The sequence below is a fragment of the Burkholderia sp. LA-2-3-30-S1-D2 genome, from assembly GCF_001523915.2.
Taxonomy (GTDB): Bacteria; Pseudomonadota; Gammaproteobacteria; order Burkholderiales; family Burkholderiaceae; genus Burkholderia; species Burkholderia diffusa.
In genome coordinates this window covers 1,663,465-1,719,719 of the sequence record NZ_CP013384.1, presented here as the reverse complement: position 1 = coordinate 1,719,719, position 56,255 = coordinate 1,663,465, and the positions used below count along the sequence as shown (strand labels likewise).

The window sequence follows — 56,255 nt, the reverse complement described above, 5'->3', positions numbered from 1 at the left end:
CCGCGCGGCGCATGATCGACTTCAGCGTGTCGCGGTCGCTCGACAGGCGCAGGTCCTCGAGCAGGAACTGCACGAGTTCGCGGTGACCCGGATAGCGCACCGACTTGTAGTCGAGCGTCTCGACCTTGCCCGACAGCGTCTCGCACAGCGTGCCCAGACCGCCCGACGTGTTGAACGCTTCGTATTCGGTACCGTCGAGCGAGAAATGCTCGAGGCCTTCGAGCGGCTGCACCCACTGCTTGCGGCCGTCACGGATCGCTTCGCACGGCTGGCAGTATTCGTTGATCAGGCCGTCGACGCTCCACGTCAGGTTGTACTTGAGCGCGTTGGTCGGATACTCGGGCAGCGCGCCGACGCGCATCTTCACGTCGCGCACTTCGCTGAAGCCGTTCACGAGCTCGTGTGCGGCGATGCCGATGAAGCCCGGCGCGAGGCCGCACTGCGGCATGAACGCACGGTCCGAACCATCCGCCAGTTCGCGGATCGCGTGGGTCGCGCGCACGTCTTCGGTCAGGTCGAAGTAATGGACGCCGGCAGCCTTGGCCGCCGCAGCGACGTTGACCGCAAGGTAGTACGGCAGCGCGTTGACGAGCGCATCGAAGCCCTTCACGGCTTCACGGATCGCATTGGCGTCGGCCGAATCGACACGCTGCGTCGCGATGCCTTCACGCGACAGCTTGGCGAGCGCATCCGCGTCGCGGTCGAACGCGACCACTTCGTAGTCGCCCGTTTCACGCAGCATGTGAGCAATGGTGTGACCGATCAGACCTGCGCCGACGATGGCGATTTTCATGCGCTTATCTCCTGATGATGAGTTTGGTGTTGGTGTACGGCGTCGAGCCATGAACACAGTTTAGGGACGCGCAAAATCAGTTCCAAGACGAAGAATGATGCGAAACGACCGTTTAATTCGACGATATGACGACGTATTTCGTCACAACGACCAAATCGTCTAAAAATCACATATATGACGCGCTGCAAACGGGCCGCGATGGACGCGTTTGGACGGGCACGAAGGAACATGCAAGGCGGAAGATGCGTACTCGAATGAATCGTTGCTCGCGCGCAAGCCGGCATTCGACGCAACGATGCGTGCTCGCGTCCAGATGCGCGACGCAACGCCCCGCGGCGAGTGCCGGCGGAGGGTATCAAGGGAAGGGAAAGGAGGAAAAACCGGCGCGACGATTCGAATCGCGCCGCGGTGTCACACGCGACACCGCATGCGATGCGTCATCCGCCGATCGTGCCGCGATCGATCTTGCGCGACAGGATGATCGACGTGGTCGTGCGTTCGACGCCTTCGAGCGTACCGATCTGGTCGAGCAGGTCGTTGAGCCGTTCGGGCGAATCGGCGCGCAGCCACGCGACGTAATCGTACTCGCCGCTCACCGCGCACAGCAGCTGCACCTCAGGCATCCGGTCGAGCTTGCGCAACACGTCCTTGCCGAACTTCGGCGTGAGGATGATGCCGACGTACGCATAAATGCTTGCATCGAGCACGTCCTGTCCGAGCCGCACGCTGTAGCCGGCGATCACGTTGGTGCGCTCGAGCCGCGCAATGCGCGCGACGACCGTCGTGCGTGCGACGTCGAGCTGTCGCGCGAGATCGGCGACGCTTGCGCGCGCATCGGCTTGCAGCAGCGCGACGAGTTGCCGGTCGAGGTCGTCGAGTTGGTCGAGACGAGGTGGACGCATGAGGCTGGGCCGGCGTGCAACGCGCCGGCGAAATGGAACGTGACGCGATGATAGCGCCGAACGCCGGTGCGCCCAAACGGCATCGCACGCGGTCACGGGCTTACGCGTTCGTATCGCCTGCCTCGTTCGCGTGCGGCGTCCGACGTCGATCGAACGCCGTCCGCCCACTATGTCCCTTTCAATTTCGATTCGTTTCGGATGTAAGCAAGTGTCGCATTCACTGCCGCGCCGCACGCAACGTGCTACTAATAATGTGCGACGCGAGAGGCGCGCTTGCGGCGGTTGCCGCCGCGCCCGTTCGCACGACACCACCCGGAGAGCCAATCATGAAGAAAATCTCGCTCACCCTCGCTACGCTCGCCGTTGCAGCCAGCGCGTTCGCGCAAACGCCGGCGCAGCCGCAAGCGCCCGCTCCGTCAATGACGGCTGCGGCGTCGGCCCCGAGCGCCGAACAGCGCGCGGCGCGCCACGAAGCGCGCATCGAGCAGCGCATCAAGTACCTGCACGATCAACTGAAAATCACGTCGGCGCAGGAGCCGCAATGGAAGACGTTCGCCGACACGATGCGTGAAAATGGCGACACGATGGGCCGCCTCTATCGCATGCGGATGGAAAGCCAGAACGTGTCCGCGGTCGACGACATGAAGCAGTACGCGGAACTCGCGCAGGCGAACGCGGACGGCGCGAAGAAGCTCGCCGACGCATTCGCGCCGCTCTACCAGAGCTTCCCGACCGACCAGAAGGCACTCGCCGACACGACGTTCCGCAGCTGGCTGCATCACGGCGGCGAACACCGCGGCAAGGGCAAGGCCCGGAGCAAGGAAGGCAAGGCAGCCGCCGCGCCGGCCGCCAGCGCGCCCGCACAACCCTGACGTCCGCCTGCCGGCGCCACGGTGCCCGTCCGGGGCGAACGGCGTCGCGCATCCCGCAGGAATCCGGTGCGTCACACGGCGCGCCGGATTCGGGATAAGCTCCCGGCTTTTCCCGCACTTCCCCCCCCGCCATGCTCGAACTCAAGCACATCGATCTGCGTACCGACCCGCAGGCCCGTCGCGTCGTGAAGGACGAAACCGTCACGGTCGCATTCGCGGAGGCCGACGGCGAACTGATGAGCCTCGAAGGCCCGAACCGCTATATCGCGGGCGATGCGCTGATCACCGGCTCGACCGGCGACCGCTGGGTCGTGTCGCGCGCTCGCTTCGACGCGAAGTACCTGCCCGCCGATCCGGCACTCGCGCACGGTGCGCCGGGCGCCTACCGGAACCGTCCGGCCATCGTGCTCGCCCGCCGGATGGACGAACCGTTCACGATCGCCCGCTCGGAAAACGGCGACACGCTGCGCGGCATCGCCGGCGACTGGGTGATGCAGTATGCGCCCGGCGACTACGGCGTCGTCCAGGCGCAGCGTTTCGCGCAGGTCTACCGCGACGCGTAACGCGTAGCGCGCGACGCCGGCATCGCGCCGGCGCGCTCGCTCACGTCAAGGGTCAGGCAAAGTCTTCATCGAGTTCGAGTTCCGCGTCGCGCTCGACGGCCTCGCCGGCCGCGTGCCGCTCCTCGAGCGAGCCCAGCATCGCTTCCGTGTACGCATGCAGCACCGCATGGCTGCGGGCGCGCTGCATCGGCCTGAGCGCCAGATAGCGCGCCAGCGCGGCCGGCACGATGCGGATGTCGAGCGTCATCCGTTTCGGCGTCGAACCGAAACGCATCGCCAGCCACTGCACTGACAGGAAGCGTCCGCGTTCGTCGCTGCTTTCGACAAAGCGCGTCTGCTCCGGAAAGAGATCGCAGATCACGCGCGCGAGCGCGTCGAATTCGGCGCTCCGGCATTCGATCAGATAGTCGTCCATTCCGCCTCTCCCGTCAGGCCGCCGCACGCGGCGACCGGCACGTCTTCGCCAGCACGGCGACCAGGATCGCGGCCAGCACGAAATACGCGGCCTCGAGCGATCCGGCCGGCAGCACGCGCACCTGATACAGCAGCGCCGGCGCGACCGCCAGCGCATGCAGCACGATCGCGAGCGGCAGCACGCCCGCGCGGCCGGCGCGCACGCCGCGCCAGACCAGCACCGACAGCGCGAGTTGCACCACGAACGCCGAGCAACGCTCGAGCAGCAACAGCAGGATCGACTGTGCCGACAGCGTCGCCAGCATCACGTGCAGCCGCACGACGGTATCGCCCGGCAGGTCCGCGAGCTGCGTCTCGAGCTGGCCGCGGCTCGCGAGCCACGCAAGATACGACCACTGGCCCCATATGAGCACGCCGGCGAACCAGGCTTCGGCACCGGCATGGCCGATCCCGTAGCCGATGCCGCGCCCGTCGCCGGCCGACGCGCCGTAGCGGCGGTTCAGGAACCGGATCCCGAGATAGCGGCCGACTTCCTCAAACACGGCAGTCGCGAGCGCGCTGTACGCGACGAACGCGAGCGGCTGCGTGAGCCAGCCGCCGGCGGGCGTCTGGCTCAGCACGAGGCCATGGAATGCGCGTTCGACGATCATCGCGAACAGCGTGAAGACGGCGACACCGACGATCGTGTCGCGGCGGTCGAGCGAAAGTGGCTTGCGCAGAATACGGAAGAGAACGAACGGCAGTAGCGCGATGATCAGCGTGGCGGCGATCAGCACCGCCAGCGTGACGGGAGCGACAGTCATGAATTTCCTTGTTCGGGGCAGCGCACCTGACGCGCGCCGTGCCCCGAATGATACTCAGCTTGCGGTCGACGCGCGCGCGATCAGCTCGCCCGGCAGCAACGCGACGCGCACGTCGCCGGCCGCGCCGTCGATGCGCTCGTGCACGAATTCGACCGCCTTGTAGCCGATCTCGTAGGTCGGCTGGCGAATCGTCGTGATGCCGATCAGTTCGGCCCATTCCGGATCGTCGATCGACAGCAGCGCGGCCTTTTCCTGCCACGCCGCGCCGAAACGCGCGCGCAGATGGCGCGCGATCGCGAGCGCGACCGGCGCGTTCGCGGCGAACAGCGCCGCACGCACGCCGCGCCGCACCGCGTCGTCGATGCGCGCGTCGAGGTCGGCAAGCGCCGCCGCAGCCGCGGCGGGCTCGTTCAGGTCGAGCACGACCGTCGGCGGCACCGGCAGCCCGCGCGCGTCGAGCGCCGCGCGAAACGCGGCCTCGCGCAGGCGCCGCGAGCTGACACGCTCGAACGGCTGCACGACGAAATGGATCGCATCGAAGCCGCGCGCGACCAGGTGCGCGATCGCCATCTCGATCGCATCGGTATTGTCGAGCCCGATCAGGTCGGCCTCGAAGCCCTCGACCGTCCGGTCGACGAGCACGGCCGGAATGCCGGCGCCGCGCAGCGGGCGCAGCACGTCTTCCTCCGCGCCGAGCGCGTTGACGATCAGCCCCTCGACCCGGTAGGTCGTGAGCAGTTGCAGGAAGCGCCGCTCCATCTCGACCTCGTTGGCCGCGTGACAGATGAGCGGCATGTAGCCGAGCGCGTGGCACGCGGCCTCGACGCCCTGCAGCACTTCGACGGTATACGGATTGGTCAGGTCGGCCGCGAGCATGCCGAGCAGCCGGTTGCGGCCGCGCTTCAGCCCGCGCGCCATCTGGTTCGGCCGGTAGTTGAGGCGCGCGATCGCCGTCTCGATCCGCTGGCGCAGATCGGCGGACAGCACGTGCGTCTCGCCGTTCAGATAGCGCGAAACGCTGGTCTTGCCCGTGCCGGCTTCGCGTGCGACGTCGCTGATCGTCGCCGGACGCTGCGTGGAAGGTTGCGAATCGCTCAAGTCGTGCCTCGCGACGTACGATCCGCGCCGCTTCGTGTGCGGACGGACCTTTGTTGTTGGATACGAAAGCCACCCGGCGGACGCCGCCGCTCCCCTGCTTCGCGGTCGATCGAAGCCGGCGCGTTCGCGCCCGCTCCGGTCGCCTGACACGCACGGCGATCGGCCGCACCGGACCTGGCACGGATGCCCGCCGCCGAACGCCGCCGGCCGCGTAGCCGGGTCGTCGATGCGACGAGCGGGCGATCATAACGCAGCCTGCCCTCCGGTACCAAGACCATCGCCTCTAACCCAGCCGGCGGCCCCGCCGACTGACCGGCCCCGCTCAGGCGCGCGCGAGCGCGTCGGGATTGACGAGGTTCGTGCGCAGCGTCCCGGCCAGGGCGCCGACCAGGTTTTCCGCGGCGCAGCGCGCCATCGCATGGCGCGTCTCGTGCGTCGCCGAGCCGATATGCGGCAGCGCGACGACATTGTTCATCCGCAGCAGCGGCGAATCCGCCGGCAACGGCTCCTTCTCGAACACGTCGAGCCCCGCGCCGCGGATCGTGCCCGCGCGCAGCGCGTCGACCAGTGCGGCCTCGTCGACCACCTGCCCGCGCGATGCGTTGATCAGGATCGCGCCGCGCTTCATCTTCGCGAATTCGGCCGCGCCGATCAGGTGACGCGTTTCCGGCGACAACGGCACTTGCAGGCAAACGAAATCCGACTGCGCGAGCAGCTCGTCGAGCGTCACGCGGCGGGCGCCGTACTGCGTCTCGGCTTCGGCGTGCGCGGAACGGTTCGCGTACAGCACCTGCATCCGGAAGCCGAGCGCCGCGCGGCGCGCGACCGCGCCGCCGATCCGCCCGAGCCCGACGACGCCGAGCGTCTTGCCCTGCACGTCGGTGCCGTACAGATCGGGGCCGATGCTGCGATGCCAGTGGCCGGCCTTCACCCATTCCGCCAGTTCGACCACGCGCCGCGCGGACGCGAGGATCAGCGAGAACACGGTATCGGCGGTCGATTCCGTCAGCACGTCGGGCGTATGCGCGAGCACGATGCCGCGCCGCGTGAGATCCGCGACGTCGAAGTTGTCGTAGCCGACCGAGATCGTCGACCAGGCCTTCAGCCGCGGTGCGCGATCGAGCATCTGCGGCGTGACCTTCAGGCTCGCGCCGATCGCGCCGTCCGCGTCGCCGAGGGCATCGGCGAGCGCGTCGGCGCCGTCGGCCTGCACGACTTCCGCATGCTCGCGCAGGTACGCGAGCACGTCATCGGGTAGCGGCTTGTACGCGACGATACGAGGCTTCATCGTTTTCATTTTCCTTGCAGCGGCGTCGCGAGCGGGTGCGCATCGCGCGCCTGGGGTTTGACGGACAGCGTGAGAATCACCGCAGCTACGAGCGCGGCGCTCATGAACGCATACGATGCGACGGGCGACCCGGTCGCCCCGTTCAGGTAGCCGACGAAATACGAGCCGACGAACGAGCCGAGCGCGCCCATGCTGTTGATCAGCGCCATTGCGCCGCCGGCGACGTTCTTCGGCAGCAGTTCCGGGACGATCGCGAAAAACGGGCCGTACGGCGCGTACATCGCGGCGCCCGCGACGACCAGCAGCGCATACGAGATCCAGAAATGCGACGAGCCGAGCGCATACGACGCGGCGAACGCGGCCGCGCCGACCAGCAGGAACGGCCACACGAAGCCGCGACGCGAACCGACCTTGTCGGACGCCCACGACGCGACCAGCATCGCGATCGTCGCCGCGAGGTACGGCAGCGCCGACAGCCATCCGGTCGCGACCATGCCGAGCTCGGAGCCGTTCTTGACGATCGATGGCAGCCACAGCACGAAGCCGTACACGCCGATGCTCCAGCAGAAGTATTGCGCGCACAGCTTGATCACCGCTGGCGAACGGAATGCCTCGCCGTAGTTGCGCACGGGCTTGATCGCTGCCTGTTCGGCCGCGAGCGCGGCATCGAGGTCGCTCTTTTCCTGCGCGTTGAGCCACGGCGAATCGGCTGGCTTGTCCTGCACGAGGAACCACCAGCACACGGCCCAGATGATGGCCGGCACGCCTTCGGCGATGAACATGTGGCGCCAGCCGAATTCGTGCACGAGATAGCCTGACACGATCGACATCCACAGCACGGTGACCGGATTGCCGAGGATCAGGAACGTGTTCGCGCGCGAGCGTTCGTTCTTCGTGAACCAGTTGCTGATATAGATGAGCATCGCCGGCATCACGGCCGCTTCGACCACGCCGAGCATGAAGCGGATCGCCATCAGCGACGGGATGTTGGTGACGACGCCCGTGAGCGCGGCGCACGCGCCCCACAGGACGAGGCTGGCGAACACGAGCTTCTTGACGCTGCGGCGCTCCGCATAGATTGCGCCCGGAATCTGGAAGAAGAAGTATCCGAGGAAGAACAGCGCGCCGATCAGCGACGACAGGCCCTTGCTGATCCCTAGGTCCTGGTTGATGCCGGCCGCTGCCGCGAACCCGTAGTTTGCGCGGTCGAGATAAGCGAGGCTGTAGGTGATGAAGACGATCGGCATGATCGTCCACCAGCGTCGTGCTGCGAGATTGGCTGCCATCAGTGTGTCTCCTGTGTCGACGGGAGTTGGCGCTTTAGCGCCTACTCCCGTCCCATGCCGCTGTTGGCAAGAGTTGGCGCTTCAGCGCTTACTCTTGCCCTGCGGCGGTCGACGGAAGTTCGCGCTTTAGCGCCTACTCCCGTCCCATGCCGCTGTTGGCAAGAGTTGGCGCTTCAGCGCTTACTCTTGCCCTGCGGCGGTCGACGGAAGTTCGCGCTTTAGCGCCTACTCCCGTCCCATGCCGCTGTTGGCAAGAGTTGGCGCTTCAGCGCTTACTCTTGCCCTGCGGCGGTCGACGGAAGTTCGCGCTTTAGCGCCTACTCCCGTCCCATGCCGCTGTTGGCAGGAGTTAGCGCTTCAGCGCTTACTCTTGCCCTGCGGCGGTCGACGGAAGTTCGCGCTTCAGCGCCTACTCCCGTCCCGTCCTTTCGGGAATCGACCGGCGTCGGCGCATCGGCGCCTGCTCCGGCCTCATGCAAAACCGTGCACGAAGCACGAAATGGGTCCGCGGATTGTGCCGTGTCCGGCCTCTCATTGCGCGGTGACGCTTTCCTCTAAGCGATCGGCGCGATTGCTGACGTTTTCGAGCAGATCGAGTGCCTCGCGGGTCGGCAAGCCTTCCGAATCGCCGATCACCTGGATCGCGAGCGCCCCGATGCGGTTGCCGCGCGCGACCGCGTGCTCGACGGACCGGCCTTCCAGCAGCGCACTGACCACGCCGACCGCGAAGCCGTCGCCGGCGCCGACCGTGTCGACCACGTTCGCGACGCGCTCGCCCGCGACCACACCCTCGAGGCCATCGGCCGTGCGGAAGTACGCACCCTCGGCGCCCAGCTTGATCACCACGCCGCGCGCACCCTGTGCCAGGTAGAAGCCCGCGATATCGGCCGGCGTGTCGTGCCCGGTGAGCTGCTGCCCTTCGGCGAGGCCCGGCAGCACCCAGTCGGCGAGCGTCGCGAGCGCGTTCAGCGTCTTCGCCATCACGTCGGCGGACGGCCACAGCGTCGGGCGCAGGTTCGGATCGAACGAGATCGTCTTGCCGGCCGCACGCATCTCGCGCGCCAGCTGGAAAGCGAGTTCGCAGGACGTCGCGGAGATCGCCGGCGCGACGCCCGTCAAGTGCAGGTGACGCGCGCCGAGCACGTAGTCGGCCACGTAGTCGTCGCACGACAGGTGGCTCGCGGCCGAGCCCTTGCGGAAATATTCGACGGTCGGGTCGCTGCCGTCGTCGTTGCGCGACTTCAGCTGAAAACCGGTCGGATAGCGCGGATCGACGGTCACGCACGATGCGTCGATGCCTTCGCGCGCAAGCGTGTCGAGCACGTAACCGCCGAACGAATCACGGCCCACCCGGCTCATCCAGCCGACCCGGAAGCCAAGCCGCGACAGGCCGATCGCGACGTTCAGGTCCGCGCCCGCGATCCGCTTCGTGAATTGCGCCGCCTGCGCGAGGTGGCCGGGTTCGGCGGCGACGAACATCGCCATCGCTTCACCGTAGGTCACGACATCGAGTACTGCCTTCATGAATGAATTCCTCCGTATCCTTCCTGCGTCACGCGGCGGCGAGCCACGCCACGCGCCGGCCGGCATCGCCCGCCAGGTCATTGGCATCGAACGGGAATTCGATGCCGCGCGGCGCCGCTTGCGGCAGGGCCGCGAGCACGCCCGTGACGAGCGTGTCGCCCGGCGCCGGCGCCACCGCGAAACGGCGTGCGCCCTCGCCAGCGACAGCCTTGCAATGAATGTATTCCACATGCGGCGCGAGCGCGTGCGCGCACGCGAGCGGCGCTTCGCCCGGCCACTGCCAGTTGCCGATGTCGAACGTCATGCCGAGCGCATCGGGCATGCCCGCTTCGGTCAACGCGGCGAACAGCCCGCTGAATTGAGCGAGCGCGCCCCCCACCGGCAGCTGGCCGTTCTCGACCACCACGCGGGCACGCGCGCCGCGCGACAGCGCGACGATCTCGGATGCATGCGCGTCGCCGGCGAAACCGCCGAGCTGGAACTTGACGAAGCGCGCCCCGAGCGCGTCGGCTTCCATGAGCGTGTCGCGCAACGCGTCGGCATCGAGCGCGCCGGTTTCCGTGTACAACGTGGCCGGCGTCGAATAGACCGACCAGAGCCCGTGCGCGGCGAGTGCCGTGCCGAGCGCGGCCAGCGCGCCGGGCGTCGCATCGTCGTCCGATGCGAACAGCTCGCGCCTTACCTCGAAGCCGGTCGCCCCGGATGCGGCCGCGGTCGCGATGAATGCACGGTGGCCCTCCTGACGCACGCGGTCCATCCCGAATGCGCTCGCCACGATCACGATGTCTGCCATTTCTGCCCTTTTTTCACCCGAATGGAACCGGTTCCATTTGCTTGAGACGGATGGTGCGCTTCGCGTCGGGGGCACGCCATAGAGGAAATCCCTAGGGCACGCCGCCGCGCGCCTGGGCATGCGCATCCGGCGTTCCGGGACCCGCGTCGGCGCCTATTTTTCGTCGTGCGTGATGCACATGTCGAGGAACTGGGCAGCCACGCGCGACGGCGCGGCGCCGTGCGGCACGAGGATCGAGAAATGGCGCGTGAGCGGCGCGGGGGCCAGCGAGCGCGGCACGAGCGCCGCGTCCTCGTGGCGCAGCGACATCGCGGATACGAATCCGACGCCCATCCCCGCGCGCACTGCCTCCTTCACGGCCTCGACGCCCGCAATCTCGAACGCGACGCGCATCGGCGCGCCGCCATGCGCGAACGCGCGTTCGACGAGCTGGCGCACGCCGGAACCCTCCTCGCGCAACACGAGCGGATGCGCGGCGAGTGCGTCGAGCGTGACGCCGGCTTCGTACTCCGGCGCGGCGAGCGGATGTCCGGCCGGCACGACCGCGACGATCTCGTCCTCGTGCCACGCATGCACGGCGGTGCCGGGCGGCAGCGTCTCGCCGGGCGGCCCTTCGATCATCGCAATGTCGAGCGACGCCAGTGCCGCAACCACGTCGGCCGTATTGCCGCTCATCGTGTGAATCGCCACCCGCGGCACGCGCGGCTGGAACGCCGCGATCAGGTACGGCAGCAGGTAGCTCGCGGGCGTCGTGCTCGCGCCGATCCGCAGCGTGCCGGCCTCGAGCCCGCGCACGGCGTCGCGAAACGCGCGCGCCTGCACGAACGTGTCGCGCTGCGCCTTGGCATACTGCGCGAGCTGTTCGCCGACCGGCGTCAGGCGGATGCCGCGGCCCTCGCGCTGGTACAGCGGCTCGCCGAACTCGTCCTGCAGCAGGCGCAGCTGGCCCGACACGGCCGGCTGCGACAGATGCAGCGCCAGCGCAGCGCGGCTGATGTTCAGGTGTTCGGCGACGGCCGCGAACGTTATCAGTTGATCCGGGGTCATGGGAATTAATTATCGGCTTTCCGGATAGTTTACGTCACAAATCACAATTTCTCATATCGATATAACCAATTTAGGATTAGGCCATCGCAACCTGTTTCATCACGGTGCCCCATGTCCACTGCTCCGACTCCCCATGTCAACCACGCCGCTCCGTCGACGCGCGGCCAGTTGAACGGCGTGCTGTTCGTCGCGCTGTTCGCCGCCGCCGTCACCAGCCTGTCGCAACTTCCGGCGATCGCCGGGCTCGGCCTGTCACCGCTGATCGTCGGCATCGTCGCAGGCGCGCTGTACGGCAACGCCCTGCGTGACGGCATGCCCGCGAGCTGGGCGGCCGGCGTCAACTTTTCCGCGCGCAAGCTGCTGCGCATCGCGGTCGCGTTCTTCGGCCTGCGCGTGAGCCTGCAGGAGATCGCGCAGGTCGGCCTGCCGGGCCTGACGGTGTCGGTGCTGGTCGTCGTGAGCACGCTCGCGATCGGCACCTGGGTCGGCATGAAGGTGATGAAGCTCGATCGCGACGCGGCGCTCCTGACCGCCGCCGGCAGCGCGATCTGCGGCGCGGCCGCCGTGCTCGCGTTCGAGTCGACGCTGCAGTCGAAGCCGCATCAGAGCGCGATGGCCGTAGGCAGCGTAGTGCTGTTCGGCACGCTGTCGATGTTCCTCTACCCGCTCGCATATCACGCCGGCCTGCTCAATCTCGACCCGACCGGCCTCGGCCTGTTCTTCGGCGGCACGATCCACGAGGTCGCGCAGGTGGTCGGCGCGGCGAGCGACATCAGCCCGCAGGTCGCGCACGTCGCGACGATCGTGAAGATGACCCGCGTGATGCTGCTGGTGCCGGTGCTGCTCACGCTCGGCTGGTGGCTCGCCCGCTCCGCACGCTCGGCCGGTGCGCGCGCCGACGGCGCGCAAGGCAAGCGCAAGGTGGCGGTGCCGTGGTTCGCGCTCGGCTTCCTCGGCTTCGTGATCGTCAATTCGCTGAACGTACTGCCCGCCGACGTCACGCACACGCTGAACGTGCTCGACACCTTCGCGCTGACGATGGCGATGACCGCGCTCGGCATCGAGACCCGCGTGTCGCAGATCCGCGAGGCCGGCCCGCGGGCCCTGACCACCGGCCTGATCCTGTACGTCTGGCTGATCGCCGGCGGCTACGGGATCACCTGGGCCGTGCAGCACTGGCTTGGCTGAGCCGCGCATCCGTGCCGCAACACGCGCCGCGCCCGACGGGAAGGTCCCGCGGGCGCGGCGCAGTGCTATGCTTCGCGTCGTTTTCCTTCGTCCTCTTCATCACCCTCTTTCAGCCGTGCTCTCGTTCCTGCTGAAGCTGCGCACTCGCGCCCAGACGCTGTTCCGCCTGTCGGACGCCCATACGATGCTGATCTGGTCGGCCATCGTCGGCGTCGGCGGCGCCTTCGCCACCATCGCGTTTCGCGAAGGCATCGACCTGATGCAGCGCCTGATCTCCGGACACAGCGGCAGCTTCGTGCAGATGGCGAGAAGCCTGCCGTGGTACGTGCGGTTCTGGATGCCGGCCGCGGGCGGCTTCCTGGCCGGCTGCGTGCTGCTGCTCGCGACGCGCGGCGTCCGGAAATCCGGCAACACCGACTACATGGAAGCCGTCGCGCTCGGCGACGGCGTCGTGCCGGTACGGCAGAGCCTGTGGCGCAGCGTGTCTTCGCTGCTGACGATCGGCAGCGGCGGCTCGATCGGCCGCGAAGGCCCGATGGTGCAGCTCGCGGCGCTCACCGCGTCGCTGGTCGGCCGCTTCGTGCACTTCGACCCGCCGCGCCTGCGGCTGCTCGTCGCGTGCGGCGCGGCAGCCGGCATCACGTCCGCGTACAACGCGCCGATCGCCGGCGCGTTCTTCGTGTCCGAAATCGTGCTGGGCACGATTGCGATGGAGAGCTTCGGGCCGATGGTCGTCGCATCCGTCGTCGCGAACATCGTGATGCGGGAATTCGCCGGCTACCGGCCGCCATACGAGATGCCGGTGTTTCCGGCCGTGACGGGCCCCGAGGTGCTGCTGTTCGTCGTGCTCGGCGCGCTGTGCGGCGTGCTCGCGCCGCAGTTCCTGCACCTGCTCGATGCATCGAAGAACCAGTTCAAGCGGCTGCCCGTGCCACTGCCGGTGCGGCTCGCGCTCGGCGGCCTCGTGGTCGGCGTGATCTCGGTGTGGATTCCGGACGTGTGGGGCAACGGCTATAGCGTCGTGAACCAGATCCTGCATTCGCCGTGGACCTGGCAGGCGCTCGTCGCGGTGCTGGTGTTCAAGGTGATCGCAACCGCCGCGACGGCCGGCTCGGGCGCGGTCGGCGGCGTGTTCACGCCGACGCTGTTCGTCGGGGCCGTGTTCGGCTCGCTGTTCGGCCTCGCGATGAATGCGCTGTGGCCCGGCCACACGTCCGCCTATTTCGCGTATGCGATGGTCGGAATGGGGGCGTTCATGGCCGGCGCCACGCAGGCGCCGCTGATGGCGATCCTGATGATCTTCGAGATGACGCTGAGTTACCAGGTCGTGCTGCCGCTGCTGGTGTCATGCGTGTTCGCGTATTTCGTCGCGCGTGCGACCGGCACGACGTCGATGTACGAGATCACGCTGCGCCACCACCAGGACGCGCAGGAACGGCTGCGGCTGCGCACCACCCAGATGCGCGAGCTGATCCAGCCCGCGCAGACGGTCGTGCCGCTCACCGCGAGCGTTGCCGACATGACGCGCGTGTTTCTCGAGTATCCGGTGAAGTACCTGTACGTGACCGACGACGCCGGGCGCTTCCGCGGCGCGGTCGCATTGAAGGACATCACGTCCGACCTGCTCGACAAGCGCGACACGACCGACAAGACGGCCGCGCACTACGCGCATACGCCGTTTCCGCTGCTCACGCCCGACATGCCGCTCGCGACCGCGCTCGAACGCTTCATGACGTTCCAGGGCGAACGGCTGCCGGTGATTGAAAGCGAGGCCGAGCCGACGCTCGCCGGTGTCGTCTACAAGACATCGCTGCTCGACGCGTATCGGCGAATGACCGGCGAGCGCTGACAGATACGGGGTGCGGCGCGCGATACGGCGCGCCGCATCCTCGCTCGCGGCGCCGTCGGCGCCGACCGACTGCCGGATCGTTCAGTCCGGCGCGCGCCCCAGCACGACCCGTGCGAAGAACCCCGCGAGCACCGATTCGGCCACGTCGCCCGACACGTGCTGCGGATCGGCCGTATAGTACGACTGCACGCCGTCGCACAGGCACATCAGCCCGAACGCGAGCGTTTCGGCCGGCAGCAGCAGCGGCGTGCCCGCGCGCTCGGCGAAGCGCTGGATGAATTCGGCCATCTGCAGCCGCTTGCCATGCAGGAACTGGTTGAACCGCACGCGAAACTTCGCGTCGCGCGCCGCCTGCAGCTTCGCCTCGCCCCACAGCAGCGAATATTCGTCGTCGCGAAACAGCGTGCGGTAGTACGCGAGCGCCATCGACTCCATCTGCTCGCGCGGGCCGCCTACTTCGAAAATCGCCTCGAAATCGGCCCGCACCGAATCATGGTCGCGCTCGAGCAGTTCGAGCAGCAGTTCCGACTTGCTGCGGAAATTCGAATAAAACGCGCCGCGCGTATAGCCGGCCGCCGCCGCGATGTCCTCGACGCTCGCGGCGACATAGCCTTTCTTCAGAAAAATCCGATGCGCGGCATTCAGCAGACGTTCGCGCGTCTGGTCCCTGCTCTGCTCGCGAGTTAAGCGCTGTGGTTTCATGGCGCGCAGTCTAGCACCAACTCCCTTTCGGATTCATCTTTGCATTCAGATACAGGTGTGTATTAGAATCCGCCTCAGTTTCCGAGCGACCTTGTTCGGCTGTGTTCGTGGGCGCCGGGCCGGCGCCACTCGGGGCAAGCGCCCGCCGCGCTTGCCGGCTTCGTTCTGCTCTCACCTCATCTGGGGGTTTCGTGAATCGCTCCGGTTCCCGCGCCGTGCTGCTGATCGGCACCGCGCTCGTCCTCGCCGCCTGCCACCCGAAGGAAGCCGCGCCGCCTGCGCCGCGCCCGGTCGTCGCGCTGCCTGCGCACGCCGACGGCGCCGCGGCTGCCGCCACGCTGCCCGGCGAGATCCAGCCGCGTTACGCGACGCCGCTATCGTTCCGCATCGCGGGCAAGATCGTCGAACGCAAGGTGCGGCTCGGCGATACGGTCAAGGCCGGCCAGGTCGTCGCGCTGCTCGATCCGTCCGACGTCGAGAAGAACGCCGCGAGCGCGCAGGCGCAGCTCGATGCCGCATCGCACAGCCTCGCGTTCGCGAAGCAGCAGCTCGACCGCGATCGCGCGCAGGCGCGCGAGAACCTGATCGCGACCGCGCAGCTCGAACAGACCGAGAACAGCTACACGTCGGCGCTCGCGCAGCGCGACCAGGCGCAGCAGCAACTCGCGCTCGCGAAGAACCAGCTCCGCTATGCGACGCTCGTCGCCGATCACGCGGGCACCATCACCGCCGAACAGGCCGACACCGGCCAGAACGTTTCCGCCGGCCAGGCCGTCTACCAGCTCGCGTGGTCGGGCGACGTCGATGTCGTCAGCGACGTGCCCGAAGCCGCGCTCGCATCGCTCACGCCCGGCCACGCGGCGAGCGTCACGCTGCCGTCGCTTCCGGGCCGGCAGTTCGCCGCGAAGGTTCGCGAAATCGCGCCGGCCGCCGATCCGCAAAGCCGCACTTACCGCGTGAAGCTCACGCTCGCCGCCCCCGATCCGGCCGTGCGCCTCGGAATGACCGCGAACGTCGCGTTCGACGGCGCGCCGGCTGCCGGCAACGCGCCGAGCATCACGCTGCCCGCGACCGCGCTGTTCCACGACGGCCCGCATCCGGCCGTGTGGGTCGTGCGCACGAAGGACGACACGCTCGAACTGCGCCGCGTCGACGTCGCGCGCTTCAACGAACGCACCGTCACCGTGTCGAGCGGGCTGCAGCCTGGCGAGCGCGTCGTGCTGCAAGGCGTGCATACGGTCAGCGCGGGCGAGAAGGTGCGGCCGATCGCACCGCTGCATCCGGAGGACTTCGCGTCATGAGCGGCCCCCGCGAAGAAGGTCGGTTCAACCTGTCGGCATGGGCGCTGCGCCACCAGGCGCTGGTCGTCTACCTGATCGCGCTCGCGACGCTCGCGGGCATCCTCGCGTACACGCGGCTCGCGCAATCCGAAGACCCGCCGTTCACGTTCCGCGTGATGGTGATCCGCACGTTCTGGCCGGGCGCGAGCGCGCGGCAGGTGCAGGAACAGGTGACCGACCGGATCGGCCGCAAGCTGCAGGAAACGCCGGCCATCGACTTCCTGCGCAGCTATTCGCGGCCCGGCGAATCGCTGATTTTCTTCACGATGAAGGACTCGGCGCCCGTGAAGGACGTGCCCGAGACCTGGTACCAGATCCGCAAGAAGGTCGGCGACATCGGCTATACGCTGCCGTCAGGCGTACAGGGCCCGTTCTTCAACGACGAGTTCGGCGACGTTTACACCAACATCTGGACGCTCGAAGGCGACGGCTTCACGCCCGCGCAACTCCACGACTATGCGGACCAACTGCGCACGGTGCTGCTGCGCGTGCCGGGCGTCGGCAAGGTCGACTACTTCGGCGACCCCGACCAGCGGATCTTCATCGAGGCCGACAACACGCAGCTCACGCGTCTCGGCATCTCGCCGCAGCAGCTCGGGCAGGCGATCAACGCGCAGAACGACATCTCGTCGGCCGGCGTGCTCACGACCGCCGACGATCGCGTGTTCGTGCGGCCGAGCGGCCAGTTCGACAACGTCGCCGCGATCGCCGACACGCTGATCCGCATCAACGGCCGCACGTTCCGGCTCGGCGACCTCGCCACCGTGAAGCGCGGCTACGACGATCCGCCCGTCACGCAGATGCGCGCGAAAGGCCATGCCGTGCTCGGCGTCGGCGTGACGATGCAGCCGGGCGGCGACGTGATCCGGCTCGGCAAGGCGCTCGACGCCCAATCAAAGGACCTGCAGGCGCAACTGCCGGCAGGCCTCAAGCTGACGCTGGTGTCGAGCATGCCGCATGCGGTAGCGCATTCGGTCGACGACTTCCTCGAAGCGGTTGCCGAAGCCGTTGCGATCGTGCTGGTCGTGAGCCTCGTGTCGCTCGGCCTGCGCACCGGGATGGTCGTCGTGATCTCGATTCCGGTCGTGCTCGCGGTGACCGCACTCTTCATGTACCTGTTCGACATCGGGCTGCACAAGGTGTCGCTCGGCACGCTCGTGCTCGCGCTCGGGCTGCTCGTCGACGACGCGATCATCGCCGTCGAGATGATGGCCGTGAAGCTCGAGCAGGGCTACAGCCGTGCGCGCGCCGCCTCGTTCGCGTACACGAGCACCGCGTTCCCGATGCTGACCGGCACGCTCGTCACGGTGTCGGGCTTCCTGCCGATCGCGCTCGCGAAATCGAGCACCGGGGAGTACACGCGCTCGATCTTCGAGGTGTCGGCGATCGCGCTGATCGCGTCGTGGTTCGCGGCCGTCGTGCTGATTCCGCTGCTCGGCTATCACCTGCTGCCCGAACGCAAGAAGCACGCGCACGAAGCTCACCTGCCGGACGATCACGAACACGACATCTATGACACGCGCTTCTACACGCGCTTGCGCGGCTGGATCGACTGGTGCATCGAGCGCCGCTTCGTCGTTCTGCTGATCACCGGCGCGCTCTTCGTCGTCGCGCTGATGGGTTTCTCGCTCGTGCCGCAGCAGTTCTTCCCGAGCTCCGATCGACCCGAGCTGCTGGTCGACCTGCGGCTGCCCGAGGGTGCGTCGTTCGCGGCGACGCTGCGCGAGACCGAACGCCTCGAAAAGGTGCTCGACAAGCGGCCCGAGATCGACCATTCGGTGAATTTCGTCGGCAGCGGCGCGCCGCGCTTCTACCTGCCGCTCGACCAGCAGCTGCAGTTGCCGAACTTCGCGCAGTTCGTCGTCACCGCAAAATCGGTCAAGGATCGCGAGAAGCTCGCCACCTGGCTCGAAACCACGCTGCGCGACCAGTTCCCGGCCGTGCGCTGGCGCCTGTCGCGGCTCGAGAACGGCCCGCCCGTCGGCTACCCCGTGCAGTTCCGCGTGAGCGGCGACGACATCGCGACGGTACGCGCGATCGCCGAGAAGGTCGCGGCGACGATGCGCGGCGACGCACGCACGGTGAACGTGCAGTTCGACTGGGATGAGCCGGCCGAGCGCTCGGTGCGCTTCGAGCTCGACCAGAAGAAGGCGCGCGAGCTGAACGTCACGTCGCAGGACGTGTCGAGCTTCCTCGCGATGACGCTGTCCGGCACGACCGTCACGCAGTATCGCGAACGCGACAAGCTGATCGCGGTCGACCTGCGTGCGCCGCGCCCCGATCGCGTCGATCCCGCGAAGCTCGCGGGCCTGGCGATGCCGACGCCGAACGGCCCCGTGCCGCTCGGCTCGCTCGGCCGCTTCACGCCGACGCTCGAATACGGCGTGGTGTGGGAACGCGATCGCCAGCCGACCATTACCGTGCAGTCCGACGTACGCGCCGGCGCGCAAGGCATCGACGTCACGCATTCGATCGACGGCAAGCTGAATGCGTTGCGCGCGCAACTGCCGGTCGGCTACCAGATCAACATCGGCGGATCGGTCGAGGAAAGCGCGAAGGCGCAGGCGTCGATCAACGCGCAGATGCCGCTGATGGTGATCGCCGTGTTCACGTTGCTGATGATCCAGCTGCAGAGCTTCTCGCGCGTGCTGATGGTCGTGCTGACCGCACCGCTCGGGCTGATCGGCGTGGTCGGCACGCTGCTGCTGTTCGGCCAGCCGTTCGGCTTCGTCGCGATGCTGGGCGTGATCGCGATGTTCGGGATCATCATGCGCAACTCGGTGATTCTCGTCGATCAGATCGAGCAGGACATCGCGGCCGGCCACGGACGCTTCGACGCGATCGTCGGTGCGACCGTGCGGCGCTTCCGTCCGATCACGCTCACGGCCGCGGCCGCCGTGCTCGCACTCATTCCGCTGTTGCGCTCGAACTTCTTCGGGCCGATGGCGACCGCGCTGATGGGCGGGATCACGAGCGCGACCGTGCTGACCCTGTTCTACCTGCCCGCGCTGTACGCCGCGTGGTTCCGGGTGAAGCGCGACGAACGCGACCCGCGCGACGGCCCGCCGCCAGGCGGCAACACACCGGCCGCGCCGTCGGGAGCCTGACCATGGATGGATCGATGAACCTGAAAACGAAAGCCATGCGTGCGTTTGCCGTGGCGAGCCTCGCCGGCCCGCTCGCGGGCTGCGCGTGGTTCGCGCCGAGCGGCGAGCCGCCCGCGATGCCGTCGCCCGCGCACTACGGCACCGTGCCGCAAGTGCAGCAGACCGTCGCCGCGCAAGGCGTCGCGCAACAGTTCGAAGTCGGCGCGCAGCCCGTGCCCGACTGGTGGAAGCAGTACCGCTCCGAGGCGCTGAACGCGCTCGTCGACGAAGGCCTGCGCAACAGCCCGACGCTCAGCGCGGCGTCGCATTCGCTGGATGCCGCGCGCGAGCAGCTGCGCGGACAGATCGGCAGCTCGATGCTGCCGTCGATCGACGCGGGCGGCCAGGCCACGCGCCAGCGCGCGCTCGGCGTGCCGATCCCCGCGCTCGGCGCGCCGACGCTGCTGTACGACACGTTCGTCGGGCAACTGCAGGCGAGCTACACGATCGACCTGTTCGGCGCGGCGCGCTTCGCGAACCGCGCGCTCGCGAAACGCGTCGACGTCAGCGCGTTCCAGCTCGAATCGGCGCGCCGGGCACTCGCCGCGAACATCGTCACGGCGTCGATCACGGTGTCGGTGCTCAATGCGCAGATCGCGACGACCGAACGGCTCGTCGCGCTCGCGAACGACCAGGCCCACGACGCGCAACGCCGCTACGCGCTCGGCTCGGCGTCGCACAGCGACGCGCTGAGCGCGCAGCAAAGCGCGGACACCTTCGCCGCGAGCCTGCCCGCGCTGCGCCAGCAGCGCGACTCGGCGCGCCATGCGCTGGCGGTGCTGGTCGGCCGCACGCCCGACCGGCCGCCCGCCGACCTCACGCTCGCCGACCTGCACCTGCCCGCGCAGGTGCCCGTGGTCGTGCCGTCGGACCTGCTGCAAAGTCGCCCCGACATCCAGGCCGCCGACGCGGGGCTGAAGGCGGCCGCCGCCGAAGTCGGCGTCGCGACCGCGCAGCTGTTCCCGCAGCTGTCGCTGTCGGCGGCCATGGGCAAAGGCGGCTTCAGCTGGCCGACGATGCTGTCGGGTGCCGGCGCGATCTGGAACGTCGGCGCGTCGCTGAGCCAGCCGCTGTTCCACGGTGGCGCGCTGCTCGCGCAGCGGCGTGCGGCGAAGGCGACCTACGAGGCCGCGGTCGACCAGTACAGGCAGACCGTGCTGAGCGCGTTCCAGAACGTCGCCGATTCGCTCGCCGCGCTCGAGCACGATGCGGAGGCGCTTGATGCGTCGTCGCGGGCCGCGCTGTCCGCGCGCGGCGCGTACGACGACGCGGCCGCCCGCGTGCGGCTCGGCGCGTTGCCACCATCGGCCGCGCGCGCGAGCGAGCTGCAGTACCGCAACGCGCGGCTCGACGAAATTCGCGCGACCGGCGCACGCCTCGCGGATACCGCGCGGCTCTATCAGGCAATGGGCACGCCGCCGGTCGAACCGACCGGCAACGCACCGGCGGCCGGGAACGTCGACACGGCAGGCCGCGCCGGCAACGAGGGCCAAGGCGCCCTCGCCGCCCAGGCACGCGCGGCCACGCCCGACGCGCCGCCGTCGCCGCCGTCGCCGCCGTCGCCACAATAACGCGCCCCTTGCCCGGGAAGCACGGCGCGCGGGACCACCCCGCGCGCCGATCCGCGATCTTCCGCTTGACCCTCACGTAGCGTAACGTTCGAGACTCCAGCGTGCGCACCGAACGGAGGACACCATGCGGCTGAAAGTGGGAGAACTGGCGAAACGCAGCGGCCTGACCGTCCGCACGCTTCATCACTATCACGCGATCGGCCTCCTGATGCCTTCGGCGCGTGCCGACAACGGCTACCGGCTGTACGACCGCGACGACATCGCCCGGCTCCACCAGATCCAGGCCCTGCGTCGCTTCGGACTGTCGCTCGCCGAAATCGGCGACTACCTGAACCAGCCCGGCACCCCGCTCGTCGAGATCGTCGCGAGGCAGATCGCGTCGCTCGACCACCAGCTCGCGCAGGCCGCGCAGCTGCGCGAGCGGCTCGTGCACCTGCACGCGCAACTCGCCGCGGGCACCGAGCCGGAACTGGCCGATTGGCTCACCACACTGGAGTTGATGACCGTGTACGACAAATACTTTTCCGAGGAAGAACTCGCGCGCCTGCCGATGTACCGCAAGAGCCAGGCGGGCGACGCCGAATGGATCGCGCTCGTCGCCGACGTGCGCGCGCTGCACGACGCGGGCGTGCCGCCCGAGGACGAGCGCGTCCGTGCACTCGCCGGCCGCTGGATGACAATGCTCGTGCGCGACACGAACAACGATCCGCGGCTGCTCGCGAAGCTGAACCTGATGCACGAGCGCGAACCGGCGATGCAGTCGAAGATCGGCATTTCGACCGTACTGCGCGACTATGTGCTGCGCGCGTCCTCGGAGACGAAGATGCGGATCTTCGAGAAGTATCTCGCGCCGGACGAGATCCGCTTCATGCGCGCGCACTTCGGCGAACACGCGATGGAATGGCCGCAACTGATGGGCGACGTGCGCGACGCGATCGATGCGGGCGCAAGGCCCGATTCGCCGGAAGGCCGCGCGCTCGCGCAACGCTGGCTCGACCTGTTCCGCAGCTATGCGGGCAACGACCCGGCCACGCACGCGAAATTCCGGGATGCGATGATGATCGAGCCGGCGCTGACGAAGGATTCGTGGGTCGACGACACGCTGCTCGCGTTCATCCGCGAGGCAATGGCCCAGTTGGCGCCGGCGCGTTGATGGCGTAGCCCCCGCGGGCGGTGCATGTCGGTTTCATGCGCTGCCCGCGCGAGCGGTCCGGCTCTCGCTCACCGGTCGCGCACTCCGAGCCCGAGCGCCTTCATCCGCCGGTACAGCGTGCGCTCGCTCATCCCGACGTGCTCGGCCAGTTGCTTGCGCGTACCGTCGAACGTGCCCGCAATCCGCACGAGTTCCGCATCCGACACGCCGCGCGTGTCCGCCGCATGCGCGTGCGGTGTGGCCGCCGCCGCGACCAGTTCGGCCGGCAGATGTTCGACGCGGATCGTCCCGTCGTCCGCGAACAGGCATGCACGTTCCAGCACGTTGCGCAGCTCGCGGATATTGCCCGGCCATGCATACGCGTCGAGGCACGCACGCGCCTGCTCGCTCAGCACGAACGGCCGGGCCGCGAACGGTCGCGCGCTCGCATCGCCCGCGCCGGCACGCGCGTTCGCGATGCGCCGCAGGATCGATTCGGCCAGCAGCGCGACGTCGCCGCGCCGCTCGCGCAGCGGCGGCAGCGGAATCGGAAACGCGTTGATCCGGTAGTAGAGATCTTGCCGGAACCGGCCATCGTCGATCATCTCGCGCAGCGGCTTGTGCGTCGCCGCGACGAGCCGGAAATCCGCGCGCAGCGCCTCGACACCGCCGACGCGCCGGAACGTCCCCGACTCGATCAGCCGCAGCAGCTTCACCTGCATCGGCAGCGGCACGTCGCCGATCTCGTCGAGAAACAGCGTGCCGCCCTGCGCGGTCTCGACGAGGCCCGGCTTGCGCTGGTTGGCGCCGGTAAACGCCCCCTTCTCGTAGCCGAACAGTTCGCTCTCGAACAGCGTCTCGGCGATACCCGAACAGTCGACGACCACGAACGGCCCCATCGCACGTTCGCTCGCCTCGTGCAGCGCCCGCGCGAACAGCTCCTTGCCGGTACCCGATTCGCCGAGCAGCAGCACGGGCAGCATCGACGGCGCAACGCGCTGCAGCGCGCCGAGTGCCGCATTGAACGCATCGGCGCCGCCGACGAGCCCTTCAGCGCTCGGCTGCGCGGACGCGCTGCGCACCGTCGTCAGCCGCTCGACGTACGCGATCACGTCGCCGCGCGCGTCGAAGATCGGCCGCAACTCCACGTCGACGTGCTCGGGGCCGCGCGGCGTATGGTGAATGTGCAACACGCGGTTCAGGCTGCGCGACTCGAGTGCCTGCTTCATCGGGCAATGCTCGCCGGCCTGGTCGCACGGCACGTCGTAGTGATGCGAGACCTGGAAGCAGCGCCGGCCGACGTGCTCGACACCCGCCACGCCGAACTGGCGCCGGTACGCATCGTTCGCCGCGAGGATGCGGTAGTCGGGATCGACGACGATCATCGGCTGCGGGTCGTGCTCAAGATACGCGACGAGCGCACGCACGTCGGGCATGACGTCGCGCGACGGCGCGGGAACGATCGGAATGGTGTCGTGCGGATTCATGAGAACGCTCGGGAACGGATGGACAGTCGGACTGACAGACCGACTGCCAATTCTGCCATAACACTGCCAAATATGGCAGTCGACATCAACGACGCCCCGCAGGCGGTGCTCGCGGCGCACCGCGAACAGGCCAGAAATCCGAGCCGAATCAAGTACCTGCCACATCGTCCGGCATCGCGGCGCGGGCTGGCATGCTTCTTGTGAATGTCATCCCCGATTGCCGATGCAGAACCCGATCGAGGACATCCCGTGAGCCATGCCCCCAAGCTGTCGGTCGAAGGCTTTTTCGACCCGGCGACCCATACCGTCAGCTACCTGTTGCTCGACACCGCGAGCCGCGCGTGCGCGCTGATCGACAGCGTGCTCGACTACGACCCGAAATCCGGCCGCACGCGCACCGCCAGCGCCGACCGGCTGATCGCCCGCGTCGCAGAACTCGGTGCGACCGTGCACTGGCTGCTGGAAACGCACGTGCACGCCGACCATCTGTCAGCCGCGCCGTACCTGAAGGCGCATGTCGGCGGGCAGATCGCGATCGGCTCGCACGTATGCCGCGTGCAGCACGTGTTCGGCTCGCTGTTCAACGCCGGCCCGGGTTTCGCGCAGGACGGCAGCCAGTTCGATCGCCTGCTCGACGACAATGACACGCTTGCGCTCGGCGGGCTGACGATCCGCGCGCTGCACACGCCGGGCCACACGCCCGCGTGCCTGACCTACTGCATCGACGACGCGACGCAGCGTGCCGCGTTCGTCGGCGACACGCTGTTCATGCCCGACTACGGCACCGCCCGCTGCGATTTCCCGGGCGGCGACGCACGCACGCTTTACCGCTCGATCGCGCGCGTGCTCGCCCTGCCGCCCGACACGCGCCTGTACCTGTGCCACGACTACCAGCCGGGCGGCCGCGACGTGCAGTTCGTGACGACCGTGGCCGAGCAGCGCCGCGCGAACGTGCACGTGAAGGACGGCGTGACCGAGGACGATTTTGTCGCCATGCGCACCGCGCGCGACGCGACGCTCGACATGCCCGTGCTGATGCTGCCGTCCGTGCAGGTCAACATGCGCGCCGGCCACCTGCCCGAGCCCGAAAACAATGGCGTGCGTTACCTGAAGATCCCGCTCGACGCGATCTGAACCGCCGCCCCGACCGGAGCCCCCCCGACATGACCATCCGCACGCTGACCGACCTGCTGTCGGTCTCACCCCAGATCGCCGCGACCGACCTGCCCGCGCTCCGCGCGGCCGGCATCCGCACGATCGTCTGCAACCGCCCGGACGGCGAAGGCGCGGACCAGCCGACCGTCGACGAGATTCGCGCCGCCGCTGCGCCGCTCGGCATCGCCGTCCATTACCTTCCGGTCGATACCGGCAAAGTCACCGACGATCAGGCCAGGCAGTTCGACGCGCTCGTCGCGTCGCTCGCCGGCCCGGTACTCGCATACTGCCGCAGCGGCACGCGTTCGGCGACGCTGTGGGCGCTGTCGCAGGCCGACAGGCGTCCGGCCGGCGACATCGTCGCGATCGCCGCCGCGGCCGGTTATGACCTCGGCGCGCTCGCGCCGCGCCTCACACGAGGTGCCACGCAAGGACTCGCGCAGGACGACCGCCAGGCCGCGCCAGCCATCGACGCGCGGCACGACATCGTGATCGTCGGCGCGGGTGCGGCCGGTGTCGCGGTCGCGTCGAGCCTGCTTGCGCGCGACGCATCGCTCGATATCGCGGTGATCGACCCGGCCGATACGCACTACTACCAGCCCGGCTGGACGATGGTCGGCGCGGGCGTGTTCCGGCCCGACACGACCGCGCGCCGGATCGTCGACCTGCTGCCGCGCGGCGTGAAATGGATCCAGGCCGCCGTCGCCGGCTTCGAGCCCGACGCGCACACGGTGGTGCTCGACGGTTGCCGGCGTATCGGCTACCGCAAGCTTGTTGTGTGCCCGGGGCTCAAGCTCGACTGGCACGCGATCGACGGCCTCGCGGAAACGCTCGGCCGCAACGGTGTCACGTCGAACTATCGCTACGACCTCGCGCCGTACACGTGGGAACTGGTGCAGGCGTTCCGCGGCGGCAACGCGCTGTTCACGCAGCCGCCGATGCCGATCAAGTGCGCCGGCGCGCCGCAGAAGGCGATGTACCTGTCGTGCGATCACTGGCGGCGCGCGGGCCGCCTGGGCGCCGCGAACGTCGAGTTCCTGAATGCGGGCGCCGCGCTGTTCGGGGTCGCCGACTACGTGCCCGCGCTGATGGAGTACGTGAAAAACTACGACATCGCGCTGTCGTTCGGCCACAACCTCGTCGCGATCAACGGGCCCGCGCGGCGCGCGACGTTCCGGCGCACTTTGCCCGACGGCGGCACGGAAACCGTCGAACGCGCGTTCGACATGATCCACGTCGTGCCGCCGCAGAAGGCGCCCGATTTCGTGCGCGCGAGCCCGCTCGCCGATGCGGCCGGCTGGATCGACGTCGATCCGGCGACGCTGCGGCACAAGCAGTTCGCGGACATCTTCGCGCTCGGCGACGTCACCAACACGACCAACGCGAAGACCGCCGCGGCCGCGCGCAAGCAGGCGCCCGTCGTCGCGCACAATGTGCTCGCGTCTCTGGGCCGCGCGCACGGCGACGCCGCGTACGACGGCTACGGGTCGTGCCCGCTCACCGTCGAGCGCGGCAAGATCGTGCTCGCCGAATTCCTGTACGGCGGCAAGGTCGCGCCGACCTTCCCCGCGTGGCTGATCGACGGCCGGCGTCCGTCCCGGCTCGCGTGGCTGCTCAAGGAGCGCCTGCTGCCGCCGCTCTACTGGAAGGCGATGCTCAAGGGCCGCGAATGGCTCGCGAAGCCCGCGATCGCACGTTGACCGGAACCCGATGACACCATGCTCATTTCCCTCGTACTCGGCAGTCTCGTCGGCGCCGTGCTGGGCCTCACCGGCGCAGGCGGCGGCATTCTCGCGGTGCCCGCGCTCGTCGTCGGGATGGGCTGGCCGATGCAGCAGGCCACGCCCGTCGCGCTCGTCGCTGTCGCGGGCAGCGCCGCGCTCGGCGCGCTCGAAGGGTTTCGTCGCGGGCTCGTGCGCTATCGCGCGGCGCTGTTGATGGCCGTGGCGGGCGTGCCGCTCACGACGCTCGGCGTGAAGCTTGCGCACGTGCTGCCGCAACGCGTGCTGCTGGCGTTGTTCGCGCTGACGATGCTGATCGTCGCGGGCCGCCTGCTGCGGCAGGCACTGCGCCACGCGCCCGGCGACGCGGATGAGTCGCGGTTGTGCGTCGGCCGCGTGAATCCCGATACGGGCCGGCTCGTGTGGTCCTGGCCGGTCGGGCTCGCGCTTGCGTCGACCGGCGCGGTGACGGGGCTGATGACGGGCCTGCTCGGTGTCGGTGGCGGCTTCGTGATCGTGCCGATGCTGCGCAAGTTCACGAACGTGTCGATGCACGGCGTAGTCGCGACGTCGCTGATGGTGATCGCGCTGGTCGGCACCGGCGGCGTGCTCGCGACGCTCGTGTCGGGCACGCGCGCACCGCTCGACATGATGCTGTGGTTCACGGTCGCGACCGCAATTGGCATGGCGATCGGGCGCCATGCCTCCCGGCACCTGTCCGCGCGGCATGTGCAGGCCGGCTTCGCTGCCGTGCTCGTCTGCGTCGCGCTCGGGATGCTCGCGAAGGCGGCGTTCGGCGCATAAGCCACCGCGGCGCACACCCCTAAGCAAAACGCCCGGCCCGACTCGTCGTCGGCACCGGGCGTTTTTCGTTGCGTCGGCAACCTGTGCGTGATGACGTCAGGTCGCGAATGCGGCCGTCCGCTTTCGCTCCTGGCGCAGCATCACGAAGTTCGCGATCACCACACCGGCCGTCACCGCGACGATGAACAGCGTCGCGAGCGCGTTCATCTCCGGGTTCAGGCCGAGGCGCACGCGCGAGAACACGACGAGCGGTAGCGTCGTCGAGCCGGGGCCCGACAGGAACGCCGACAGCACGAGGTCGTCGATCGACAGCGTAAACGAGAGCAGCCAACCCGCGATCAGCGCCTGCGAGATCAGCGGCAGCGTGATCGTGAAGAACACCTTCAGCGGCGTCGCGCCCAGATCGAGCGCGGCTTCCTCGAGCGACGGGTTCAGTTCGCGCACGCGCGACTGCACGATGATCGCGACGTACGAAATGCACAGCATCACGTGGCCCAGCCAGATCGTGAACACACCGCGCTCGGCCGGCCAGCCGATCCACTTCGCCAGTTCGATGAACAGCAGCAGCAGCGAGATCCCCTGGATCACCTCCGGAATCACCAGCGGTGCGTTGATCATCCCGCTGAACAGCGCGAAGCCGCGAAAGCGCCCCATCCGCGCGAGCACGAAGCCGGCCCACGTGCCGATGAACACCGACGCGAACGCGGTCAGCACGCCGATCTTCAGCGACAGCCATGCAGCCGTCAGCAGCTCGTCGTCCTCGACGAGCGCCGAGTACCAGCGGAACGAGAAACCCGACCACACGGTGACGAGCTTCGACTCGTTGAACGAATAGACGATCAGGCTGATGATCGGGATGTACAGGAACGCGAAGCCGGCGAACAGCGCCGCGAACTGCAGGTAACGATTCGGCTTCATCGACGGCGGCCCTCCTGCTCCTTCGCCTGGAAGTGCTGGAACATCGCCATCGGCACGAGCAGCAGCAGCACCATCGCGCAGGTCACGGCCGACGCCATCGGCCAGTCTGCGTTGTTGAAGAATTCATTCCACATCACGCGGCCGATCATCAGCGTGTTCGCGCCGCCGAGCAGTTCCGGAATCACGTACTCGCCGACCGCCGGAATGAACACCAGCAGGCAGCCCGCGATGATCCCGTTTTTCGACAGCGGCAGCGTGATCTGCACGAACGCCTTCCACGGCTTGGCCCCGAGGTCGTACGCGGCTTCGAGCAGACGCAGGTCCATCTTCACGAGGTGCGCGTAGAGCGGCATCACGAGGAACGGCAGGTACGAATACACCATCCCGATGTACACCGCGTAGTTCGTGCGGTACAGCTCGATCGGCGTATGGGTCAGGCCGATCCACATCAGGAAGTTGTTCAGCAGCCCGTTGTTCTTCAGGATCCCGATCCATGCGTACACGCGGATCAGGAACGACGTCCAGAACGGCAGCATCACGCCCATCATCAGCAGGTTGCGGGTCGCCGGGTTCGAACGCGCGATGTAGTACGCCATCGGATAGCCGATCAGCAGGCACAGCAGCGTCGTGATCGCCGCGACCAGCACCGAATTCACGTAGGTCGCGAAATACAGGCTGTCGGTGAGCAGGAAAGCATAGTGCGACAGGTTCAGCGCGATGTGCACCACGCCGTCCGCGTACGATGCGAGTTCCGTATACGGCGGAATGCCGAGCCGCAGCTCCGCGAAGCTGATCTTCACGACCAGCACGAACGGCACGAGGAAGAACAGCACGAGCCACGTGTACGGCCCCGCGACGACCGCAGAGCCGCCGGTCAGGTTGAAGCGCCGCACGGGCCACGCGAGCAGGGACTTGAGCGCGCTCATGACGTCAGCACCACGCCCGCGGTCGCGCTCCAGCGCACGTAGATCTCGTCGCCGAGCGCCGGTGTGTCGAGCTCGGTGATCGCGAGGCTCGACACGTTCGCGATCACCGTCTTGCCCGCATCGAGCTTCACGTGATACAGCGAATAGCCGCCCATGTACGCGACGTTGGTGATCTTGCCGCGCGCCCAGTTGAACGCGCCTTCGGGCGGCTTGCGCGTGAGCGCGATCCGCTCGGGACGCACCGACACCGTGACCGGCATCCCGAGCGGGCCCGAAATCCCGTGGCTCACGTACAGCCGGCTCGGCAGCTCCGGCGATTCGATGTACACGTGGTCGGGTTCGTCCTCGACGGTGACGCCTTCGAACAGGTTGGTCGAGCCGATGAACTCGGCCGAGAAGCGGCTGTTCGGATATTCGTAGACTTCGTTCGGCGAGCCGATCTGCACGATCTGCCCTTCGCTCATCACGGCGAGCCGGTTCGCCATCGTCATCGCCTCTTCCTGGTCGTGCGTGACCATGATGCAGGTGACGCCGACCTTGTTCAGGATGTTGACGAGCTCGATCTGCGTGCGCTGGCGGATCTGCTTGTCGAGCGCCGACATCGGCTCGTCGAGCAGCAGCACCTTCGGGCGCTTGACGAGCGAACGCGCGAGCGCGACGCGCTGCTGCTGGCCGCCCGACAGCTGGTGCGGCTTGCGCTTCGCGTATTTGCTCATCTGCACGAGCTCGAGCGCCGCCGCGACGCGCTCCTTCAGTTCCGCCTTCGGCGTGCCTTCCTGCTTCAGGCCGTATGCGACGTTCGATTCGACCGACATGTGCGGGAACAGCGCATACGACTGGAACATCATGTTCACGGGCCGCTTGTACGGCGGCATCTGCGCGAGGTCCTCGCCGTCGATCAGGATCTTGCCCGATGTGACCGTCTCGAGGCCCGCGAGCATGCGCAGCAGCGTCGACTTGCCGGAACCCGAGCTGCCGAGCAGCGCGAACAGCTCGCCCTGGCGCACCGTCAGGTTCACGTTGCGCACCACTTCGGTCTCGCCGAATTTCTTGACGACGTCGACGATCTGGACAAAGTTCTCGGCGCGCGCATCGGCGCCGGACGAAGGAACGAAGGACGGCACGCCCGCGACCGGCGCACCCGACTGGCTATTCATGATGTGCTGCTTCTCTCCTGCGTTTGACGAACAAAGCCCCCGGGGACACCAGGGGCTTCATGACTGCTGGCCTGCTCCGGCTCGCTTCAGCGGCCCGATTTCAGCTCGGTCCACAGACGCGTCTGCAGACGCTGGATTTCAGGCGGCAGCGGCTTGAGCAGGAACAGCGTCTTCACGACGTCGGCCGGCGGGTAGACGGCCGGGTCGTTCGCGACGTCCGGTCGCACGTACTTGCGTGCCTCGGCGTTCGCGCTCGGGTAGTACACGGCGTTCGTGATCGCCGCGTGCACCTTCGGATCCTCGATGTAGTTGATCCACTGCAGCGCGGCGTCCTTGTTCTTCGCGTCCTTCGGGATCGCCATCACGTCGAACCAAACCGGCGCGCCGCCCTTCGGAATGTAGTACTCGACCTTGTACGGCTTCTTCGCCTCGATCGCGCGATGCTTCGCGATCACGACGTCGCCCGACCAGCCGAACGCGAAGCAGATGTCGCCGCCGACCAGGTCGTTGATGTAGCCGGATGAGTTGAATTGCGTGATGTACGGGCGGATCTTCTTCAGCACTTCCATCGCGGCCTTGTAGTCGGCCGGGTTCGTGCTCATCGGATCCTTGCCGATGTAGTGCAGCGCCGCCGCGAACATCTGGTCCGGAGCGTCGAGCACCGACACACCGCACGTCTTCAGCTTCGAGAGGTTTTCCGGCTTGAACAGGATGTCCCAGTTGTCGAGCGGAACCTTGCCGAGCGCCTGCTGCGCCTTCGTCAGGTTGTACGCGAGGCCGGTCGTGCCGTACGCCCAGGGCACCGAATACTTGTTGCCCGGGTCCGCGCCGGCAACGAGCGCCATCAGTTGCGGATCGAGGTACTTGAGGTTCGGCAGCTTCGACTTGTCGAGCGGCGTGAAGATGCCGGCGGCGATCTGCTTGCCCGCGTAGTTGCTGGTCGGCACGACGATGTCGTAGCCCGAGCTGCCCGTCAGCAGCTTCGCCTGCAGCGTGTCGTCGCTGTCGTAGTTGTCGTAGCGAACCTTGACGCCCGTCTGCTTCTCGAAGTTCGGGATCGTGTCCTTCGCAATGTAATCGGACCAGTTATAGACATTGAGCTGCGTATCCTTCGCCGCCGCCGCCGATGCACCCACGCACAGCGCAAGCGCTGCGAACCGGCCCACTACCTTTGCTTTCATCCCGTTCTCCCTCCGGCCGGACCTCGTGTCCGGCTGCCGTCTGCCTCGTCATGGCGGCGCATTCTGGCACGCCGCCCCTCGAAAACCCCGAACGCTACCACCATTCGCGCTCCGTCACAAAAAAATCATGCCGGTGTCGCACAAACGGAACAGATTCCCGCCGCCGGCCACTCGGGCGGCCCGCGCAGCGGGGCATTCCGGGGGAATTCTATCGGTTAATCGGCGTCTGTCCATCAGGAAAAGAAGGCGGCCGTGAAACTGTCCCGACGGGTGGTGCGTCGCGCCATCGGCATCGCGGCCGGGCCGCGTCATCCGATGCATTAAAATGACGCCTTGACGATTCAACGCGCGAACCCTTTCGATGGCCTCCAATCTCCACGACCTGCCCGACAGCCCCTGCATCGGCGTGTGCTCGACCCTCTTCGACGAAGTCTGCAAGGGCTGCGGCCGCACGGCCGGCGAGGTGTCGAACTGGGTATTCCTGAGCGACGACGAGAAACGCGCGGTGTGGGAGCGCATCACGCGCGAAGGCACCGCGATGCGCTTTCAGTACGACAAGCTGTAAATCCGCCGCACAAAAAAAGAGCGGCATGCCGACTGCCATGCCGCCAACCCCAACTCTGTTCTTTTCGCTTGCGTCTAGAACTTCATGCCGACGCCCACGCCGACGATCAGCGGATCGATGTGCAACGTGCCGATGCCCTTGTCGCCGAGCGTCGCATCGGTGCTCATCCAGATCTTCTTCACGTCGACGTTCATGAACACCTTCTTCGTCAACTGCACGTCGACGCCGAACTGCAGCGCGGGACCGAAGCTGCTCTTGTTGATCGACACGCCCTCCCCGCCGACGTTGAGCCCGTTGTTGTAGAAGTACGTGTAGTTCAGGCCCGCGCCGACGTACGGACGCACCTTGCCGGCATGGTTGAAGTGGTACTGCAGCAACAGCGTCGGCGGCAGCACGCCCACACCGCCGAGATTGCCGAGGCTCGACGTCATCTGGTGCCGCGACGTGGCGAGGATCAGCTCCACGCCCAGGTAGTCCCGGATCATGTAGGTGAAGTCGAGCTCCGGCACGATCGCGTTGTTCACGCCGGTGTTGATCGCGCCGAGCGTATCGCTCGCGCGCTCGTTCGGCTGGATGCTGATCGCGCGCAACCGGACCAGGACGTCACCCTGGTTGATCCCGTCTCCCGCCGACGCCGCGTGCGACAGCGAGGGCATCATGACGAGGCTTGCCGCCACGGCGGCAGCGGTGACGCATGTTCGAATCGTTTTATGCATGGTACGGACCCCTTGAAGAATTTATTCCATTCTCCCTGTAGGGTCTTTGCGTCGCCTTGATATCCGTCAAGCCAGCGTAAACACTGGACGGTTTGTCGCAGGCTCCGCCGCACGGCCCGTCAGCAGCAGGTCGAGCAGATCGCGCACGCTGCGGATCGCACTGCCGAACGGCAGCGCTTCGCGGCCACGGAAGAACAGGCCGTTCGCGACGTCGCCGCGCAACGCGGCCGCGAGCCGCGTGTCGATGCAGAAATGGCCGAACTTTTCGATGCCGTCGCGCAGCCCGCAGACGCTCAGGCACTCGAGCGCGGTCGGGCAGCGCTGCTTGAACGCGCCGAGCTTGTCGCGAATGCGCGTTTCGTTGCGCAGGTAGCGATCGAGCCAGGGGGTCTTCACCGCGCGCGCCGGCAGCCCCGTCACGCTGACGAATTCGACGATGTCCTCGGGCAGCGCATCGGCCAGCACGCGCTTGAAGTTCGGATGCGCATCGCCCTCTTCCGTCACCGCGAACGGCGTTCCCACCTGCACGCCGTTCGCGCCGGCCGCGAGCGCCGCTCGTACCGTGTCGTGACTGTTGATCCCGCCCGCGACGATCAGCGGGATCGTGTCGCGCGCGAGGCCGAGCGACGCCATCACCTGCGCGGTCTCGTCGAGCACGCGCGCGAAATCGAAGCGCGCATCGTGCATGTCGTCGATCTGCGTGACGCCGAGGTGGCCGCCCGCATGCGCGGGATGCTCGATCACGATCGCATCGGGCAGCCGCCCCTTCTTCATCCACTTCTTCAGCACCAGCGCGATCCCGCGGCTGTCCGACAGGATCGGGATCAGCGCGATGTCATGACCCTGCGTGAGATCGGGCAGATCGAGCGGCAGGCCGGCGCCCATCACGATCGCGTCCGCGCCTTCGTCGCACGCGACGCGCACGTATTCCGCGTGCGCGCTCACCGCCTTCATCACGTTGACCGCGATCATCCCGCGTCCTTCGCTGTAGGTCTTCGCGAGGCGAATCTCGCGCGCCAGCGCTTCGAGGTTCGCGGCCTCCAGCGTCGCGCGATCGGGATTCGCGCGACAGCGCGCAAGCAAGTCTGCATGGTGGTGACGCAGGTCGATGCTCGCGATCGTGCCGAGCGCGCCTTCGCGCGCGACGCTGCCCGCGAGGCGGTGCGCGGAGATGCCGACGCCCATGCCGCCCTGCACCACGGGCAGCAAGGTGCGGCCGCGAATCGTGAGCGGCGGGAAGGAAGTGCGTGCGGTCATCTGAACCTCGTCGAAACATCGGAAATCGGAAACGCGATGATCGACGGATCCACCGGCACGCACCTTGACGGCCGTCAATAAAAAAACGGCACGCGAGCGTGCCGTTCCGGGTCATGCGGCGTGAAACGCTCAGGCCGGATTCGCCGGCTTGAGCTGCATCGACTTGTACTCGAGATACTCTTCGAGCCCGTATACGCCGTTTTCGCGGCCGTATCCCGACTGCTTGTAGCCGCCGAACGGCGCGGCGCCGTTCCACGTGCCGCCGTTGATGTCGACCTGCCCCGTGCGGATGCGGCGCGCGACGCGCATCGCGTGTTCGTCGCTGCCCGCCCACACCGCGCCGCCGAGCCCGTACGGCGAATCGTTCGCGATGCGCACGGCCTCGTCTTCGTCGCGATACGTGATGATCGACAGCACCGGTCCGAAGATCTCTTCCTGCGCGATCGCCGATTTCGGATCAACGCGGCCGAACACCGTCGGCTTCACGAAGAAGCCCTTCGCGAGCCCTTCCGGCAGGCCCGTGCCGCCGGTCACGAGTTCCGCGCCGTCGTCGATTCCGCGCTGGATGTAGGCCTGCACGCGCTGCTGCTGCACGGCCGATGCGAGTGCGCCGAGGCGCGTCGTTTCCTGACGCGGGTCGCCCGCGACATACGCTTCGGCTGCCGCCTTCGCGATCGCGCGCGCCTCGTCGTAGCGCGCCTCGGGCACCAGCATCCGCGTATGTGCCGAACAGGTCTGGCCCGCGTTCAGGTAGCACGCGTTGACCGTGCCCTTCACTGCCGCCGCGAAGTCGGCATCGTCGAGGATCACCGACGCCGACTTGCCGCCCAGTTCGAGCGCGACCCGCTTCACGCTCGCGGCCGCGAGTTCGGCCACGCGCTTGCCGGCACGGGTCGAACCCGTGAACGACACCATGTCGACGTCCGGATTGGTCGCCAGCACCTCGCCGACGACCGGGCCATAACCGCACACGAGATTGAACACACCCGGCGGCAGGCCCGCTTCGTGAATCGCTTCGGCAAGCATGAACGCGTTGAGCGGCGCGACTTCGGATGGCTTCAGGACGACCGTGCAGCCGGCCGCGAGCGCCGGCGCGACCTTCAGCGTGATCTGGTTGAGCGGGTAGTTCCACGGCGTGATCGCCGCGACGACGCCGACCGGTTCGCGCACCACCCGCGAGTTGCCGAGCGTCGCCTCGAATTCGAACGATTCGGCGAGCTTCGCGTATGCCTTCCAGTTGTAGATCGGACCGCCGACCTGGATCGCGCGCGACAGCTTGATCGGCATGCCGACTTCACCGGTGATCGACTGCGCGAGTTCCTCACTGCGCGCCTGCAGACGCTCGACGATCTTGCGCAGATAGCCCGCGCGCGTCGCGGGCGGCGTCGCGGCCCATGCGTCGAACGCCGCGCGCGCCGCACGGATCGCGTCCTGCGCGTCCGACGCCACGCCCTCGGCGATCTGGCCGATCACGGCCTCGGTGCCCGAGTCGATCACGTCGATCGTGCCCGTTCCGGCCGGCTTGCGCCATGCGCCGTCGATATAGAACTGATCGTAGATTTTCATCGCTTCCTGTCTCCCGGAAAACGGCCATTCTAACGAGTGCGGCGCGGCTGCGCGACGACGCCTGACGGGACCTCAGGCGCCGCCGAACGGCCCGCGCGGACGCCAGCGAACGGGCGTCGGACGCCCGCTTCCCGCAACGGCGGCATCCGCGCCACGCCGGCGCGCCACGAGGCCCCACCTCGTGCCCCGCATCGTGCTATGTTTTTACTATCGGCGCCGGCTGCTGCGGGCCGCGCCACCCGGAATCGATGCCTTCGTGAGCGCTGCCATGACCGACGCACCCCATATCCTCGGCTCGCAAGATCGCCTGGAGCTGCTGTGCTGGCTCACCTGCGGCAATCTCGGCGCGTTTTACCTGAACGAAACCTGGCCGGATGCATCGTTCCAGGTGCAGGCCGCGCATCGCTGGCTCGACCGCCACCACCGGCAGTCCGACTGGCTCGCGATCGCGAAGCTGGCCGCGCTGGCGCAGGACATCGCAAAGCGGCACGCCGACTTCGTCGACGCATCGTGGGCGCGCGACGCGGTCGAGGAAATCGTCGATACCGACGATCTCGACTACCGGGCGAAACTCGTGCAATGGGTGTACGAAGACTGCTGCAAGGCGCTCGCCGACAAGCGGCTGGCCGACTGACCGCTCGCGCATGCGCGAGCGCCGGCTTGCGCCATCACGCTATCGGCAGCCGCTGCGTCGACTTCAACTGCCGCAACGACAGGTTCGAGCGGATGCTCAGCACGCCCGGCAATCTGCGCAGCACCCGTTCGACGAAATGACTGTAGTCGTCGAGGTCGGCCGCCACCACCTGCAGCAGGAAATCCGCTTCGCCGGTCGTGTTGTCGCATGCAAGCACGTTGGGGCTCGCCTGGATCAGGCGCTCGAACTCGGCCGTCACCTCCTCGCTGTGCTGCGTGCAGACGATCTGCACGAACGCCATCACGCCGAGCCCGAGCTTGCGGCGGTCGAGCCGCGCGTGATAGCCCGCGATCAACCCCGCTTCCTCCAGCCGCCGGAGCCGGCGCCAGCAGGACGTCTCGCTCAGCGAGAACGCTTCGGCGAGCCGCGCATTCGACACGCGCCCGTCCTGCTGAAGCATGTCGAGCATGCCGCGATCGATCTTGTCCAGTGGTTCCATGAAAGCTCCTTGCGGCATTCCCGCGATCAGCGCAAGGCTATCTCAAGATTACCCGTATCTCAATCGCAAAATGAAAGATAAATCCGCATTCTTCCGGCTATATTGAAAGACTCATTCGATCCAGGAGGAGATAGTGAAAGCAGTCGTTTATGAAGCGTTCGGCGCGGCGCCGCGGTTGATGAATGTCGACGATCCGACGCCGGCGCCCGACGGCGTCGTGATCGAAGTGAAGGCGACCGGCGTGTGCCGCAGCGACTGGCACGGCTGGATGGGGCACGACCCGGACATTGTGCTGCCGCATGTGCCGGGGCACGAACTCGCCGGCGTCGTGGTCGCGGCGGGCGCGGCGGTCACGCGCTGGAAGGCCGGCGACCGCGTCACGGTGCCGTTCGTCGGCGGCTGCGGGCACTGCCCGGAATGCCACTCCGGCAACCAGCAGGTATGCGAACAACAGTTTCAGCCCGGCTTCACGCACTGGGGCTCGTTCGCCCAGTTCGTCGGCATCCATCACGCGGACCTCAACCTCGTGCGGCTGCCCGACGCGCTCGATTTCCCGACCGCGGCGAGCCTCGGATGCCGTTTCGTGACGTCATTTCGTGCGGTGGTCGACCAGGGGCGCACGTCGGCCGGCCAGTGGGTGGCCGTGCACGGCTGCGGGGGTGTCGGCCTGTCGGCGATCATGATCGCGAATGCGATCGGTGCGAACGTCGTCGCGATCGACATTTCGGACCAGGCGCTCGCGCTCGCGCGATCGGTCGGCGCAGCGGCGACCGTCAATGCGTCGCAAGTCGCCGACGTCGTCGATGCGGTGAAGGAGATCACGCGCGGCGGCGCCCACGTGTCGCTCGATGCGCTCGGCCATCCGAGCACCTGCTTCAACTCGATCAGCAATCTGCGCCGCCGTGGCAAGCATGTGCAGGTCGGGCTGATGCTCGGCGAGCATGCAACGCCGGCCGTGCCGATGAGCAAAGTCATCGCGCACGAACTGGAGATTCTCGGCAGCCACGGGATGCAGGCGCATCGTTACGACGCGATGCTCGACATGGTGCGCGCCGGCACGCTCGCGCCAAACCGGTTGATCGGCAAGGAAATCAGTCTGGGCCAATCGATTGATGCGCTGATGAACATGAACCGGTTCGAAGGCGCCGGTGTGACGGTCGTAACGGATTTTTCGGGCTGACGACGCAGGGCTGACCGCGCGGGCGGTGGTGGCGGCCTGTTCCGGCGCCCCGCACGTGCTGCTGCCCGGGTCGTCGCCGCCGCCAAGCTGCGGATGCGGGACCGCAACCGGCGACCGTGGCCGCGAGCGCTTGCCCCGACAAGAAAAAGCCCGCCAGGCTTGCACCTGGCGGGCTTCCAGTACATCAGGTCGCGGGCATGGCTGCCCGGTCGATTACTCCTGCCCCTGACTCGTCAGGAACTCCTCGTAATTCCCGCCGAAGTCGAACAGCGTCCCGTCCGTACGCACTTCGATGATCCGGTTCGCCAGCCCGCTCACGAATTCGCGGTCGTGCGAAACGAAGATCAGCGTGCCTTCGAACTGCTCGAGCGCGATCTGCAGCGACTCGATCGACTCCATGTCCATGTGGTTGGTCGGCTCGTCCATCAGCAGCACGTTGTGGCGGCCGAGCATCAGCTTGCCCCAGATCATGCGGCCCTTCTCGCCGCCCGACAGCACCTTCACCGACTTCTTGATGTCGTCCGACGAGAACAGCAGGCGGCCCAGCGTGCCCCGCACCATCGTTTCGTCGTCGCCGTCCTTGCGGTACTGGTCGATCCAGTCCATCAGCGTGATGTCGTTCGGGAACTCCTCGTACGTGTCCTGCGGCATGTAGCCGACATTCGCGTTCTCGGACCACTTCACCGTGCCGTGATCGAGCTCGAGCGCGCCAAGCAGCGAACGCAGCAGCGTCGTCTTGCCCGCGCCGTTCTCGCCGATGATCGCGATGCGCTCGCCCGGCTGCACCGACAGGTTGAAGTTCTGGAAGATCGTGCGCTCGTACTTCTTCGTGATGTCTTCGGCAACCACCGCGACGTTGTGCAGCTTCTTCTCGAACTCGAAGCGAATGAACGGGTTCTGACGCGACGACGGCTTGAATTCCTCGATCTTGATCTTGTCGATCTGCTTCGCGCGGCTCGTCGCCTGGCGGGCCTTCGACTTGTTCGCCGAGAAGCGGCGCACGAAGTCCTGCAGCTCGGCCACGCGCTCCTTCGCACGCGCGTTCGCCGCGGCCTGGCGCTCGCGCGCCTGTGCCGATGCGAGCATGTAGTCGTCGTAGTTGCCCGGCCAGACCTTCAGCGTGCCGTAGTCCATGTCGGCCATGTGCGTGCACACCGAGTTCAGGAAGTGACGATCGTGCGAGATGATGATCATCGTCGAGTTGTACTCGTTGAGCGTGTGCTCGAGCCAACGGATCGAGTTGATGTCCAGGTTGTTGGTCGGTTCGTCGAGCAGCAGCACGTCCGGCTTCGAGAACAGCGCCTGCGCGAGCAGCACGCGCAGCTTCCAGCCCGGCGCGACGTCGGCCATCGTGCCGTTGTGGAACTTCTCCTCGATGCCGATGCCGAGCAGCAGCGCACCCGCGCGTGCCTCGGCGTCGTAGCCGCCGTATTCGGCGAACTTGCCTTCGAGTTCGGCCGCGTGCATGTAGTCGTCGTCGGTGGCTTCCGGATTCGCGTAGATCGCGTCGCGCTCGGTCATCGCAGCCCACATCTCGGTGTGGCCCATCATCACGACGTCGAGCACGCGCACGTTTTCATACGCGAACTGGTCCTGGCGCAGCTTGCCCAGGCGCACGTTCGGCTCCAGCGCGACGTTGCCGGCGCTCGGCTCGAGGTCGCCGCCCAGGATCTTCATGAAGGTCGACTTGCCGCAGCCGTTCGCGCCGATCAGACCATAGCGGTTGCCCTCGCCGAATTTGACCGAGATATTCTCGAACAAGGGCTTCGGCCCGAATTGCATCGTGATGTTGGCAGTAGAAAGCACGGCAGGTCCCGTAAGAGAGAAATCGACGGAAAACCGTGTATTTTAGCAGGTGTCGGAGAAACTGCCGACCGCCCTGTTCCGGCCCCGCCAGCCGGGCCGCCACGCGCGGCACCGGCCCTGCCTCGGACACCGTCACTTGCCGGCCTTCTGCGCCGCCTTCTGCGCCGCCTTGGCCTTCATCTGCCCGAACAGCTCCGAGCACGGCACGTCGCGGTTATTGCTCGGCGCGATCAGCGGAATCAGCGCCGCGAACGGATTGATCAGGCCCAGACCGACCATCGCGCCGGCGCGCAGCGCGAGCGCGCCGGCGTCGACGCCGACCTTCGGATTCTTGAACGTGCCCTTCGCGTACAACGGCGAACGCAACGAGAAGACCCGGAAACCCTTCGTATGCGGATGGATCTTCAGGTCGATCGATTCGTCGCGCAGGTTGACCGGGCCGTCGACGTTGATCAGCGCGTCGTCCGTATCGAGCGCGAACACCTTCGGCTCGAGCATGCCGTCGTTCGCGACGAAGTCGATCGCCGCGCAATTGATGTTCACGTCGCGGGTGCCGAACAGCTTCTCGTAGACGACGTTCGCGACGTTCAGCCCCGCCGCCTCCATCAGCAGCAGGCTGATGCGGCCATCCGTGACGAGCGCCTTCACTTCGCCGGTCGACGTCGCCGCGAGCGCGGCCGGTGAGTTGCCGGTCGCCGACAGCGACGCGTCGCCGTTGATTTCGCCGAACGCGGTCTGCATCACCTTCTGCGTCGGGAACAGCTGCTTCAGCCGCAGGTGACGCGCGGCCAGCGTAAAGCGGCCCTTGAGCGGCGTGCGGCTGCCGTCGAGTTGCGCGTTCGTCGCGAGCGTGCCGCCCGCGACGCCGAACTGCAGCGGTTCGAGCGACAGCACGCCGTCCTGCAGCAGGATGTGCGTGTACAGGTCGGTGATCGGCAGTTGCGGGCTCTTGATCAGCTTGCGCCCGGTGAACTTCACGTCCGCGTCGATCGCGCTCCAGCGCTCGGTGCGGAACGTCGCGACCGGCAGCACGCGGTCCGGCGGCTGGCGCGTCGTGTCGCCGCGCTTGGCCTTGCTCGCGGCCGAGTCGGCACCGATCACCGGTGCGAGGTCGGAGAACTGCAGCAGGTTCGACACGAGTTCGCCCGACAGCTTCGGCCGCGGTTCGCGCTGCGCCCAGGTGAGCGTGCCGCGGAGATCGCTGCCGCCGACGCGGCCGTTGAAATTCTCATAGCGGAACGTGCTCGCGTGCTGCTTGATGTTGCCGATCAGGCGGCCCTCGGTCGCATACGGCGGCGTGTCCGGCAGCGTGATGCCCGTGATCTGGTAGAGGTGCGACATCGACGTGCCCTGCAGCCACAGACGCAAGTCAAGTGCCGCGAGATGCATCGGGTCGGTCAGCGTGCCGACGATCGCCAGCCGCGTGTCGCCGGCCTTCACGTCGGCCTGCAGCGGGAACGGCTGCGTCGTCTTCTCGATCGCCAGCACGCCGCCGACCTTGCCGGTGCCGCTGATCGGCACGTTCTTGTACCGGCCGTCGACCTTGAGCCCGAACGCATACGTCGGGCCGGCCGGCTTCGCGGCGGCAGCGGCACCCGACGCAGCGGACGCCCCGCTCGCGCCGGATGCCGGCACGGCCGTGGATGCGGAGGAAACCGAAGTAGCCGGAGCGGCAGCGGACGCACCCGACGCCGCGACGGCGGACGCCCCGCTCGCGCCTTGCGCCGCCGACGCACCCGACGCTGCCTCGGCACTCGCCGTCGCGCTCAGTCGCGCGGCCCCGCTCTTGCCGACGCGTTGCGCCGACGCCGCGCGCGACGTTTGCTCCTGCTCCTTCAGCACGTCTCCGAGCGGAATCGGCCGGCCGAGCGTATCGATCGCGACCGTGAGATCGGCCTTCGTGATCGCATCGCGATACGTGACGACGCCCTTCGCGAAACCGAAGCTGTCGAGCCGCACCTTCCACGGCGACGGCTGCGACGATTGCTTGAACTGGAAGGTCCACGTATTGCGGCCGTCGGCGAGCCGCTCGAGGTCGACCGCGGGATTGACGACATCGATCGACGGAATGACGATTTCGTGCGCGAGGAGCGGAAGAATCGCGAGATCGAAATGCGCGGCATCGAGCGTGACGAACTTGGGCCCCTTCGCCCAGTCCGGGTTGCCGATCTCGAGTTGCGTGGCGGAGAAACTCGGCCAGGGCACCCATGCGCGCCAGCCGGTCTCGCCGTCGGGGCGGCGCCAGCCGACCTTGAGATCGCCATTGATCGCGAACGGGCGGCCAAGTGCGGTACTCACATGTTCGTTGACCCACGGTTTCGCGTGGTTCCAGTCGAACGTGAAGATGAAGATGCCGGCCGCCGCAATGACCAGTGCGACGATACCGACGATCCATGCAGCCGATTTGCCGATGGCTCGTGCTAGCGTCATGGCGGTTCCGTTGTTGTTCTGCAGAGTTTGCGCACAATGTCGGGCCAACTTGCGTGAGTGAACGGAGCACGACACCGGCGGCTTTTCAATCGGTATTATGGCGCACGCCGCAGCAACGCTTCGGCGCCATTAACGCTTTTTTTCATTTGTGACATGACAGCCCCAAACGGCCTCATCGATGCGCAGCACATCACGCGCCGCGACGCCAGCAGCGGCAAGACACTGCTCGCGCCGACCGACTTCAGCCTCGCCGCGGGATCGCGAATTGCTATCACGGGACCGTCGGGCTCCGGCAAGAGCGTGCTGCTGCGCGCGCTCGCGTTGCTCGACCCGCTCGACGGCGGTCTTATCCTGTGGCGCGGCACGCGGATCAGGCGCGGCGCGATTCCGCGCTACCGGCGCAGCATTGCCTACGTGCGCCAGCGGCCCGCGCAGATGGACGGGACCGTCGAAGCGCAATTGCGCTACCCGTATTCACTCGCGATCTACCGCGACGTGACGTTCGACCGCGCACGCGCCGAAGCGCTCGCGGCACGCGCCGGTCGCGGCGCCGATTTTCTCGACAAGCGGGCGAGCGAACTGTCGGGCGGCGAAGCGCAGATCGCCGCGCTTCTGCGCGTGCTGCAGCTCGACCCCGACGTGCTGTTGCTCGACGAGCCGACGTCCGCGCTCGACCCCGACTCGACGCGCGCGATCGAAGCGCTTGTCGGCGCCTGGTTCGACGCGGCACCCGATGCACGTGCCTACATGTGGATCTCGCACGATCCGGCGCAAGCCGCCCGGATCGGCACGATGCGGCTCGTGATGCAGGCCGGCGTGCTGCACGCCGCGAACGCAATGGAGGCGCAGCAATGAGCCCCGCACTGCAGGACCTGAGCCTCGTCGACGTCGGGATCGCCGCCGCGCTCGTCGCGGTCAACGGCGCGATCTCGGCCGCGCTGTCGCTCGGCCTCGGGCGCAAGCTCGCGCTCGCCGCCGTGCGCACCGTCGTGCAGCTGTTGGCGATCGGCTACGTGCTCGGCTGGGTGTTCGGTCATCCGCACTGGACCGTCGTGCTGCCGCTCACCGCGTTGATGACGCTGATCGCAGGCTTCGCGGGCGCCGGCCGCGGCAAGCACACGTATCGCGGACAGCGTGTCGACAGCATCGCGTCGATCTGGTTCAGCAGCTGGTTCGTCGCGGCGGTCGGCCTGTTCGTCGTGATCCGCATTCATCCGTGGTACACGCCGCAATATGCGATCCCGATCCTCGGGATGATCCTCGGAAATACGCTCACGGGCGTGTCGCTCGGCGTCGAACGGATGATGGAGGAACTGACCGCGCGACGCGACCGCGTCGAGACGGCACTGGCGCTCGGTGCGACGCGCTGGGAGGCCGCACAGGACGCCGCGCGCCAGGCCGTGCGCGCGGGCATGCTGCCGACGCTCAACCAGATGGCCGTCGTCGGCGTCGTGAGCCTGCCGGGGATGATGACGGGCCAGGTGCTGGCCGGCCAGTCGCCGCTGCAGGCCGTGCGCTATCAGATCGTCATCATGTTCCTGATCGCCGCGGCGTCCGCGCTCGGCACCGTTGGCGCAGTGCTGATGACGTATCGCCGGTTGTTCTCGGCCGATCACCGCTTTCTTGCATCGCGGCTCGAGGAACGCGTGCATTGACCCGCTGCGCCGCGACATACGCGGCATCCGCGTGGCATGCGGTCAGCGGGCAGCGCGGCGTTTGCCGATGGCCCGGCGCAACGCGGCCGTGACGTCGGCGTCGGGTGCCAGCCCGTCGACCGATGCGACGAGCCGAACCGCGCGCGGCGTCGTCACATAGGCCTGCGCACCGACGTAACCGCCGCTGCCGGCCGAGCGCGTCGTAACGACGAGCGCCTGCGGCGCACGCGCGCCGAGGTCCGCCGTGAATGCATCGGCGACGGTGCCGTCACGCGCATGCAGCACGCCGGTCACGTAGTCGTCCGTATCGAAGCCGGGTGCGGCATGCGCGGTCGAATACACGCGCACCGCATAACTGCCGGTCGAGCACGGTTCGAGCGCGCCGCTCGACACGACGGCGGACTGCTGTCGCGACGGCAGCTCGACTTTCTTCACGAAGCTGCAATCGTCGGCTGCCTGCGCATGGACAGCGACGAACGCAGCCGCCGACAGCAGCAGGCGCATGCAATGTTTCATCGAAATGTCGTTCGGGGGAAGATGGAGGATGCCGGAAGGATAGCGTGACATCCGCATGACGTCACGCAGGCCGCCGCGCGAATGGCCGCGCCACCGGCGCGTGCCGGGCGCGACGAAGTCGAACATCGCTCAATGGGAAGGCCCGAAGCCACGCACCACAAACCGTCACGCGCGACCCTCCCCGGATCGCCCGGATGCGCATCGCGATGGTTGCGCGCGCACCGGACGCCTCACCGGCCGCGCGCCCCGCTCAGTGCTTGATCGACACCGTCACCTTCGTGCCGTCGCTCATCGTGACGGACTTCGACCCGCCATTGGTCGAAATCGACACCCACTTGACCTGGCTCACCGACACGACGTCCGGGCACTGCAGCGACTTGCCGCCCGCACTCACGTTGCGCGTGCCTTTCGGCGCGGCGGCCTGGAAGCTCATCTGCACGTTCGCGACCCCCTTCGCGTCGACCGACGGCGCGAGCCGCACCTGGGTCTGGCGCACCATCGCGCCGTTCGCGTCGCGCGGCAGATTGTCGGCGTTCGGGCAACCGTCGGGCATCGCGACCGCGCCGCCCGGCGGCACCGACTTCCAGTTGAAGTCGTCCGTTTCGCCCGAGCGGATCTTGCGGGTCTCCTGCGTATTGCCGAAGGTCTTCGAGTCGACCTTGACGGTGTATTCGAGCTGCCCCGTCCCGCCGCCCTTCAAGCTGCCCTTGACGGGCGGCGCCGCGAATACGCTCGCGCTGACGCACGCCGCCGCGAACACGGCAGACCACGATGCGGCGACTGACAAGCTGCGTTGGATCATGCTGACCTCCTTGTAATGCGGCGGCACGCGCGTGCCGCGCGGTTTTCGATGCATGATGCGTTGCCAGTCTACCGCCAAGCGGCATGCAATGCGCCGCAAACGCATCGGGTGTTACCCCGCTTGCGTTCGCGAAGCCGTATCCCGTACGTGCGATGCCGGCGCTCAAGAAAACGCCGGGCCGCCTCGCGTCTTCCGCCCCGAAGGAAGCCCCTTCGGGGGCCCGGCGCAAAGCGACAGGTTCGGGAGCACTCAGAAGCCGCTCAGCACCAGCTTGCCGATCGCGCGCCCGGCCTCGAGCAGTTGGTGCGCGCGCCGCAGGTTCGCGGCGTTGATCGTGCCGAGCTGCTCGCCGAGCGTCGTACGCAGCGTGCCGCCGTCGACGAGCCTCGCCACCTCGCTCAGGATCTTGTGCTGCTCGATCATGTCCGGCGTCTCGAACATCGCGCGCGTGAACATGAACTCCCAGTGAAACGCGGCGCTCTTCGCCTTCAGCAGCTCGACGGGAATCGGCTTCTCGTTCTCGACGATCGTGCAAATGCCGCCCTGCGGCCGGATTACTTCCGCCGCGGCAGGGAAATGACGATCCGTGTCGTTGAAGATCAGCACGTAATCGACGTTCGCATGACCGATCTCGCGCAGTTGCGCAGGCAAGTCGCCGAAATGGTCGACCACGTCGTCCGCGCCGAGCGAGCGCACCCATTCGGCCGACGCCGGGCGCGACGCGGTCGCGATCACATGCAGCTTGCCGAGCGTCTTCGCAAGCTGGATCGCGATCGAACCCACCCCGCCCGCACCGCCGATGATCAGCACCGACTTGCCTGCGTCCGCGCCCTGCGGCGACACGCGCAGCCGGTCGAACAGCGCCTCCCACGCGGTCAGCGCGGTGAGCGGCAACGCAGCCGACGCCGCGAAATCGAGCGAGCGCGGCTTGATCGCCGCGATCCGCTCGTCGACCGTGTGGAATGCGCTGTTCGCGCCGGGGCGCGTGATGCTGCCCGCGTAGAACACCTCGTCGCCGGGCCGGAACATCGTCACCTCGGCACCGACCGCCACGACCGTGCCGGCCGCGTCCCAGCCGAGCACGCGCGGGGTCTCCTCGACCTGCGGCTTCGGCGCGCGCACCTTGGTGTCGACCGGGTTCACGGAGATCGCCTCGACCTTCACCAGCAGGTCGCGCGGGCCCGGCACGGGTTGCGGCAGTTCCACGTCGACGAGCGCCTGCGGGTCGTCGATCGGCAGATAGCGGGTCAGTCCAACAGCTTTCATCACGAAACTCCTTCAGGGAAATCGGGCGGGCTGCGGCGCAGCCCCACGCATGTCATCGTAGGCGGCCCGATCATTCGAGAAAACCGCTATATTTCCTGAAACATTTTCAGGAATTTCAGAATAATGACGTCCGATCCGATTCCGGCCCCCGACAAGCCGCTCGACCTGCTCGACGTCGGCCTGTTCGTGCGTGCGGCGCTGCTCGCGAACGTGAGCGCGGCCGGGCGCGAGTTCGGCGTGTCGGCCGCGGTCGCAAGCGCGCGCATCGCGCAGCTGGAGCGCCAGCTCGGCGCGCGGTTGCTGCATCGCACCACGCGCCGCATCAGCCTCACGCAGGACGGCGAAGTCTTCATGGCCCGCGCCGAGGCGCTGCTGTCGGCGGCCGACGCCGCGCGCGCGTCGGTCGGCCACGGCCGCAGCGAGCCGTACGGACGGCTGAAGGTGTCGATGTCGTCGTCGTTCGGCCGCCAGCACGTCGCGCCCGTGATTCCCGCATTCCTGCGCCGCTACCCGTCCGTGTCGCTCGACCTGCGGCTATCCGACGAGATCGTCGACCTCGTCGACGACGGCTACGACGTCGCGATCCGCCTCGGCGCGCTGAAGGACTCGACGCTGGTCGCGCGCAAGCTCGCCACCAACCGGCGCGTGCTGTGCTGCTCGCCCGCGTATCTCGCCGAACACGGGACGCCGCGCCATCCGGCCGATCTCGCGCAGCACGAATGCGTGATCCTCGGCGACCAGCGCGACTGGTCGTTCGTCACGCCGCAAGGCCCGCTCACCGTGCGGGTCGGCGGCCGGCTCGTCGCGAGCAACGGCGAGGCGATCCGCGAAGCGCTCGTCGACGGCTTCGGCATCGCGATCAAGTCGACCTGGGACGTCGGCCCGCTGCTCGCGAGCGGCGCGCTCGTCACGGTGCTCGATGATTACCCGTTCGCGAACGACGTCGCTATCTGGGCCGTCTATCCGAGCCGCGCGCACGTGCCGCTCAAGACGCTCGCGTTCATCGCGTTCCTGGCCGAACACTTCGGCGATCCGCCTTACTGGGATCGCGCGGACGAACGATAGGCGCCATCCCGTGAGCGGAGCTTGCGGCGGCGCGCCGGACGGGCATCCGCGGCGATCCGGTCGCGCCCGGACACCAACCGGCTACAATGGCGCGTTCGCGACGCGATGGCCCGACGCCGAACGGGGCCCGCGTTCGCAGGCGGCCGCATGCCGGCCGCGCACGCGTTTCATTCGCTTCCAATCATTCCGTCATGACCCACAACCTCGTCATCCAGAGTCTCGCGCCGTTGTCGGACGCGCATCACAAACCGCTGCTCGCGCTGTCGCGCGGCACCCGCATCGTGCAGACCGACGATCACGCGTTGCGTATCGAAAACGCAAACCCCGCGCAGCGGCTCGACATCGACGCGTACTGCGGCACGCACGCGCTCGACTTCGGCTTCGTCGAAGCCGGCCGTACGCTCGGCGAGTTCGGGCTCGTCGTGATGGACATGGATTCGACGCTGATCACGATCGAATGCATCGACGAGATCGCCGATTTCTGCGGGCTGAAGACGCAGGTCGCGGAAATCACCGAGGCATCGATGCGCGGCGAGATCCGCGACTTCAACGAAAGCCTCACGCGTCGCGTCGCGCTGCTCGCGGGGCTCGATGCGCAGGCGCTCGAGCGCGTGTACGAGGAACGGCTGCAATTGTCGCCGGGCGCGGAGACGATGCTTGCCGGCGTGAAGGCCGCGGGACTGAAGACGCTGCTCGTGTCGGGCGGCTTCACGTTCTTCACCGAGCGCTTGAAGGCGCGCCTCGGCCTCGACTACGCGCACGCCAACACGCTCGAGATCGTCGACGGCAAGCTGACCGGCAAGGTGCTCGGCGAAATCGTCAACGCGGACGTGAAGGCGCGCATGCTGCGCGATACCTGCGCATCGCTCGGCCTCGAGCCGCGCCGCGCGATCGCGATGGGCGACGGGTCGAACGATCTGAAGATGATGGCCGAAGCCGGGTTGTCGGTCGCGTTCCACGCAAAGCCCGTCGTGCGCGACGCGGCCACCGTCGCATTCGACCACGTGGGTCTCGACGGGTTGTTGCGGCTGTTCTGATTTCCGGTCTGCGCGCACCGCCCATGAAAAAACGCCCGCGCGATGTTGCATCGCGCGGGCGTTTCGTTTTTCCGCTTCGGTTCCGTTATCGGCCGAGCGTAGCCTGCAGCGCGCGCTCGATGTCCGCACGCAGGTCGGCTTCGTCTTCGAGACCGACATAGAAGCGCACCAGCGTGCCGCGATGCGGCCACTCCGCACGCATCGACGCCACGTCGTAAGGCATCGCGAGGCTGCATGCGCCGCCCCAGCTCCAGCCGATCGCGAACAGCTCGAGCGCCTCGACGAAACGATCGATCTGCTCGCTGCTGTAGCGCTCGTCGAACACCACCGAGAACAGCCCGCCCGCGCCGGTGAAGTCGCGCACGAACGATGCGTGGCCCGGACAGTCCGGCAGCTGCGGATGCAGCACGGCCGCGATCTCCGGGCGCGCCTTCAGCCATTGCGCGAGCGCGAGCGCGCTCTTGCCGTGCGCGTCGAAACGCACCTGCATGCTCGGCAGGCTGCGCAGCACGAGCGAGCAATCATCGACCGAGACGCCGATCCCGCAGCGCATCCGTGCGAGTTTCAGTTGCGCGTGCAGTTCCGCGTTCGCGGTGATGGTCGCGCCCATCAGTACGTCGCTGCCACCCGATTGATACTTGGTCAGCGCCTGCACCGAGATGTCGACGCCATGCTCGAACGGCTTGAACGCGAGGCCGGCCGAATACGTGTTGTCGATCGCGGTGACGATGCCGCGCGCCTGCGCGACCGTCGTGATCGCGCGCACGTCGGGCACTTCCATCGTCACCGAGCCCGGCGCCTCGATCCAGATCAACCGCGTGTTCGGCTGGATCAGGTCGGCGATGCCGGCACCGACGAGCGGATCGTAGAAGCGCGCGACGATGCCGAAATCCTTCGCGAGCCAGTTGCCGAAATCGGCGTTCGGCCCGTAGACGTTGTGCGGGATCAGCACGTCGTCGCCCGCCTTCACGATCCCGAAATAGACGTTCATGATCGCCGCGAGGCCCGACGGCTGCAGCAGCGCATGCGTGCCGCCCTCGATCTCGGCGAGCCGCTGCGCGAGCGCGAGCGACGTCGGCGTCGCGTGCAGTCCGTAGCGCCACTGGTTGTCGTTGTGCCAGACCAGCGCGCGCATCGTCGCGAGATCGGGGAACACGACCGTCGATGCCCGCTCGACCGGTGGGACGAACGAACGGAAGCCTTCCGGAATGATGTCGTCGGGTTGAACGATGCGGGTCTGGAGTGCGCGCTTCGAAGTGGATGCAGTCATGGCTGGAGACCGGGGGAAAGGCCGTTCGGTTGCGGAATATGTCGCTAGAGTAGCCAAAATCGGCGCGCTTGGCCCGGTACAATGCGCGCCGCGCGCACCGAGCCAGCGCGCGCTCAGTTGGTGGTGCGCAGGTCGACGATGCCGCCGACCGTCTCGATTTCCCGTACGCGGCCGTCGCGCACCTGCAGCGCCGCGCGCTTGCCCGGCGCCGGGCGCAGCACGACGGGTTGCGGATCCGATTCGTCCGAGTTCATCCGGTCGGCCTTCAGGTCGCCCGTCGCGTCGAAGCGGCCGATCCACACGCCCGTGATGTTCGTGCCGTCGTTCGATTCCTCGATTTCGAGCGTGTCTCCGTCGCGATCGCCAGCGAGCAGCACCACCTCGCCCGTGTCCGCGAACTGGTATTCGCCGTGCACGCCTTCCTCGTCCGTCTTCGGCCCGAGATGCACGACGATCGGCCGGTCGCCGAGCGTGCCCTCGTAGCGCGGCAGGCGGGCGAATTCCGGATTCGGCCGCAGCGGCCGCGCGGGCGCCGCTTCATCCTGCTGCGCGCCCGGCGCGACGGCCTCCGCCGCGGCCATGCCCGGCATCGCGAGGCCCGCCGCCAGCACACTGGCGATCACCAGCGCCCGTTGCCACTCGGAATATCGACCCACCTTGTGTTGCTCCTTGCTTCAGATTCGCTCGAAAAAACGCGGCCACATGCTGCCTGCCGCCGATGGTCATCGTCACGTACGCGAGGCCACGACCGGCGTGCGTGAGCCGCGTCAGCCCTGCATCAGGCGTTCCACCGCCTCGCGCAACGGAATCGGCGCGACCGCGCCGTAACCCGTCGTCGACAGTGCCGCCGCCGCGTTCGCATAACGCGCGGCCGCGAACGGATCGTCACCCGCGACGATCCGTGCAACGAACGCGCCGCCGAAGCAGTCGCCCGCGCCCGTCGCGTCGACAGCTTCGACCGCGAAGCCCGGCACCACCCGCCGTTCGTTCGGGGTCGCCACGTACGCGCCTTCCTTGCCGAGCTTCAGCGCGACGACCCGCGGCCCGTGTTCGAGCATCGCATCGACGATCGCGTCGCGATCGTTCGCGCCCGTGAGCGCCGTGACGTCGTCCCAGCTCGGCAGGCAGATGTCCGTCTGGCGCAGCGCTTCGCGCATCACCGCGCGGGCGCGCGGCAGCGGCCACAGCTTCAGGCGCAGGTTCGTATCGAAGCTGACCTGCGCACCGTTGCTGCGCGCGTGATCGATCGCCGCGAACGCGGCGTCGCATGCGGCCGTGCTGATCGCGAGGCTGATGCCCGACAGGTGCACGGCCTTCGCCGCCGCCAGCGCATCGAGCGGCAGGTCGGCCACCGCATAGCGGCTCGCCGCCGAGCCCGCGCGCAGATAGTCGAACTGGTGACCCTCAGCGCCGTGCGTGACGAAATACACGCCGGTCGGCGCCGCGCAGTCGATCCGCACGTACGTCGTGTCGACGCGCTCCGCCGCCCACATGTCGGCCAGCAAGCGGCCGAACGGATCGTCGCCGATCGCGGACACGAAGCCCGTCGACGCACCTTGGCGCGCCGCGGCGATGCAGAAGTTCGACGTGTCGCCGCCGAAGCCCTGCAGGAACTCCGGACGCCCCGGCTGCGACTGGTTGAATTCGATCATCGCCTCGCCGAGCGCGAGGATCTGCGGAAACGCAGCGGTCATCGCTTAAACCTCGCCCCACAGGTCGTGGCCGTCCGCGCCGGTGATCTTCACCGACACGAAATCGCCGACCTTGTAGCGCTTCGACGCCTTCGTCGCCGGTTCGACGTAGACGACCCCGTCGATCTCCGGCGCATCCGCCGCCGTGCGGCCGATGCCGCCTTCCTCGCTGACTTCGTCGATCAGCACCTTGAGGGTCTTGCCGACCTTGCGCTGGATGCGCTGCGCCGACACTTCCTCGGCGACTTCCATGAAGCGCGCGCGGCGCTCTTCGCGAACGTCGTCCGGCAGTGCGCCGTCCAGGTCGTTCGCCGTCGCGCCTTCGACCGGCGAATAGGCAAAGCAGCCGACGCGATCGAGTTCCGCCTCGCGGATGAAGTCGAGCAGCGTTTCGAACTGCTCTTCCGTCTCGCCGGGGAAGCCGGCGATGAACGTGCTGCGAATCGTCAGGTCCGGACAGATCTCGCGCCACTTCTGCACGCGCTCGAGCACCTTCTCGGCGTTCGCCGGGCGCTTCATGCGCTTCAGCACGTCCGGATGCGCGTGCTGGAACGGCACGTCGAGATACGGCAGCACGTGGCCCTTGAACGGGCCTTCGGCCATCAGCGGAATGACTTCGTCGACGCTCGGATACGGATACACGTAGTGCAGGCGCACCCATGCACCGTACTGCGCAGCGAGTTCGCCGAGCGCGGCGACCAGGTCGGTCATGCGCGTCTTGATCGGCTTGCCGTTCCAGAAGCCCGTGCGGTACTTCACGTCGACGCCGTACGCGCTCGTGTCCTGCGAGATCACGAGCAGTTCCTTCACGCCCGACTTGAACAGGTTCTCCGCTTCGAGCATCACTTCCGCGACCGGGCGCGACACGAGGTCGCCGCGCATCGACGGAATGATGCAGAACGTGCAGCGGTGGTTGCAGCCTTCGGAAATCTTCAGGTACGCATAGTGGCGCGGCGTGAGCTTGATGCCGGCGGCCGGCACGAGGTCGACGAACGGGTCGTGCGGCTTCGGCAGATGCGAGTGCACGGCCTGCATCACTTCACCCACCGCGTGCGGGCCGGTGACGGCGAGCACCTTCGGGTGGACTTCCTCGATGAGGTTCGAGCCGCTGGCACTCGACTTCGCGCCGAGGCAGCCGGTGACGATCACCTTGCCGTTCTCGGTCAGCGCTTCGCCGATCGCGTCGAGGCTTTCCTGCACGGCCTCGTCGATGAAGCCGCAAGTGTTGACGACGACGAGGTCGGCACCGTCGTAGGTGCCTGAGATTTCATAACCTTCGGCGCGCAGCTGGGTGATGATTTGTTCGGAGTCGACGAGCGCCTTGGGGCACCCGAGCGACACGAAGCCTACTTTGGGGGACTGGGACATCTGGAATGTGGGGGGCGTGGCGGCAAAAGCGTGAGTTTACAGCTATTTATGGGTCAGCGAGGCAAAACCGGCGATCAAGACGCCGTGGATGGCGCCCTCAATACGCAGCGCGCGCAGGCGCATCGGACCGCCACCGGCGGCTGATCCAGCCCTTTCAGACCGAGATGATGAAACGATGGGCACGATCACCGCACGTCGTGCACGACAATCGCCCCGGCCTCACTTCGCCCCTATGCGAAAATCGCTGCATCCGCTCCCTTCACTTACCCAATGGGGTTCGCATGACCACCCACATCACGATCGAATTCACCGAGCACGCCGCCGAGACCATCGGCGAGCAGACCAGCACCAGTTTTTCCTATGACCAGGGCGCCCACGTGCCGCAGCCGGGCGACTTCGTCGAACTCGAGAATTCGCGGCAGACGTTTCTCGTGATCGGCCGGGTGTTTTCGCTGAAGGCGAACTACTGCGCGGTGAAGCTCGTGCTCGACCTTCCTCCCGCAGACGATCACCAGGATTTCGATCCGGCACTCTGAGGTAAGCCGGCGAACCGCGGGCGCTTTGCCGCTGCCCGTCATCACAAGGTCCGACGCATCGGCGATCGGCCGCAATGGCACAAACGCACGCCATGAGGCGCGACACGCCCGGGTATCGATTCGCTGATGACTGTCTGGATGAGGTCGGGGCGACCAGATCACGATCATGCCCGCCCCCACGCGAGGGTACGGGCATTCGGTGCCGACGATCAGGAGCGACCGTCGGCAACATCTTGCGGCAGCGACCATCGTCGTGCCCGGGCACACGATCGGCCGCATCGCACCGCCGCGCGTCGCGGTGGCAAACCTGGCGTCAGGCGTCGGGCGGCGGGTGCCGCCGCGACCGGCCTGCCGCGCAAGCGTTACTTCTTCTCCGGCTCCGGCGCGCCCGGTTGCTTGAACGGGAACGTGCTGAACATCGACTTCGCCTGGTTCTGCATCTGCTCCTGCATCTGCACGAACATGTTCTTGGACTGCTCGATGTAGCTCGTCATCATCCCTTGCATCATCGGCGCCTGCATGTTCATGAACTGCGACCAGACTTCCGGATTCATCGCGTTGCCTTCGTACAGGTTCTTCGATTGATCCGCGAGCTTGTTCTGGATGTCGATGAACGCCTGGATGTTCTTTTCCAGATACGTTCCCATCATGCCCTGCATCGCATGACCGTAGAAACGGATGATCTGCGACAGCATCGACGACGAGAACATCGGCACGCCACCGCTCTCTTCCTCGAGGATGATCTGCAGCAGGATGCTGCGCGTCAGGTCCTCGTTGGATTTCGCGTCGACGACCTTGAAGTCCTCCTGTTCCAGCACGAGCTGCTTGACGTCGGTCAGCGTGATGTACGTGCTCGTCTCGGTATCGTAGAGCCGGCGGTTCGGGTACTTCTTGATGAGCCGCTCGGCCGTTTTCTTTGTAGTAGTCATGTAACGCCTTTCGGTGCAGCGTAGCGCAAGTGACAAATCCCCGCCTCCCGGATCCGGGAAGCGGGGGCCTTCGGAAACGCCAGGCCGCGCGGCCGCAGCGGCGCGCACAGCCGGACGTTCAGCCCATATGCAGGCCGCCGTTCAGCGAGAAGTCGGCGCCCGTCGCGAAGCCGGAGTCATTCGACGCGAGCCACGCGACGATCGAACCGATTTCCTCCGGCCCGCCGAGACGGCGCACCGGGATCGTCGCGACGATCTTCTCGAGCACGTCCGGCCGGATCGCCTTCACCATGTCGGTGCCGATGTAGCCTGGCGACACGGTGTTGACCGTCACGCCTTTCGTTGCGACTTCCTGCGCGAGCGACATCGTGAAACCGTGGATGCCGGCCTTCGCGGTCGAGTAGTTCGTCTGGCCGAATTGCCCCTTCTGGCCGTTCACCGACGAAATGTTGATGATCCGGCCCCAGCCACGCTCGACCATCCCGTCGATCACCTGCTTCGTCACGTTGAACAGGCTCGTCAGGTTGGTGTCGATAACGGCCGTCCAGTCTTCATGCGTCATCTTGCGGAACACGACGTCGCGCGTGATGCCCGCGTTGTTGACCAGCACGTCGATCTCGCCGACTTCGGCCTTGACCTTGTCGAACGCTGCCTTGGTCGAGTCCCAGTCGCCCACGTTGCCTTCCGACGCGATGAAATCGTAGCCGAGCGCCTTCTGTTCCTCGAGCCATTTCACCCGGCGCGGCGAGTTCGGGCCGCAACCCGCGACCACCTTGAAGCCGTCTTTCGACAGACGCTGGCAGATGCTGGTGCCGATGCCGCCCATCCCGCCCGTTACGTACGCAATTCGCTGAGACATAAATCTCACTCCATTTTTTGGTTTCGAGAGCCGCCGGAGGCCCCCTCTGACTTCACGTGCGCCGGCCGAAGCCGCAATCGGCCGGCGCACGGATTGGTTTGGCAGTGACCGACGACCGGTTACGGACGTTCGACCGCGAGCGCGACGCCCATCCCGCCGCCGATGCACAGCGACGCCAGCCCGCGCTTCGCATCGCGCTTGACCATCTCGTGCAGCAGCGTCACCAGAATCCGGCAGCCCGACGCGCCGATCGGGTGACCGATCGCGATCGCCCCGCCGTTCACGTTCACCTTCGACGTGTCCCAGCCCATCTGCTTGTGCACCGCCAGCGCCTGCGCCGCGAATGCCTCGTTGATTTCCATCAGGTCCAGGTCGCCAGGCGTCCAGCCCGCACGCTCCAGGCAGCGGCGCGAGGCCGGCACCGGACCCATGCCCATCACGCTCGGATCCACGCCCGCGTTCGCGTATGCCTTGATCCGCGCAAGCGGCGTCAGGCCGAGCGCCGCCGCCTTCTGCGCCGACATCACCAGCACCGCCGCCGCGCCATCATTCAGCCCCGACGCGTTCGCCGCCGTCACCGAGCCGTCCTTCGAGAACGCCGGCTTCAGCCCCGCCAGCGATTCCGCCGTCACGCCGTGACGCACGAACTCGTCGGTCGCGAACTGCAGCGGCTCGCCCTTGCGCTGCGGAATCGACACCGGCACGATCTCCGCATCGAAGCGCCCGGCCTTCTGCGCGGCTTCCGCCTTGTTCTGCGACAGCGCCGCGAACGCGTCCTGCTCCTCGCGCGTGATCCCGTATTCCTTCGCGACGTTCTCCGCCGTGATGCCCATGTGGTACTGGTTGTACACGTCCCACAGGCCGTCCACGATCATCGTGTCGACCAGCTTCGCGTCGCCCATCCGGAACCCGTCGCGCGAGCCCGGCAGCACGTGCGGCGCCGCGCTC

At 67.4% G+C, this 56,255-nt stretch carries 51 protein-coding genes (2 of these 51 only partly in view); 19 read left to right on the top strand and 32 right to left on the bottom strand.

Going from position 1 to position 56,255, the window contains the following annotated elements:
* Both WS66_RS20745 and WS66_RS20740 read right to left on the bottom strand, forming a co-directional pair.
* On the bottom strand, positions 1–793 hold the 5' portion of the coding sequence (locus WS66_RS20745) for a saccharopine dehydrogenase family protein (protein ID WP_040144221.1). The gene continues 308 nt to the left of window position 1, outside the view; only the first 793 of its 1,101 coding nucleotides appear in the window; its start codon is at positions 791–793; the stop codon falls past the left edge of the window.
* Between the two features lie 437 nt (positions 794–1,230).
* The gene (locus WS66_RS20740; RefSeq protein ID WP_006481526.1) at positions 1,231–1,695 is read right to left on the bottom strand and encodes an Lrp/AsnC family transcriptional regulator; all 465 of its coding nucleotides are present in this window, start codon (positions 1,693–1,695) and stop codon (positions 1,231–1,233) included.
* Positions 1,696–2,021: 326 nt separating this feature from the next.
* Here WS66_RS20740 and WS66_RS20735 point away from each other — a divergent pair, with 326 nt between their 5' ends.
* Both WS66_RS20735 and WS66_RS20730 read left to right on the top strand, forming a co-directional pair.
* Positions 2,022–2,567 carry a Spy/CpxP family protein refolding chaperone gene (locus WS66_RS20735; RefSeq protein ID WP_059606853.1) on the top strand — a complete coding sequence of 182 codons (546 nt, stop codon included), beginning with the start codon at positions 2,022–2,024 and terminating at the stop codon, positions 2,565–2,567.
* Between the two features lie 131 nt (positions 2,568–2,698).
* Positions 2,699–3,130, top strand: a complete 432-nt coding sequence (locus tag WS66_RS20730; protein WP_059606855.1) for a PGDYG domain-containing protein — start codon at positions 2,699–2,701, stop codon at positions 3,128–3,130.
* 52 nt (positions 3,131–3,182) lie between these two features.
* On the opposite strand, the gene WS66_RS20725 is transcribed toward WS66_RS20730, so the two are convergent.
* From WS66_RS20725 to WS66_RS20690, 8 genes are all read right to left on the bottom strand, one after another.
* Positions 3,183–3,545 (bottom strand): DUF3022 domain-containing protein, encoded by a 363-nt coding sequence (locus WS66_RS20725; protein ID WP_059606858.1) that lies wholly within the window; start codon positions 3,543–3,545, stop codon positions 3,183–3,185.
* A 13-nt stretch (positions 3,546–3,558) separates the two neighbouring features.
* A complete protein-coding gene (locus WS66_RS20720; RefSeq protein ID WP_059606860.1) occupies positions 3,559–4,347 on the bottom strand; it encodes a YhfC family intramembrane metalloprotease in 789 nt (262 codons plus the stop codon).
* Positions 4,348–4,401: 54 nt separating this feature from the next.
* Positions 4,402–5,445, bottom strand: coding sequence for a LacI family DNA-binding transcriptional regulator (locus tag WS66_RS20715; protein WP_059606862.1), 1,044 nt, complete (start codon positions 5,443–5,445; stop codon positions 4,402–4,404).
* 322 nt (positions 5,446–5,767) lie between these two features.
* The gene (locus WS66_RS20710) at positions 5,768–6,733 is read right to left on the bottom strand and encodes a 2-hydroxyacid dehydrogenase (protein ID WP_059606966.1); all 966 of its coding nucleotides are present in this window, start codon (positions 6,731–6,733) and stop codon (positions 5,768–5,770) included.
* A 5-nt stretch (positions 6,734–6,738) separates the two neighbouring features.
* Positions 6,739–8,019 carry an MFS transporter gene (locus tag WS66_RS20705; RefSeq protein WP_059606864.1) on the bottom strand — a complete coding sequence of 427 codons (1,281 nt, stop codon included), beginning with the start codon at positions 8,017–8,019 and terminating at the stop codon, positions 6,739–6,741.
* 531 nt (positions 8,020–8,550) lie between these two features.
* Positions 8,551–9,543 (bottom strand): sugar kinase, encoded by a 993-nt coding sequence (locus tag WS66_RS20700; protein WP_059606866.1) that lies wholly within the window; start codon positions 9,541–9,543, stop codon positions 8,551–8,553.
* Positions 9,544–9,571: 28 nt separating this feature from the next.
* On the bottom strand, positions 9,572–10,336 hold the full coding sequence (locus tag WS66_RS20695) for a TIM barrel protein (RefSeq protein WP_059606868.1): 765 nt from the start codon (positions 10,334–10,336) through the stop codon (positions 9,572–9,574).
* Positions 10,337–10,489: 153 nt separating this feature from the next.
* A complete protein-coding gene (locus WS66_RS20690) occupies positions 10,490–11,383 on the bottom strand; it encodes a LysR family transcriptional regulator (RefSeq protein WP_059606870.1) in 894 nt (297 codons plus the stop codon).
* 111 nt (positions 11,384–11,494) lie between these two features.
* On the opposite strand from WS66_RS20690, the gene WS66_RS20685 reads away from it, so the two are divergent.
* Together WS66_RS20685 and WS66_RS20680 are read left to right on the top strand one after the other, a co-directional pair.
* Positions 11,495–12,571, top strand: coding sequence for a YeiH family protein (locus tag WS66_RS20685; protein WP_059606871.1), 1,077 nt, complete (start codon positions 11,495–11,497; stop codon positions 12,569–12,571).
* A gap of 115 nt (positions 12,572–12,686) precedes the next feature.
* Entirely contained in the window at positions 12,687–14,420 is a 1,734-nt protein-coding gene (locus WS66_RS20680) for a ClcB-like voltage-gated chloride channel protein (RefSeq protein ID WP_203249521.1), read from the top strand.
* Positions 14,421–14,501: 81 nt separating this feature from the next.
* Here the strand turns inward: WS66_RS20680 and WS66_RS20675 are convergent, their stop codons facing one another.
* Positions 14,502–15,122, bottom strand: coding sequence for a TetR/AcrR family transcriptional regulator (locus WS66_RS20675; protein WP_059606875.1), 621 nt, complete (start codon positions 15,120–15,122; stop codon positions 14,502–14,504).
* Between the two features lie 191 nt (positions 15,123–15,313).
* On the opposite strand from WS66_RS20675, the gene WS66_RS20670 reads away from it, so the two are divergent.
* The 4 genes from WS66_RS20670 (at position 15,314) to WS66_RS20655 (ending at position 22,332) form a co-directional block, all read left to right on the top strand.
* Positions 15,314–16,423 carry an efflux RND transporter periplasmic adaptor subunit gene (locus tag WS66_RS20670; RefSeq protein ID WP_059606877.1) on the top strand — a complete coding sequence of 370 codons (1,110 nt, stop codon included), beginning with the start codon at positions 15,314–15,316 and terminating at the stop codon, positions 16,421–16,423.
* Positions 16,420–19,569 carry an efflux RND transporter permease subunit gene (locus WS66_RS20665; protein ID WP_059606879.1) on the top strand — a complete coding sequence of 1,050 codons (3,150 nt, stop codon included), beginning with the start codon at positions 16,420–16,422 and terminating at the stop codon, positions 19,567–19,569. Before WS66_RS20670 ends, WS66_RS20665 begins: the two co-directional genes overlap by 4 nt.
* Before the next feature lie 2 nt (positions 19,570–19,571).
* Positions 19,572–21,179 (top strand): efflux transporter outer membrane subunit, encoded by a 1,608-nt coding sequence (locus WS66_RS20660; RefSeq protein WP_059606881.1) that lies wholly within the window; start codon positions 19,572–19,574, stop codon positions 21,177–21,179.
* Between the two features lie 124 nt (positions 21,180–21,303).
* The gene (locus WS66_RS20655; protein ID WP_059606883.1) at positions 21,304–22,332 is read left to right on the top strand and encodes a MerR family transcriptional regulator; all 1,029 of its coding nucleotides are present in this window, start codon (positions 21,304–21,306) and stop codon (positions 22,330–22,332) included.
* A 68-nt stretch (positions 22,333–22,400) separates the two neighbouring features.
* Here WS66_RS20655 and WS66_RS20650 read toward each other — a convergent pair whose 3' ends face one another.
* Positions 22,401–23,798 carry a sigma-54 interaction domain-containing protein gene (locus WS66_RS20650; protein WP_059606885.1) on the bottom strand — a complete coding sequence of 466 codons (1,398 nt, stop codon included), beginning with the start codon at positions 23,796–23,798 and terminating at the stop codon, positions 22,401–22,403.
* A gap of 249 nt (positions 23,799–24,047) precedes the next feature.
* On the opposite strand from WS66_RS20650, the gene WS66_RS20645 reads away from it, so the two are divergent.
* The 3 genes from WS66_RS20645 to WS66_RS20635 are packed head-to-tail and all read left to right on the top strand — an operon-like array spanning position 24,048 to position 27,478.
* Entirely contained in the window at positions 24,048–24,932 is an 885-nt protein-coding gene (locus tag WS66_RS20645; RefSeq protein ID WP_059606887.1) for an MBL fold metallo-hydrolase, read from the top strand.
* A gap of 29 nt (positions 24,933–24,961) precedes the next feature.
* Positions 24,962–26,653 (top strand): bifunctional protein tyrosine phosphatase family protein/NAD(P)/FAD-dependent oxidoreductase, encoded by a 1,692-nt coding sequence (locus tag WS66_RS20640; RefSeq protein WP_059606889.1) that lies wholly within the window; start codon positions 24,962–24,964, stop codon positions 26,651–26,653.
* Between the two features lie 18 nt (positions 26,654–26,671).
* Positions 26,672–27,478, top strand: a complete 807-nt coding sequence (locus WS66_RS20635; protein WP_059606891.1) for a sulfite exporter TauE/SafE family protein — start codon at positions 26,672–26,674, stop codon at positions 27,476–27,478.
* Between the two features lie 96 nt (positions 27,479–27,574).
* Here the strand turns inward: WS66_RS20635 and WS66_RS20630 are convergent, their stop codons facing one another.
* From WS66_RS20630 to WS66_RS20615, 4 genes are all read right to left on the bottom strand, one after another.
* A complete protein-coding gene (locus tag WS66_RS20630) occupies positions 27,575–28,396 on the bottom strand; it encodes an ABC transporter permease subunit (protein ID WP_059606893.1) in 822 nt (273 codons plus the stop codon).
* The gene (locus WS66_RS20625) at positions 28,393–29,322 is read right to left on the bottom strand and encodes an ABC transporter permease subunit (RefSeq protein ID WP_059606895.1); all 930 of its coding nucleotides are present in this window, start codon (positions 29,320–29,322) and stop codon (positions 28,393–28,395) included. The genes WS66_RS20630 and WS66_RS20625 overlap by 4 nt, the downstream gene beginning before the upstream one ends.
* Positions 29,319–30,479, bottom strand: coding sequence for an ABC transporter ATP-binding protein (locus WS66_RS20620; protein ID WP_059606897.1), 1,161 nt, complete (start codon positions 30,477–30,479; stop codon positions 29,319–29,321). Before WS66_RS20620 ends, WS66_RS20625 begins: the two co-directional genes overlap by 4 nt.
* A gap of 86 nt (positions 30,480–30,565) precedes the next feature.
* Complete coding sequence (locus WS66_RS20615; protein WP_059606899.1) at positions 30,566–31,660, bottom strand: polyamine ABC transporter substrate-binding protein; 1,095 nt, start codon at positions 31,658–31,660, stop codon at positions 30,566–30,568.
* Between the two features lie 361 nt (positions 31,661–32,021).
* Here WS66_RS20615 and WS66_RS20610 point away from each other — a divergent pair, with 361 nt between their 5' ends.
* The gene (locus WS66_RS20610; protein ID WP_027784516.1) at positions 32,022–32,225 is read left to right on the top strand and encodes a DUF1289 domain-containing protein; all 204 of its coding nucleotides are present in this window, start codon (positions 32,022–32,024) and stop codon (positions 32,223–32,225) included.
* Positions 32,226–32,299: 74 nt separating this feature from the next.
* Here WS66_RS20610 and WS66_RS20605 read toward each other — a convergent pair whose 3' ends face one another.
* The 3 genes from WS66_RS20605 to WS66_RS20595 form a co-directional block, all read right to left on the bottom strand.
* Positions 32,300–32,941, bottom strand: a complete 642-nt coding sequence (locus tag WS66_RS20605) for an OmpW/AlkL family protein (protein ID WP_059606901.1) — start codon at positions 32,939–32,941, stop codon at positions 32,300–32,302.
* Between the two features lie 66 nt (positions 32,942–33,007).
* On the bottom strand, positions 33,008–34,198 hold the full coding sequence (locus tag WS66_RS20600; RefSeq protein WP_059606903.1) for an NAD(P)H-dependent flavin oxidoreductase: 1,191 nt from the start codon (positions 34,196–34,198) through the stop codon (positions 33,008–33,010).
* A gap of 129 nt (positions 34,199–34,327) precedes the next feature.
* On the bottom strand, positions 34,328–35,764 hold the full coding sequence (locus tag WS66_RS20595) for an aldehyde dehydrogenase family protein (protein ID WP_059606905.1): 1,437 nt from the start codon (positions 35,762–35,764) through the stop codon (positions 34,328–34,330).
* Between the two features lie 268 nt (positions 35,765–36,032).
* Here WS66_RS20595 and WS66_RS20590 point away from each other — a divergent pair, with 268 nt between their 5' ends.
* A complete protein-coding gene (locus tag WS66_RS20590) occupies positions 36,033–36,398 on the top strand; it encodes a hypothetical protein (protein ID WP_059606906.1) in 366 nt (121 codons plus the stop codon).
* A gap of 34 nt (positions 36,399–36,432) precedes the next feature.
* Here the strand turns inward: WS66_RS20590 and WS66_RS20585 are convergent, their stop codons facing one another.
* On the bottom strand, positions 36,433–36,897 hold the full coding sequence (locus WS66_RS20585; protein ID WP_059606908.1) for an Lrp/AsnC family transcriptional regulator: 465 nt from the start codon (positions 36,895–36,897) through the stop codon (positions 36,433–36,435).
* Positions 36,898–37,030: 133 nt separating this feature from the next.
* Between WS66_RS20585 and WS66_RS20580 the strand changes: the two genes are divergently transcribed.
* Positions 37,031–38,077 carry a zinc-dependent alcohol dehydrogenase family protein gene (locus WS66_RS20580; RefSeq protein WP_059606910.1) on the top strand — a complete coding sequence of 349 codons (1,047 nt, stop codon included), beginning with the start codon at positions 37,031–37,033 and terminating at the stop codon, positions 38,075–38,077.
* Positions 38,078–38,290: 213 nt separating this feature from the next.
* Here WS66_RS20580 and WS66_RS20575 read toward each other — a convergent pair whose 3' ends face one another.
* Both WS66_RS20575 and WS66_RS20570 read right to left on the bottom strand, forming a co-directional pair.
* Positions 38,291–39,883, bottom strand: coding sequence for an ABC-F family ATPase (locus WS66_RS20575; protein WP_059606912.1), 1,593 nt, complete (start codon positions 39,881–39,883; stop codon positions 38,291–38,293).
* A gap of 132 nt (positions 39,884–40,015) precedes the next feature.
* Positions 40,016–42,313, bottom strand: coding sequence for an AsmA family protein (locus WS66_RS20570; protein WP_059606913.1), 2,298 nt, complete (start codon positions 42,311–42,313; stop codon positions 40,016–40,018).
* 153 nt (positions 42,314–42,466) lie between these two features.
* Here WS66_RS20570 and WS66_RS20565 point away from each other — a divergent pair, with 153 nt between their 5' ends.
* Both WS66_RS20565 and WS66_RS20560 read left to right on the top strand, forming a co-directional pair.
* Complete coding sequence (locus WS66_RS20565) at positions 42,467–43,168, top strand: ABC transporter ATP-binding protein (protein WP_059606914.1); 702 nt, start codon at positions 42,467–42,469, stop codon at positions 43,166–43,168.
* Positions 43,165–43,968: an ABC transporter permease gene (locus tag WS66_RS20560; RefSeq protein WP_059606916.1), complete on the top strand. Its 804-nt coding sequence runs from the start codon at positions 43,165–43,167 to the stop codon at positions 43,966–43,968. The genes WS66_RS20565 and WS66_RS20560 overlap by 4 nt, the downstream gene beginning before the upstream one ends.
* A gap of 42 nt (positions 43,969–44,010) precedes the next feature.
* Here WS66_RS20560 and WS66_RS20555 read toward each other — a convergent pair whose 3' ends face one another.
* The 3 genes from WS66_RS20555 to WS66_RS20545 form a co-directional block, all read right to left on the bottom strand.
* Positions 44,011–44,484 (bottom strand): PliI family lysozyme inhibitor of I-type lysozyme, encoded by a 474-nt coding sequence (locus WS66_RS20555; protein ID WP_059606968.1) that lies wholly within the window; start codon positions 44,482–44,484, stop codon positions 44,011–44,013.
* 250 nt (positions 44,485–44,734) lie between these two features.
* The gene (locus tag WS66_RS20550) at positions 44,735–45,286 is read right to left on the bottom strand and encodes a DUF6013 family protein (protein ID WP_059606970.1); all 552 of its coding nucleotides are present in this window, start codon (positions 45,284–45,286) and stop codon (positions 44,735–44,737) included.
* 249 nt (positions 45,287–45,535) lie between these two features.
* Entirely contained in the window at positions 45,536–46,552 is a 1,017-nt protein-coding gene (locus WS66_RS20545; RefSeq protein WP_059606918.1) for a zinc-binding alcohol dehydrogenase family protein, read from the bottom strand.
* Positions 46,553–46,675: 123 nt separating this feature from the next.
* Between WS66_RS20545 and WS66_RS20540 the strand changes: the two genes are divergently transcribed.
* Together WS66_RS20540 and serB are read left to right on the top strand one after the other, a co-directional pair.
* Positions 46,676–47,617: a LysR family transcriptional regulator gene (locus WS66_RS20540; protein WP_059606919.1), complete on the top strand. Its 942-nt coding sequence runs from the start codon at positions 46,676–46,678 to the stop codon at positions 47,615–47,617.
* Positions 47,618–47,808: 191 nt separating this feature from the next.
* Positions 47,809–48,654, top strand: a complete 846-nt coding sequence (serB, locus tag WS66_RS20535; RefSeq protein WP_059606921.1) for a phosphoserine phosphatase SerB — start codon at positions 47,809–47,811, stop codon at positions 48,652–48,654.
* 85 nt (positions 48,655–48,739) lie between these two features.
* Here the strand turns inward: serB and WS66_RS20530 are convergent, their stop codons facing one another.
* From WS66_RS20530 to rimO, 4 genes are all read right to left on the bottom strand, one after another.
* Complete coding sequence (locus tag WS66_RS20530; protein WP_059606923.1) at positions 48,740–49,924, bottom strand: cystathionine beta-lyase; 1,185 nt, start codon at positions 49,922–49,924, stop codon at positions 48,740–48,742.
* 113 nt (positions 49,925–50,037) lie between these two features.
* Positions 50,038–50,580 carry a hypothetical protein gene (locus WS66_RS20525; protein WP_059606925.1) on the bottom strand — a complete coding sequence of 181 codons (543 nt, stop codon included), beginning with the start codon at positions 50,578–50,580 and terminating at the stop codon, positions 50,038–50,040.
* A gap of 111 nt (positions 50,581–50,691) precedes the next feature.
* On the bottom strand, positions 50,692–51,618 hold the full coding sequence (locus WS66_RS20520; protein ID WP_059606927.1) for a sugar kinase: 927 nt from the start codon (positions 51,616–51,618) through the stop codon (positions 50,692–50,694).
* 3 nt (positions 51,619–51,621) lie between these two features.
* Complete coding sequence (gene rimO / locus WS66_RS20515; protein ID WP_059606928.1) at positions 51,622–52,983, bottom strand: 30S ribosomal protein S12 methylthiotransferase RimO; 1,362 nt, start codon at positions 52,981–52,983, stop codon at positions 51,622–51,624.
* Between the two features lie 281 nt (positions 52,984–53,264).
* Here rimO and WS66_RS20510 point away from each other — a divergent pair, with 281 nt between their 5' ends.
* On the top strand, positions 53,265–53,519 hold the full coding sequence (locus WS66_RS20510) for a hypothetical protein (RefSeq protein WP_059537455.1): 255 nt from the start codon (positions 53,265–53,267) through the stop codon (positions 53,517–53,519).
* Between the two features lie 362 nt (positions 53,520–53,881).
* Here the strand turns inward: WS66_RS20510 and phaR are convergent, their stop codons facing one another.
* The 3 genes from phaR to WS66_RS20495 form a co-directional block, all read right to left on the bottom strand.
* On the bottom strand, positions 53,882–54,448 hold the full coding sequence (phaR, locus tag WS66_RS20505; RefSeq protein ID WP_011549704.1) for a polyhydroxyalkanoate synthesis repressor PhaR: 567 nt from the start codon (positions 54,446–54,448) through the stop codon (positions 53,882–53,884).
* A gap of 118 nt (positions 54,449–54,566) precedes the next feature.
* Positions 54,567–55,307, bottom strand: a complete 741-nt coding sequence (locus tag WS66_RS20500) for a 3-ketoacyl-ACP reductase (protein ID WP_059606930.1) — start codon at positions 55,305–55,307, stop codon at positions 54,567–54,569.
* 119 nt (positions 55,308–55,426) lie between these two features.
* Positions 55,427–56,255, bottom strand: the 3' portion of a protein-coding gene (locus WS66_RS20495; protein WP_108064708.1) for an acetyl-CoA C-acetyltransferase. Its footprint extends 353 nt past the window's final position; the window shows 829 of its 1,182 coding nt (coding positions 354–1,182); its start codon lies off the right edge, out of view; it ends in the stop codon at positions 55,427–55,429.

Excerpts from the sequence above, each read along its gene's own strand:
- WS66_RS20740 (WP_006481526.1), bottom strand. The coding sequence starts at position 1,695 with ATGCGTCCACCTCGTCTCGACCAACTCGACGACCTCGACCGGCAACTC.
- WS66_RS20735 (WP_059606853.1), top strand. The coding sequence starts at position 2,022 with ATGAAGAAAATCTCGCTCACCCTCGCTACGCTCGCCGTTGCAGCCAGC.
- WS66_RS20730 (WP_059606855.1), top strand. The coding sequence starts at position 2,699 with ATGCTCGAACTCAAGCACATCGATCTGCGTACCGACCCGCAGGCCCGT.
- WS66_RS20725 (WP_059606858.1), bottom strand. The coding sequence starts at position 3,545 with ATGGACGACTATCTGATCGAATGCCGGAGCGCCGAATTCGACGCGCTC.
- WS66_RS20720 (WP_059606860.1), bottom strand. The coding sequence starts at position 4,347 with ATGACTGTCGCTCCCGTCACGCTGGCGGTGCTGATCGCCGCCACGCTG.
- WS66_RS20710 (WP_059606966.1), bottom strand. The coding sequence starts at position 6,733 with ATGAAGCCTCGTATCGTCGCGTACAAGCCGCTACCCGATGACGTGCTC.
- WS66_RS20705 (WP_059606864.1), bottom strand. The coding sequence starts at position 8,019 with ATGGCAGCCAATCTCGCAGCACGACGCTGGTGGACGATCATGCCGATC.
- WS66_RS20700 (WP_059606866.1), bottom strand. The coding sequence starts at position 9,543 with ATGAAGGCAGTACTCGATGTCGTGACCTACGGTGAAGCGATGGCGATG.
- WS66_RS20695 (WP_059606868.1), bottom strand. The coding sequence starts at position 10,336 with ATGGCAGACATCGTGATCGTGGCGAGCGCATTCGGGATGGACCGCGTG.
- WS66_RS20690 (WP_059606870.1), bottom strand. The coding sequence starts at position 11,383 with ATGACCCCGGATCAACTGATAACGTTCGCGGCCGTCGCCGAACACCTG.
- WS66_RS20685 (WP_059606871.1), top strand. The coding sequence starts at position 11,495 with ATGTCCACTGCTCCGACTCCCCATGTCAACCACGCCGCTCCGTCGACG.
- WS66_RS20675 (WP_059606875.1), bottom strand. The coding sequence starts at position 15,122 with ATGAAACCACAGCGCTTAACTCGCGAGCAGAGCAGGGACCAGACGCGC.
- WS66_RS20665 (WP_059606879.1), top strand. The coding sequence starts at position 16,420 with ATGAGCGGCCCCCGCGAAGAAGGTCGGTTCAACCTGTCGGCATGGGCG.
- WS66_RS20660 (WP_059606881.1), top strand. The coding sequence starts at position 19,572 with ATGGATGGATCGATGAACCTGAAAACGAAAGCCATGCGTGCGTTTGCC.
- WS66_RS20655 (WP_059606883.1), top strand. The coding sequence starts at position 21,304 with ATGCGGCTGAAAGTGGGAGAACTGGCGAAACGCAGCGGCCTGACCGTC.
- WS66_RS20650 (WP_059606885.1), bottom strand. The coding sequence starts at position 23,798 with ATGAATCCGCACGACACCATTCCGATCGTTCCCGCGCCGTCGCGCGAC.
- WS66_RS20640 (WP_059606889.1), top strand. The coding sequence starts at position 24,962 with ATGACCATCCGCACGCTGACCGACCTGCTGTCGGTCTCACCCCAGATC.
- WS66_RS20635 (WP_059606891.1), top strand. The coding sequence starts at position 26,672 with ATGCTCATTTCCCTCGTACTCGGCAGTCTCGTCGGCGCCGTGCTGGGC.
- WS66_RS20630 (WP_059606893.1), bottom strand. The coding sequence starts at position 28,396 with ATGAAGCCGAATCGTTACCTGCAGTTCGCGGCGCTGTTCGCCGGCTTC.
- WS66_RS20625 (WP_059606895.1), bottom strand. The coding sequence starts at position 29,322 with ATGAGCGCGCTCAAGTCCCTGCTCGCGTGGCCCGTGCGGCGCTTCAAC.
- WS66_RS20620 (WP_059606897.1), bottom strand. The coding sequence starts at position 30,479 with ATGAATAGCCAGTCGGGTGCGCCGGTCGCGGGCGTGCCGTCCTTCGTT.
- WS66_RS20615 (WP_059606899.1), bottom strand. The coding sequence starts at position 31,660 with ATGAAAGCAAAGGTAGTGGGCCGGTTCGCAGCGCTTGCGCTGTGCGTG.
- WS66_RS20610 (WP_027784516.1), top strand. The coding sequence starts at position 32,022 with ATGGCCTCCAATCTCCACGACCTGCCCGACAGCCCCTGCATCGGCGTG.
- WS66_RS20605 (WP_059606901.1), bottom strand. The coding sequence starts at position 32,941 with ATGCATAAAACGATTCGAACATGCGTCACCGCTGCCGCCGTGGCGGCA.
- WS66_RS20600 (WP_059606903.1), bottom strand. The coding sequence starts at position 34,198 with ATGACCGCACGCACTTCCTTCCCGCCGCTCACGATTCGCGGCCGCACC.
- WS66_RS20595 (WP_059606905.1), bottom strand. The coding sequence starts at position 35,764 with ATGAAAATCTACGATCAGTTCTATATCGACGGCGCATGGCGCAAGCCG.
- WS66_RS20590 (WP_059606906.1), top strand. The coding sequence starts at position 36,033 with ATGACCGACGCACCCCATATCCTCGGCTCGCAAGATCGCCTGGAGCTG.
- WS66_RS20585 (WP_059606908.1), bottom strand. The coding sequence starts at position 36,897 with ATGGAACCACTGGACAAGATCGATCGCGGCATGCTCGACATGCTTCAG.
- WS66_RS20570 (WP_059606913.1), bottom strand. The coding sequence starts at position 42,313 with ATGACGCTAGCACGAGCCATCGGCAAATCGGCTGCATGGATCGTCGGT.
- WS66_RS20565 (WP_059606914.1), top strand. The coding sequence starts at position 42,467 with ATGACAGCCCCAAACGGCCTCATCGATGCGCAGCACATCACGCGCCGC.
- WS66_RS20560 (WP_059606916.1), top strand. The coding sequence starts at position 43,165 with ATGAGCCCCGCACTGCAGGACCTGAGCCTCGTCGACGTCGGGATCGCC.
- WS66_RS20555 (WP_059606968.1), bottom strand. The coding sequence starts at position 44,484 with ATGAAACATTGCATGCGCCTGCTGCTGTCGGCGGCTGCGTTCGTCGCT.
- WS66_RS20550 (WP_059606970.1), bottom strand. The coding sequence starts at position 45,286 with ATGATCCAACGCAGCTTGTCAGTCGCCGCATCGTGGTCTGCCGTGTTC.
- WS66_RS20545 (WP_059606918.1), bottom strand. The coding sequence starts at position 46,552 with ATGAAAGCTGTTGGACTGACCCGCTATCTGCCGATCGACGACCCGCAG.
- WS66_RS20540 (WP_059606919.1), top strand. The coding sequence starts at position 46,676 with ATGACGTCCGATCCGATTCCGGCCCCCGACAAGCCGCTCGACCTGCTC.
- serB (WP_059606921.1), top strand. The coding sequence starts at position 47,809 with ATGACCCACAACCTCGTCATCCAGAGTCTCGCGCCGTTGTCGGACGCG.
- WS66_RS20530 (WP_059606923.1), bottom strand. The coding sequence starts at position 49,924 with ATGACTGCATCCACTTCGAAGCGCGCACTCCAGACCCGCATCGTTCAA.
- WS66_RS20520 (WP_059606927.1), bottom strand. The coding sequence starts at position 51,618 with ATGACCGCTGCGTTTCCGCAGATCCTCGCGCTCGGCGAGGCGATGATC.
- rimO (WP_059606928.1), bottom strand. The coding sequence starts at position 52,983 with ATGTCCCAGTCCCCCAAAGTAGGCTTCGTGTCGCTCGGGTGCCCCAAG.
- WS66_RS20510 (WP_059537455.1), top strand. The coding sequence starts at position 53,265 with ATGACCACCCACATCACGATCGAATTCACCGAGCACGCCGCCGAGACC.
- phaR (WP_011549704.1), bottom strand. The coding sequence starts at position 54,448 with ATGACTACTACAAAGAAAACGGCCGAGCGGCTCATCAAGAAGTACCCG.
- WS66_RS20500 (WP_059606930.1), bottom strand. The coding sequence starts at position 55,307 with ATGTCTCAGCGAATTGCGTACGTAACGGGCGGGATGGGCGGCATCGGC.